This window comes from Streptomyces rhizoryzae, assembly GCF_023155275.1.
Classification (GTDB): domain Bacteria; phylum Actinomycetota; class Actinomycetes; order Streptomycetales; family Streptomycetaceae; genus Streptomyces; species Streptomyces rhizoryzae.
In genome coordinates, this window is record NZ_JALMUV010000024.1 from 1 (window position 1) to 57,450 (window position 57,450).

The 57,450-nt window shown below is 75.1% G+C and carries 42 protein-coding genes and 1 tRNA gene (1 of these 43 only partly in view); 16 read left to right on the top strand and 27 right to left on the bottom strand.

Annotated features, from left to right (window positions below):
• Positions 1-62: 62 nt before the first annotated feature.
• The 3 genes from MUU72_RS19740 to MUU72_RS19750 are packed head-to-tail and all read right to left on the bottom strand — an operon-like array spanning position 63 to position 4,188.
• The gene (locus MUU72_RS19740) at positions 63-1,412 is read right to left on the bottom strand and encodes an AAA domain-containing protein (RefSeq protein WP_248014651.1); all 1,350 of its coding nucleotides are present in this window, start codon (positions 1,410-1,412) and stop codon (positions 63-65) included.
• Positions 1,409-2,962, bottom strand: coding sequence for a hypothetical protein (locus MUU72_RS19745; RefSeq protein ID WP_248014652.1), 1,554 nt, complete (start codon positions 2,960-2,962; stop codon positions 1,409-1,411). The genes MUU72_RS19740 and MUU72_RS19745 overlap by 4 nt, the downstream gene beginning before the upstream one ends.
• Positions 2,953-4,188, bottom strand: coding sequence for a hypothetical protein (locus MUU72_RS19750; protein WP_372503220.1), 1,236 nt, complete (start codon positions 4,186-4,188; stop codon positions 2,953-2,955). The genes MUU72_RS19745 and MUU72_RS19750 overlap by 10 nt, the downstream gene beginning before the upstream one ends.
• 147 nt (positions 4,189-4,335) lie before the next feature.
• Here MUU72_RS19750 and MUU72_RS19755 point away from each other — a divergent pair, with 147 nt between their 5' ends.
• Complete coding sequence (locus tag MUU72_RS19755; protein ID WP_248014653.1) at positions 4,336-4,929, top strand: histidine phosphatase family protein; 594 nt, start codon at positions 4,336-4,338, stop codon at positions 4,927-4,929.
• Positions 4,930-4,977: 48 nt separating this feature from the next.
• Here MUU72_RS19755 and MUU72_RS19760 read toward each other — a convergent pair whose 3' ends face one another.
• Positions 4,978-6,411 (bottom strand): NsdA family TPR-like regulatory protein, encoded by a 1,434-nt coding sequence (locus tag MUU72_RS19760; protein ID WP_248014654.1) that lies wholly within the window; start codon positions 6,409-6,411, stop codon positions 4,978-4,980.
• A gap of 214 nt (positions 6,412-6,625) precedes the next feature.
• On the opposite strand from MUU72_RS19760, the gene MUU72_RS19765 reads away from it, so the two are divergent.
• Positions 6,626-7,108: a hypothetical protein gene (locus MUU72_RS19765; protein WP_248014655.1), complete on the top strand. Its 483-nt coding sequence runs from the start codon at positions 6,626-6,628 to the stop codon at positions 7,106-7,108.
• A gap of 114 nt (positions 7,109-7,222) precedes the next feature.
• Here the strand turns inward: MUU72_RS19765 and MUU72_RS19770 are convergent, their stop codons facing one another.
• From MUU72_RS19770 to MUU72_RS19785, 4 genes are all read right to left on the bottom strand, one after another.
• Complete coding sequence (locus MUU72_RS19770; protein ID WP_248014656.1) at positions 7,223-8,473, bottom strand: glycosyltransferase; 1,251 nt, start codon at positions 8,471-8,473, stop codon at positions 7,223-7,225.
• Between the two features lie 109 nt (positions 8,474-8,582).
• Positions 8,583-9,998: a sugar transferase gene (locus MUU72_RS19775; RefSeq protein ID WP_248014657.1), complete on the bottom strand. Its 1,416-nt coding sequence runs from the start codon at positions 9,996-9,998 to the stop codon at positions 8,583-8,585.
• A complete protein-coding gene (locus MUU72_RS19780; protein WP_248014658.1) occupies positions 9,995-11,170 on the bottom strand; it encodes a glycosyltransferase family 4 protein in 1,176 nt (391 codons plus the stop codon). The genes MUU72_RS19775 and MUU72_RS19780 overlap by 4 nt, the downstream gene beginning before the upstream one ends.
• A 63-nt stretch (positions 11,171-11,233) precedes the next feature.
• Positions 11,234-12,316, bottom strand: coding sequence for a DUF3344 domain-containing protein (locus tag MUU72_RS19785; RefSeq protein ID WP_248014659.1), 1,083 nt, complete (start codon positions 12,314-12,316; stop codon positions 11,234-11,236).
• Between the two features lie 225 nt (positions 12,317-12,541).
• Between MUU72_RS19785 and MUU72_RS19790 the strand changes: the two genes are divergently transcribed.
• Positions 12,542-12,892, top strand: coding sequence for a chaplin (locus MUU72_RS19790; protein WP_248014660.1), 351 nt, complete (start codon positions 12,542-12,544; stop codon positions 12,890-12,892).
• Positions 12,893-13,046: 154 nt separating this feature from the next.
• Complete coding sequence (locus tag MUU72_RS19795; protein ID WP_248014661.1) at positions 13,047-13,907, top strand: spermidine synthase; 861 nt, start codon at positions 13,047-13,049, stop codon at positions 13,905-13,907.
• 53 nt (positions 13,908-13,960) lie between these two features.
• Here MUU72_RS19795 and MUU72_RS19800 read toward each other — a convergent pair whose 3' ends face one another.
• A complete protein-coding gene (locus MUU72_RS19800; RefSeq protein ID WP_248014662.1) occupies positions 13,961-14,515 on the bottom strand; it encodes a hypothetical protein in 555 nt (184 codons plus the stop codon).
• A gap of 118 nt (positions 14,516-14,633) precedes the next feature.
• On the opposite strand from MUU72_RS19800, the gene MUU72_RS19805 reads away from it, so the two are divergent.
• The 3 genes from MUU72_RS19805 to MUU72_RS19815 all read left to right on the top strand — a co-directional run bounded on the left by MUU72_RS19805 (position 14,634) and on the right by MUU72_RS19815 (position 18,032).
• Positions 14,634-15,326 carry a response regulator transcription factor gene (locus MUU72_RS19805; RefSeq protein WP_248014663.1) on the top strand — a complete coding sequence of 231 codons (693 nt, stop codon included), beginning with the start codon at positions 14,634-14,636 and terminating at the stop codon, positions 15,324-15,326.
• 38 nt (positions 15,327-15,364) lie between these two features.
• Positions 15,365-16,813, top strand: a complete 1,449-nt coding sequence (locus MUU72_RS19810; protein WP_248014721.1) for a sensor histidine kinase — start codon at positions 15,365-15,367, stop codon at positions 16,811-16,813.
• Between the two features lie 151 nt (positions 16,814-16,964).
• Entirely contained in the window at positions 16,965-18,032 is a 1,068-nt protein-coding gene (locus MUU72_RS19815) for a chitinase (protein WP_372503222.1), read from the top strand.
• A gap of 142 nt (positions 18,033-18,174) precedes the next feature.
• On the opposite strand, the gene MUU72_RS19820 is transcribed toward MUU72_RS19815, so the two are convergent.
• Complete coding sequence (locus tag MUU72_RS19820) at positions 18,175-19,083, bottom strand: helix-turn-helix transcriptional regulator (protein ID WP_248014664.1); 909 nt, start codon at positions 19,081-19,083, stop codon at positions 18,175-18,177.
• A 159-nt stretch (positions 19,084-19,242) separates the two neighbouring features.
• Between MUU72_RS19820 and MUU72_RS19825 the strand changes: the two genes are divergently transcribed.
• Positions 19,243-19,893, top strand: a complete 651-nt coding sequence (locus MUU72_RS19825) for an NAD(P)-dependent oxidoreductase (RefSeq protein WP_248014665.1) — start codon at positions 19,243-19,245, stop codon at positions 19,891-19,893.
• Positions 19,894-19,968: 75 nt separating this feature from the next.
• Here the strand turns inward: MUU72_RS19825 and MUU72_RS19830 are convergent.
• The 3 genes from MUU72_RS19830 to MUU72_RS19840 form a co-directional block, all read right to left on the bottom strand.
• Positions 19,969-20,044: transfer RNA gene (locus MUU72_RS19830), tRNA-His, on the bottom strand.
• A gap of 106 nt (positions 20,045-20,150) precedes the next feature.
• Positions 20,151-20,771 (bottom strand): oligoribonuclease, encoded by a 621-nt coding sequence (gene orn, locus MUU72_RS19835; RefSeq protein WP_248014666.1) that lies wholly within the window; start codon positions 20,769-20,771, stop codon positions 20,151-20,153.
• Positions 20,772-20,776: 5 nt separating this feature from the next.
• On the bottom strand, positions 20,777-22,033 hold the full coding sequence (locus MUU72_RS19840; protein WP_248014667.1) for a GlxA family transcriptional regulator: 1,257 nt from the start codon (positions 22,031-22,033) through the stop codon (positions 20,777-20,779).
• Positions 22,034-23,044: 1,011 nt separating this feature from the next.
• Between MUU72_RS19840 and MUU72_RS19845 the strand changes: the two genes are divergently transcribed.
• Positions 23,045-23,566, top strand: coding sequence for a universal stress protein (locus tag MUU72_RS19845; protein ID WP_248014668.1), 522 nt, complete (start codon positions 23,045-23,047; stop codon positions 23,564-23,566).
• A gap of 325 nt (positions 23,567-23,891) precedes the next feature.
• Here the strand turns inward: MUU72_RS19845 and glmS are convergent, their stop codons facing one another.
• Together glmS and MUU72_RS19855 are read right to left on the bottom strand one after the other, a co-directional pair.
• On the bottom strand, positions 23,892-25,718 hold the full coding sequence (glmS, locus tag MUU72_RS19850; RefSeq protein ID WP_248014722.1) for a glutamine--fructose-6-phosphate transaminase (isomerizing): 1,827 nt from the start codon (positions 25,716-25,718) through the stop codon (positions 23,892-23,894).
• Positions 25,719-25,778: 60 nt separating this feature from the next.
• Complete coding sequence (locus MUU72_RS19855; RefSeq protein WP_248014669.1) at positions 25,779-26,054, bottom strand: hypothetical protein; 276 nt, start codon at positions 26,052-26,054, stop codon at positions 25,779-25,781.
• A 230-nt stretch (positions 26,055-26,284) separates the two neighbouring features.
• On the opposite strand from MUU72_RS19855, the gene MUU72_RS19860 reads away from it, so the two are divergent.
• The gene (locus MUU72_RS19860) at positions 26,285-27,886 is read left to right on the top strand and encodes a beta-N-acetylhexosaminidase (RefSeq protein WP_248014670.1); all 1,602 of its coding nucleotides are present in this window, start codon (positions 26,285-26,287) and stop codon (positions 27,884-27,886) included.
• Positions 27,887-28,138: 252 nt separating this feature from the next.
• Here the strand turns inward: MUU72_RS19860 and MUU72_RS19865 are convergent, their stop codons facing one another.
• From MUU72_RS19865 to MUU72_RS19880, 4 genes are all read right to left on the bottom strand, one after another.
• Positions 28,139-29,293 (bottom strand): acyl-CoA dehydrogenase family protein, encoded by a 1,155-nt coding sequence (locus tag MUU72_RS19865; protein ID WP_248014671.1) that lies wholly within the window; start codon positions 29,291-29,293, stop codon positions 28,139-28,141.
• Between the two features lie 2 nt (positions 29,294-29,295).
• A complete protein-coding gene (locus MUU72_RS19870; RefSeq protein WP_248014672.1) occupies positions 29,296-30,270 on the bottom strand; it encodes a hydroxymethylglutaryl-CoA lyase in 975 nt (324 codons plus the stop codon).
• A complete protein-coding gene (locus MUU72_RS19875; RefSeq protein WP_248014673.1) occupies positions 30,267-32,303 on the bottom strand; it encodes an ATP-binding protein in 2,037 nt (678 codons plus the stop codon). The genes MUU72_RS19870 and MUU72_RS19875 overlap by 4 nt, the downstream gene beginning before the upstream one ends.
• Positions 32,304-32,386: 83 nt before the next feature.
• On the bottom strand, positions 32,387-34,033 hold the full coding sequence (locus MUU72_RS19880; protein ID WP_248014674.1) for a carboxyl transferase domain-containing protein: 1,647 nt from the start codon (positions 34,031-34,033) through the stop codon (positions 32,387-32,389).
• Between the two features lie 128 nt (positions 34,034-34,161).
• On the opposite strand from MUU72_RS19880, the gene MUU72_RS19885 reads away from it, so the two are divergent.
• The 3 genes from MUU72_RS19885 (at position 34,162) to MUU72_RS19895 (ending at position 36,971) form a co-directional block, all read left to right on the top strand.
• Positions 34,162-34,800, top strand: coding sequence for an SACE_7040 family transcriptional regulator (locus MUU72_RS19885; RefSeq protein WP_248014675.1), 639 nt, complete (start codon positions 34,162-34,164; stop codon positions 34,798-34,800).
• Positions 34,801-34,903: 103 nt separating this feature from the next.
• On the top strand, positions 34,904-36,061 hold the full coding sequence (locus MUU72_RS19890; RefSeq protein ID WP_248014676.1) for an acyl-CoA dehydrogenase family protein: 1,158 nt from the start codon (positions 34,904-34,906) through the stop codon (positions 36,059-36,061).
• A gap of 19 nt (positions 36,062-36,080) precedes the next feature.
• Complete coding sequence (locus tag MUU72_RS19895; protein WP_248014677.1) at positions 36,081-36,971, top strand: acyl-CoA thioesterase; 891 nt, start codon at positions 36,081-36,083, stop codon at positions 36,969-36,971.
• A 40-nt stretch (positions 36,972-37,011) separates the two neighbouring features.
• On the opposite strand, the gene MUU72_RS19900 is transcribed toward MUU72_RS19895, so the two are convergent.
• Positions 37,012-37,803, bottom strand: a complete 792-nt coding sequence (locus tag MUU72_RS19900; protein WP_248014678.1) for a phosphatase — start codon at positions 37,801-37,803, stop codon at positions 37,012-37,014.
• Between the two features lie 170 nt (positions 37,804-37,973).
• Here MUU72_RS19900 and speB point away from each other — a divergent pair, with 170 nt between their 5' ends.
• On the top strand, positions 37,974-38,945 hold the full coding sequence (gene speB, locus MUU72_RS19905) for an agmatinase (protein WP_248014679.1): 972 nt from the start codon (positions 37,974-37,976) through the stop codon (positions 38,943-38,945).
• 87 nt (positions 38,946-39,032) lie between these two features.
• Here the strand turns inward: speB and MUU72_RS35630 are convergent, their stop codons facing one another.
• The 7 genes from MUU72_RS35630 to MUU72_RS19950 form a co-directional block, all read right to left on the bottom strand.
• A complete protein-coding gene (locus MUU72_RS35630) occupies positions 39,033-41,285 on the bottom strand; it encodes an SUKH-4 family immunity protein (protein WP_248014680.1) in 2,253 nt (750 codons plus the stop codon).
• On the bottom strand, positions 41,282-48,541 hold the full coding sequence (locus tag MUU72_RS35345) for a toxin glutamine deamidase domain-containing protein (protein WP_282504328.1): 7,260 nt from the start codon (positions 48,539-48,541) through the stop codon (positions 41,282-41,284). The genes MUU72_RS35630 and MUU72_RS35345 overlap by 4 nt, the downstream gene beginning before the upstream one ends.
• Positions 48,542-48,837: 296 nt before the next feature.
• Entirely contained in the window at positions 48,838-49,227 is a 390-nt protein-coding gene (locus MUU72_RS19930; protein ID WP_248014681.1) for a WXG100 family type VII secretion target, read from the bottom strand.
• 136 nt (positions 49,228-49,363) lie between these two features.
• Positions 49,364-49,834, bottom strand: coding sequence for an SUKH-4 family immunity protein (locus tag MUU72_RS19935; RefSeq protein WP_248014682.1), 471 nt, complete (start codon positions 49,832-49,834; stop codon positions 49,364-49,366).
• 437 nt (positions 49,835-50,271) lie between these two features.
• Entirely contained in the window at positions 50,272-50,931 is a 660-nt protein-coding gene (locus tag MUU72_RS19940) for a TetR/AcrR family transcriptional regulator (RefSeq protein WP_372503223.1), read from the bottom strand.
• The gene (locus MUU72_RS19945) at positions 50,928-53,129 is read right to left on the bottom strand and encodes a YhgE/Pip domain-containing protein (RefSeq protein ID WP_248014683.1); all 2,202 of its coding nucleotides are present in this window, start codon (positions 53,127-53,129) and stop codon (positions 50,928-50,930) included. The genes MUU72_RS19940 and MUU72_RS19945 overlap by 4 nt, the downstream gene beginning before the upstream one ends.
• The gene (locus MUU72_RS19950; protein WP_248014684.1) at positions 53,101-53,895 is read right to left on the bottom strand and encodes an ATP-binding cassette domain-containing protein; all 795 of its coding nucleotides are present in this window, start codon (positions 53,893-53,895) and stop codon (positions 53,101-53,103) included. Before MUU72_RS19950 ends, MUU72_RS19945 begins: the two co-directional genes overlap by 29 nt.
• A gap of 237 nt (positions 53,896-54,132) precedes the next feature.
• Here MUU72_RS19950 and MUU72_RS19955 point away from each other — a divergent pair, with 237 nt between their 5' ends.
• Both MUU72_RS19955 and MUU72_RS19960 read left to right on the top strand, forming a co-directional pair.
• Positions 54,133-56,982: a discoidin domain-containing protein gene (locus MUU72_RS19955; protein WP_248014685.1), complete on the top strand. Its 2,850-nt coding sequence runs from the start codon at positions 54,133-54,135 to the stop codon at positions 56,980-56,982.
• 109 nt (positions 56,983-57,091) lie between these two features.
• Positions 57,092-57,450: the beginning of an ABC transporter ATP-binding protein gene (locus MUU72_RS19960; protein ID WP_248014686.1), read on the top strand. It continues 3,634 nt past the right edge of the window; only the first 359 of its 3,993 coding nucleotides appear in the window; it begins with the start codon at positions 57,092-57,094; the stop codon falls past the right edge of the window.

Genomic DNA, 57,450 nt, shown 5'->3' on the forward strand with positions numbered 1-57,450 from the left:
CGCAACCCCAACGAGACCGGGCCCGGCGGAACACCCGCCAAGAGAAACCACCACGTGGGCCGCTAACCCACCACGCGGTGCTCGGAAAGATGAGCCATCACGGAGTGATTCGCCTCCCAGCCGTCGGGGAACTTCACCGTGACGCCGAGCTGGACCGGTTCGGTGGCGGGGTGCTCGTCCAGGAGGTCGGTGACGCCGGCGCGGCAGACGACGATGCAGGCGTGCCGGTGCCGGGAGGCCAGTACGCACAGGCGGCCGGTCTCCAGGTGGAAGGCGGTCGCGTCGGGGCGGCCGGAGAGCGGGTGCAGGACGACGGTGACGTCGAACTCGCGGCCCTGGAGGCGGTTGGCGGTGTCCACCGTGACGCCGGAGACGCCCAGCCCGGCGAGCGCGGCGCGGACCGCGGCGGCCTGGTCGCGGTGGGCGGTGCCGACCGCGATCCGGGCGGCGGTGAGCGGCTCGGGCGCGTCCGCCTGCTCGCTGGTGGCGGCGCCGCCGCGGTCCAGGAGGCGGCGGACGACCCGGGCGAGGGCGCCGACGGCCTCCGGGTCCGTGCGCGGGGTGTGGCGGGCGGGGAGCTCCAGCAGGCCCCAGCCGGACGCGGCGGCCTCGTCCAGGACGCGGTCCACGGGCGAGCCGTCGCCGCGGACGCCGAAGGCCAGCCGCCGGTCGCCGGGCCCGGTGCCGCTGCGGAACGGGGTGTACGGGTAGAACGCGCTCGACACCAGGGGCGCGGCGGAGGCCGGCAGCCGCCAGGAGACCGGGAGGCGGTGCTGGGGGAGGTCGGGGTTGTGGGCGAGGAGGGTGGCGACGGCACTGGCCGAGGGGTCGTAGGACAGGCCGGCCCACTGGTCGGCGCCGACGACGCTGAACGGGTCGAGCTGGCCGGGGTCGCCGACGAACAGGGCCCGTTCGAAGAGGCCGGCGACGCCGAGCAGGGCGTCGGAGCGCATCTGGTACGCCTCGTCGACGATGGCGTGCCGCCAGGGCTCCTCGACCTTGGTGTAGGCCCACTTGGCGGCGGTGGAGACGACGATGTCCCGGTCGGCGAGGTCGGCGATCCTGGCGGAGGTGCGGACGGCCGGGAGGGCGGCGAGGGCCGGGTCGTGGGCGGCCGGTTCGCTGCTGTGCAGGCGGCCGACGGGCAGGTCGGGGTCCTTGGCGGCGAGGCGCAGCACGAGGTCGTCGACCTGGGCGTTGGTCTGCGCGACGATCATCAGCCGGCGGCCGGCGGCGGCCAGTTCGCGGGCCGCGCGGACGACCAGGGTGGACTTCCCGGCGCCCGGCGGGGAGTCGACGACGACGCCGCGGCGGGTGCTGTGCAGGGTGTCGTGGAGGATCGCGTCGGTGGCCGCGGCGGCCGCGGCGGCGGGGTCGGCCGGCGGCGGGGCGGTGAGCGGCGGGGGCGTCACAGGTAGTCCTCGGGGGTGACCGGGTCGGGGGCGGCGGACGGCGCGTCCCCGGGGGCGGGCGGCGGGCCGCCGTGCGTCCAGGGGGTGTCCTCGGGCTCGGGGAGGGCGGGTCCGCCGCGCGGGGCGTGCTCGAAGAGCGTCCAGCACAGGGCGTCGCCGGGCTCGGGGACCGAGCCGGGCTCGGGGGTGCGGCCGCGGCCCATCCCGCCGGTGAGGCGGATCAGCAGGGTGCCGGGGTCGCCACCGGGCCCGTACGCGACGAACTCGGCGGTCTGGGTGCGGCCGCCGTCGAGCGCGCGGTGCAGTCTGCCGCCCGCGTCGAGCTGGGGACGGTCGCCGGTGCGCAGCGTCACCACCGGGCGCGGCATCGGGCGGCGGCCCTTGGAGTACGCCATCTCCACCTCGGTGACGGTGCCCCGGAAGGCTTCCCCGGCCAGCCGCCGGCCGGCCATCACCAGCGGGTCGTCCAGGGCCTCCTGGGCGTCCAGCAGGGCCTGGGCGGTCTCCCGGGAGGCCAGTTTCCGGGCGGCGGTGACCGCGTCGTCCTGCCGGGGCTGCGGCGGTTCGCCGGCCCGGATCCGGTCGCGGTGGGAGGTGTACGACCAGCGGTCGCGCTTCCAGCGGTCGGCGACCCGGGCGCCCTCGGGGAGGGCGCGGAGCAGGTCCACGCCCTGCCACACGGCGTCCCAGGTGGGCCGCAGCCGGCTCTCGACGAGGGCGGCGATCTCCTGCGCGGCGCCGGGGACGCCGGCGTCGTAGCGGGCCATGGCGGGGGCCAGCAGGCGGTTGTCGAACGCCGGGTCGGTGGCCGGGCCGGCCGGCGGGCAGTGCAGCTGCCCGTCCGCGTCGCGGGCCGCCTCGGCGAACTCGGCGGCCTGCTGGGCCGGTACGCCCGGCGGCGGGTCGATCCAGGCGAGCAGCGCGGCCAGGTGCTGGTCCTCCAGGGCGCTCTGGCCGGTGGCCCAGTGGCGGGTCAGCAGGCCGGTCATGGACAGCAGCAGGCAGGCGCCGGGCACCCGGGCCCGCTCGCCGAAATGGGTGAACCAGCGGCCTAGCAGCGGGACGTGCGGGGGCGCGGGGTGCGGCGCCTCCGGGTCCTGCTCGGCGGTCCGCCGGAACCGCATGGAGCGGCCCAGCAGCCGGACGTAGGCGACGCCGGCGGCGCTGGGGACGATCAACTGCGGGGCGTCGGTGCACAGTTCGACCTGGACGGGGACCTGCTTGCCGCTCTCCGGGTCGGTCTCCTTGCGCTCCTCGTACGCGATGTCGTCGGCGAAGCCGTCCACGTAGGGCAGCACCGCCTCGGCGAGTTCGGCGAGGAAGCCGAAGCGCAGGTCGCGGTCGCGGGGCTGGGGGACGGTCAGCAGCCGGGGCTTCTCCCGGTCGGTGCCGACCAGCGCGCCCAGCGGGGCGCCGGCCTCGCCGGAGGTGGTCAACGGGACGAGGACCAGGGGGTGTTCGGCCAGGTGGCGGTGGCGGACGGTGGTGAGCGGACGGGCGCGGCCCGCGGCCACCGCCTCCATCCGGGCGAGCGTCTCGATCAGCGGCACGGTTCCTCCCCGTCCCGGGGCGCCGGTACGGCGGCGAGCGCCTCGGCGCGCAGTGCGGCGGCGGTGCGGAGGGCCTGGACGGCCGGGTCGTCCGGGTCGGCGCCGGGGTCGCCGGCGGCGGCCGCCAGGGCCTCGCCGATGGTGCGCAGCCCGCCCAGTTCGCCCCGCGCGCCGCGGCCCAGGGTCTCCACGGCGCCCTCCTGGCGGGACCGGGTGCGGCAGTGGAAGGCCAGTTCGCAGGCGGCCAGGCACTCGGGGGCGTAGGCCGCGGGGACCGCCGCCACCGCCTCGGCCAGCTCCGCGGCCGGCCGGGTCGGGGTGGTGCCGTCGTCGCCCGGCCGGAGAGCGAAGGTGGTGCCGGCCGGGAGGGCGGCGGCGATCTCCTCGACGCGGGTGAGCCGGGCCAGCTGGCGCCGGGTGGTGGCCCGCTGCCTGCGGACGTCGACGGCCGCGGCGGCCGGGAGGTTGGAGAAGTCCTTGGGACAGATCAGCAGCGCGCGGTCGCGGACCCGGGCGGGGCGGCCGGTGTGCGCGGCGGTGTGCGCGGCGACGGCCTCCAGGGCGAGGACGTAGACCGCGGCCTGGCGGGCCGCGGCGCCCACCTTGGCCGGGTCCGCGGCGCCGTCGATCATCGGGAAGGACTTGATCTCGACGACCGTCCAGACGCCGTCGGGGTGCACCACGACGGCGTCCGGCTCCACGTAGGCGGCGGAGCCGGCGACGTCCATGGCGAGCAGCGGGTGGTCCAGCAGGGCCCAGCCGCCGGCCGCGGTGGCCTCGCGCAGCGCCAGCGCGGTGCGCGCGGCCCGGCCCGCGGGACCGGCCGCGGACAGGTCGGGCCGGGCGACCTCCCCGTCCTCCGGCGGCGGGGTGCCGGGCGCGAGCCGTTCGCGGACCAGGCGGAGCAGTTCGGCGCCGCCGTCGGCCTTCACCCGGGCCTCGAAGGAGTTGCCGCGGGCCAGGGCGAACTGGGACTGGCCGTAGGCCGCGGGCGCGCCCAGCGCGCGGGCCAGCGCGCCCTTGTCGACACCGGCGCCGTCGAGGAGGGCGCGGCGCCGGCAGCCGGGGTTGGCGGCGAGCGCGGCGAGCGCGCGGGCGTCCAGCGGCCGGGGGCGCACACCGGGCCCGCGCAGCTCCGACAGGCGCTGCCGCAGGCCGGGGGAGGGCGACGGCGGCGCGCCGGGCGGCCCGTCCGCCGCGGTTCGGCTTTCGCGGGAAACGTTCACCTGCCGAAGTCTGGCATCCGGCACCGACAGGCGGGGGCCCCGGCCGGGATACGGGCGGGTGCGGGATGATGGAGGGGCCGCGGTCAGCGCCGCCCGCGCCCAGTTGAACGACCCCGACGAGCCGGCATCCGGCGAGAGGTACGACCCATGGCACCGCGCATTTTCCTGGCCAGACACGGGCAGACGGAGTGGTCCGTCTCCGGGCGGCACACCGGACGGACCGACATCCCGCTGCTGGAGGAGGGTCGGCAGGGCGCCAAGCAGCTGGGCGAGCGCCTGCACCGCGCCCCCTGGCGCGGCCTGCCGGACGCCGAGGTCCGCACCAGCCCGCTGCGGCGCGCCCGGGAGACCTGCGACCTGGCCGGTTTCGGCGAGCGGGCCCGGGAGTGGGACGCGCTGCTGGAGGTCGACTACGGCGCGTACGAGGGGCTGACGCCGGCCCAGATCAAGGAGGGCCGCCCGGACTGGCTGATCTGGCGGGACGGCGTCCCGGACGGCGAGACGCTGGCCGAGGTCTGCGCGCGCGCGGACGAGGTGGTGGCCTGGGCCCGCTCGGCCGACCGCGATGTGCTGGTCTTCGCGCACGGCCACATCCTGCGGGTGCTGGGCGCGCGCTGGCTGGGGCTCCCGGTGGCGTTCGCGGCGCGGCTGCGGCTGGCTCCGGCGTCGCTGTCGGTCCTGGGCTGGGCCTACGGCGAACCGGCCGTGGAGAGCTGGAACGACACCGGCCACCTGGACTGACCGGGCCGGCGGGCGGGCCGTGGACGGGCGGGTGTGCGGGCCCGCGGCTCAGACCGGGCGGCGGCTCTCCGCGCCGGCCGCGGCGTGCCGCTCCAGGAAGCCGGCGACCGCGCCGCAGCTCCGGTAGGGGCGCAGGGCGCGCGCGGTGCCGTCGAGCATCGCCCGGATCCGGGCCGAGCGGACCTCGGCCAGCAGGTCGAGGACGGCGAGCCCGGCCGCGGCGGCCTCCTCCGCGTCGCCGCCGGCCGCGAGGTTGCCGGCCAGCTCCGCGGTGAACAGCGCGATGTTGCGGGTGAAGTGCGGGTCCTGGAGGTCCACCGCCCGGCGCGCCTGCTCGGCCGCGCGCCGCCGGTCGCCCAGCGCCGACCAGCACTGTGCCGTCAGGCCGGCCAGTTCGGCCGCGCCGAAGAACGTCATCCACTCCGGGTCGTGGTCGCCGGGCCCCACCGCGAAGAGCCGTTCGGCGCGGGCCAGCGCCTGCTCGCAGCCGGACCGGTCGCCGAGTCCGGCCCGGCCGCCGGCCTCGCGCAGCGCCAGCAGCGACCGCAGCCGCGGCGAGCCGAGCCGTTTGGCGGCCTGCTGGGCGGCCTGCGCGGCGCGCACCGCCTCGCGCGGCCGGCCGGCGTCGCGGGCGAGGAAGGCGGTGTTGCAGAAGGCGTGCGCCTCCAGCGCGGCGTCGCCGCTGACCCGGGCGGTGGACAGCGCCTCGGCGTAGTGCGAGCGGGCGTCGTCGAAGCGGCCGGAGTCGTGCGCCAGCCAGCCCACCGAGATGGCCAGTTCACCGGCGCCGGCGTGCAGCCGGTCGTAGACGGCGCGCTGCCGGATCCCGGCGTCCAGCAGTTCGTAGGCGGCGCGCAGCGGCTGGACGGCGCGGTGGTACAGGCCGTCCGCGCCGTGCCGGTCGTCCAGCAAGCGGATGCGGCGGACGGCTTCCTCGACGGCGGTGGCCTCGGTGGCGCCCGCCCGGGAGCCGGGGGCGGTACGGGGGCCGGGCACGGGCGCGGCGGCGCCGGCCGGTGCGGCGGGGCCGGCGGCCGGGAAGAGGGCGGCCAGGCCCAGGGCGGCCGCCGGGCCGCCGGTGATGAACGCGCGACGCAGCACGTCGCTCTCCTCGGAGTTCTGGATACGGGTATCGCGGTGGTCGGGGTCGGGTGCCAGGAGCGCGGCGCCCGCCGCGGCGCGCGCCCCCCGACCGCGCACCGTCTCCCGCGGCGCGAACCCCATGTCGGGCAGCGTCAGGCCGGGGAACATGTGCCGGAACACCCGTTCGTAGGCGTAGTTCGGGCACCGAATCTCCCCGGACTCGACGCGGCCCACATAGCGGGCGTCGCACGAGACCTGCTCGCCGATCTCACGGGCGGCCCGTCGGACCGCCGCCGCGAACTCGCCGGGTGACAGCCGCCCGCGCAGCTGGCGGAAGGCGGTGTTCGGGCGGGCGGGTACGGTGCGGGACGACGCCGAACGCTCGGCTTGCGACGCCATGGCGGACCTCTCCGTGCCCTCTCCGTGCCATCGTCTGACGTGCCGCTTCCTGGCGGTGCGGCGGGACGACCGTACCGGCTGTGACGGTCCCGACACCCTGCGTTTGGCCACAAACCGGAATATCTCACCCGCGATCCGCCATGAAGTGCCATCCTTTGCAGCGTTCCGCCGCCGTAGCTGTTGACGCGTTTCGCCGTTGGAGACGGTGTAAAGGGTGTGGCGCGTGCAGGAGGAGGGGTTCTCCGTGTGGGAGACCGGCGTCAGCAGGGGCGGCGAGGAGCGGGCGGGCCGGGCCGCCGGCCGCGAGGGGCGCACCGCCCCGCAGGACCCCGCCCGGCCCTGCGACCTGGTGACGGTGCCGGCCCGGCAGGGCCTGGAGGCGGTGGACATCCTGCGGCTGCGGGACGGTGTCGGCCCGGTCCTGCACGACGGCGCCTGCGACACCCTCGGCTTCCTGGTCCCGCCGGGCACCGCCGACGGCTGGGACGTGCCGGGCAGCGCCTGTACGCGCACGCACGGGCGGGGGATCGCGTTCGACCTGCCGGACGAGGGGGCGGTGCCGGAGCCGCCGGTGCAGGGGACCGGCTGGCTGGTGCCGCCGGAAGGCGCGTACGCGGACGCCACCGATCCGGTGGTGCTGCGGGCGGCGCTGGGCGAGGCGGCCCGCACGATCGAGGCGGTCGACCGCTGCCAGTGAGGGCCGCCCGCGGCGGCGGGCGGCGCGCAGGTCCGGTCCGCCGGTGAGGTGGCGGGGCCGGTGAGGGGCGGCCGCGGCCGCCCCTCACGCGTGTCCGGCGCGGCGGCCGGCCGGTCAGCGGGTGGAGAGGGTGTGGCTGTCGGGGTCCGGGGCGGGGGAGGGGTCCGGCAGGGAGACGCCCGGCGGCAGGCCGGGGAGCGGCGGTCCGGCGGGCTGCGGGGCGGGCGCCGCCGGACGCGCCCGGCGGGCCGCGGCGAGGGCCTCCTCGTAGACGGCGGCCAGGTCCGCGGCGCTGCGGTCGATGTCGTAGCGGCGGACGACCGGGGGCACCGGGAGCCGGGCGGCGCCGGTACGGCGCACCTCCCGCAGCGCGGTGGCGAGTTCGTGGACGCCGGGGCTGACGCGGCGGGCGCCGGGGGCCTGGTCGCCGGGGAGGTCGTCGACGGCCGGGCAGCTGCCGTAGAGGACGTGCAGGCCGGAGGCCAGGGCCTCCAGCGCCGCCAGGCCGAACGCCTCGTCGGGGGAGGGGGAGACGAAGACGTCGATGGCCGACAGCAGGCCGGGGATGTCGGGGACGTCGGCGGGCGGCGGGCCGCCGGTGCCGCCGCGGGCGCCGAGCAGGTGGATCCGGTCGCCGGAGCCGAACTGCCCGGCCATCCGCCGCAGCATCTCCCGCTCCGGGCCCTCGCCGGCCAGCAGCAGGTGCACGCCGGGCAGCTGGGTGACCGCCCGCACCAGCACGTCGAACCGCTTGGCGGGCACCAGCCGGCCGGCGCCGCCGACCACGAACGCGTCCGGCGGCAGGCCGAGCCGGGCCCGGACCGCGGCCCGGGCGGCCGGGTCGTAGGTGAAGCGGTGCGCCTCGATGCCGTTGGGCACCACGTGGAGGCGGGCCTCGGGGACGCCCCAGCGGCGCAGCCGGGCGGCGACGGTGTCGGAGACCGCGACGGTCGCCGAGCCCAGCCGCTCGGTGGCCCGGTACAGGGCGCGGACGCCGCGGGTGAGCCGCCGGCCCTCGATGACCGCGTCGCCCAGCGAGTGCTCGGTGGCGACCACCGCGCGGACGCCGGCCAGCCGGGCGGCGATCCGGCCGTAGACGCAGGCCCGGTAGAGGTGGGTGTGGACGAGGTCGGGGCCGGCGGCGCGGATCAGGCCGGCCAGCCGGGGGAGTGCGGACAGGTCGCGGGTGCCGGTCATGCCGAGGTGGGTGACGGGGGTGCCGTCCGCCTCGATGGCCTCGGCGAGCGGGCCGGGGTTGGTCAGGGTGACGACCTCGCAGCGGGCGGGCAGCCGGCGCAGCAGCAGCCGCAGCTGCTGGGCGGCACCGCCCGCTTCGAGGCCGGTGATGACGTGCAGGACTTTCACCGGATCCCTCCAGGGGTGGCGGCCGAAGGTGGCCTGGTCGGTGGCCGGGTCGGCCTCGTGGGGGCAGTGCGGGGCGGTGGGCGGCGGGGCGGCGCGGCCGGGCCGGGGGTCATCCGCCCTCCCGCCCGCGCAGCCGCCGGGCCGCGGCGCGCAGCAGGATCAGCAGGTCCTGGCCCGGCGACCAGCTGTCGATGTAGAGGTTGTCGAAGCGCGCCCGGTCCTCGGCGGGCGCGCCCTCGCGCAGCCCGTGCACCTGTGCCAGGCCGGTGATGCCGGGCGGCATCCGGTGCCGGGCCGCGTAGCCGGGGTGCCGGCGGGCGAACTCCGCGGCGCGGGCGGGCCGTTCGGGGCGCGGCCCGACCAGGCTCAGGTCGCCGCGCAGCACGTTCCACAGCTGCGGCAGGCCGTCCAGGCCGGTGCGGCGCAGCCACCGGCCGACCGGTCCCGGGCGGGCGCCGGGGCGCGCGGTGCGCAGCCGCAGCAGGGCGAAGCGGCGGCCGTCCCGGCCGGTCCGCTCGCGCCGGCTCAGCACGCCGGGGCCGTCCGCGCACCGCACCGCCAGCGCGCAGCCGAGCAGCAGCGGCGCGGTCGCCAGCAGCGCCGCCGACGCCAGCAGGACGTCCAGGGCCCGTTTGGCCGCCCCGCCGCGGCGGGGCGCGGCGGTCTCCAACGGCCGGCACGGGAACCCCCACAGGTGGCCGGTGCCCGGCGCCGGCGGCCGCCCGTCCCGCGCCGCGCCCGGCCCGGCCAGCCAGATGGCGGCGCCCTGCCCCTGGAAGCGGCGCAGCAGCGCGGCGGCGTACGGGTCGCTCTCCGGCAGCAGCAGGAACACCGCGTCGCGGACGGTGTGCCGGATGACGGCGCGGGTGAGGGCCTCGGCGGAGCGGAGCCGCGGCGGGACCGCGCCGGCCGGGGCGCCGTCGGGCGCGGCCGGGCCGGCCGGTACGACGCCCACCGGGCGCAGCCCGTACTCCGGGTGCGCCAGCAGCGCGGCGGCCAGCTGCCGGGCGGCCGGTTCCGGGCCGACGAGCAGCGCCGAGCGGGGGCGGCGGCGGGCGGCGGCGCGCCGCGCCCGGTGCACCGCGGCCCGGCCGGCGGCGGCCAGCACCACCTGCCCGGCGATCGCGGACGCCAGCGCGGCCGGGCCCAGGTGCTGGCCGGGGCGCAGCGCGGCGAGCCCGGCGGCGACCGCGCACCAGCCGGTGGCGGCCCGGCCCAGCAGCGGCGCCAGCTCGTCCAGCGCGGTGGCGGCCGGGCCCGGACGGTACAGCCCGGCCCGGGAGGTGAGCAGCAGCAGGAGCGGGACGAGGGGGGCGAGCAGCGCCGGGTCGCGGACGCCGGCGAGGGCGGCGGCGCCGGCCGCGGCCAGGGCGTCGGCGGCGGCCAGCAGGGCGGGCACGGCCCACCGGGGCACGGTCCGCGCGGGCCGGGCCGGCGCCGCGGGGCCGGTGGACGGGCGGCGGGTCGGCCGGGTGTCGGGGGCCGGGCGGGGCAGCGGCGGCGCGTCGGCGCGGTCGGTGGTCATCGGCCGGCCCGTTCCGCGGCGAGGACGGGCGGGACGGCCAGCAGCTCGCGGTAGACGTTCAGCACGGCGCCGGCGGTGCGCTGCACGTCGTGGGCCACCGCGACGTGCTCGCGCAGCCGCCGGCCCAGCGCGGTCCGCCGTTCGGCGTCGGCGAGCAGCGCGGTGACGGCGCGGGCCAGGGCGGCCGGGTCGCCGGGCGGTACCAGGCAGTCGTCGGCGGCGTCGGCCGGCAGGGACTCCCGGGCGCCGCCGACGTCGCCGAGCACCACCGGCCGGCCGCAGGCCATCGCCTCCAGCGGGACCAGCGCCATGCCCTCCCGCAGGGACGGCAGGACGACCAGGTCGGCGGCCCGGTACCAGGGGACGGCGCTGTCGGCGGCGCCCGCGAAGAGCACCCCCTGCGGCGCGGCCCGGTGCAGCGCCGCCCGGTCCGGCCCGTCGCCGACCAGGACCAGACGGGCGCCGGGGACCGCCGCGGCCACCTCCGGCCAGGCCCGCAGCAGCACCGGCTGGCCCTTGCGCGGGCACAGCCGCGCCACGCACACCACCAGCGGCGCGCCGGACGGGACGGCGTTGTCGCGCAGCGCCGGCAGGGATTCCCGCAGCGCGTCGCGGACGGTGTCGTCGGCGGGTGAGCAGCGGCGCAGGTCGACGCCGTGGGGGACGACCACCCAGCGGGTGCGGACGCCCGCGGCGGTGCCGCGGGCCCGCTGCTCCTCGCCGGCGCACAGCAGCCGGTCGGTCCAGCGCGCCGCGTAGCGCTCCCAGATGCGGGCCGCCGTCCCGCCGGGCGCGTCGAACCGCCAGCGGTGCACCTGGTGGACGGTCGGGATGCGCCCGCGGACCGCCAGCCGGGCGGCGAACCCGGCGCGGCTGCCGTGGCTGTGGACCAGGTGCGGGCCGGTGCGGCGGATCAGCCGGGCCAGCCGCCGGGTGTCGGTGAGCGCCGTCTCGGCCGTCCAGTGGGCGGGCCAGAGCGCGACTTCGGCGCCCGCCACGGCGGCTTCGACGTGCAGGGTGCCGCCGGGCGGGGCGGCGACCACCACCCGCAGTCCGGCCGCCGTCTGGGACCGCACCAGGTCGGCGACGACCCGGGCGGTCCCGCCGTCGACCGGTTGGGACACGTGGAGGACCGTGAGCCGCTCCTGCGGCGGCTGGTCGTGTGGCAGCACGGGCACTGCTCCCCTGGGGACCGAGGTGTCGGAACAACTCCGCGGGAATTACCGGCGCCGCGCTCAGTGCCCTGAATCGGCCTGGACGAAGAGCGCGCCGAGCAGATATCCCGCCTTTCGGGTGGTGAAGCGGAATGTCAGCCGGTCGCCGCCGTACCGGAGCGCCGGACGCAGATCGAAGACGTCGGAATCAAAGCCGTAAGTGGTGCGGTAAGCGGGGGTGCGAGGCGCCTGGCGGCCGAAATCGGTGATGGTCGAGTTCATCGCGCCATTCGCCGGATTGGCGGAATCGTGGAGCGCGACCGGAGTAATCCGGCCGGCCCCGGCGGAGATTCCGCTCTCGCTGCGGGGCATTCCGTGGTAGGCCACCGTTCCGGCCGCTCCGCGGGCCCCGGCCGGAATGCGCAGCCCGGTCAGGGCCACGGTCAGCGCCCGGCGGTGCGGGCCGAGCGCCTCGAAGCCGTCCCACAGGGCGAGGCGGCGCAGCGGTGCGTGCGGGTGGGCGTAGACGGCGACCAGCGCCCAGCCGCCCCAGGTCCCGGCCCGCGAACGGCCCTCGGCGGCGGCCACCTGGGCCACCGTGTACGCGCCCGGGCCGCCCCGCCGCACCAGCGCGGTGACGTCCGCGGACGCCTGGTAGGCGTCGGTGCGGTAGGTGGTGCGGCGGCCGATCACCCCGTCCGCGCGGACCGTGCGGTAGCGGCCGCCGGGCCCGGCGAGCAGCACCCGGGCGGGGTCCAGGCCGGTCCGGTGGCCGCCGGCGAGCAGGTTGCCGCCCCAGTACAGGCGGGCGTAGCGCACCCGGGCGCCGGCCGGCAGGCGCAGCCGGGCGCGGCTGGAGGCCACCGTGTGCGGGTCGTCGTCGACGTCGAGGTAGCGCATCGGGCGGCCGCCGGGCCGGTCCGCGGCGCAGGACGGAGCCCGGCGGGCGGCGGCCCGGTGGCCGGCGGGCCGGCAGGTCAGCGTGGAATTGGCGGCCCGGGCGATACCGCCGTGACCGGTCTCGTGGAAGCGCTCGGCGAAAGGAATTCGGGTGGATTCGGCGGGGCCCGGGGCGGCCGCGGCCGAAGTCAGCGCGGCCGACAAAGCCAGGGCCGCGAGCGCGCATACGGTGCCGCGCCCGGTGCGGTCCATCGACTTCCGCATGGCTTCCTCTCCGGCTTCAACCGTCAATCAGTCAAACAGGAGAGCACTCTGACAGAAATCATGTTGGAAATCGTGGCAGGCACGCCGCAGACCCGTCCGGGTTTCCGATCAGCCGAATACCAGCCAGACAGCCTAATGGAGCTGCATAAATGGTAACGGCCGCATCCATGGCCCATATTGTTCGTTGTGTCCGATGCCCCATTCGCGAACTGAAAGGAGAATGGGATGAAGCGGTTCGTCAAGACCGCCGCGACGGCCGCGGCCACCTCGGCCCTGGTGCTGAGTGGCGCGGGCGTCGCCGCCGCCGACGGCGGCGGGCATCACGGCCGTGAGGGCCGTCATCACCACCGCCACCACGGCCACCACGGCCGTGACTTCGGCCGTTACGAGGAAGGCAACCGTCACCACGGCCGGGGCGGCGCGTTCGCGGCGGGCTTCGCCGCGCACTCGCCGGGTGTCCTCAGCGGCAACGTCATCCAGGTGCCGGTCAACATCCCGATCAACCTGTGCGGGAACAGCATCGACGTGATCGGGCTGCTGAACCCGGCCTTCGGAAACCGCTGCCTCAACAAGTGACGCGGCGCCGGTCCGGAGGGACATCGGACCGGCCCCGGTCACGGCACACCGGGGCGGGGTGCCCACGGCTTCGGCCGCGGGCACCCCGCCACCCGGCCTCCCACCCCTTCTGACCTGCGCGGACCGCTTCGCACCGGCGCGCCATACTGGGGGCATGGCGAGAAGCAGACGCGGGCGCGGCGGACCGGAACCCGTCATCGGGGCGATCGGCGGCGGCACCGCGGAACTGCGGCCGGACCGGGACCGCCCGGGCGGCTGGACGCTGCTGATCGACGGCGCCCCGCAGTCCCACGTGGACCTCGGCGACCCGGCGCACCTGGAGTTCTCCTACCAGCGGCGGCTCGGCCACATCGCCGACCTGGCCGCCCCGCCCGGCGCCCCGCTGCGCGCCGTCCACCTGGGCGGCGGCGCCCTGACGCTGGCCCGCTACATCGCCGCGACCCGGCCGCGCTCCACCCAGCAGGCCGTGGAGATCGACACCCCGCTGGTGGAGCTCGTCCGCAGGCACCTGCCGCTGCCGGGCACCTGGCGGATACGGGTGCGCGGTGCGGACGCCCGCGCCGGGCTGGCGAAGATCCCGGACGGCTGGGCGGACCTGGTCATCGCCGATGTCTTCGCCGGGGCCCGGACGCCCGCGCACCTGACCAGCGCCGAGTTCGCGGCGGAGGTGCGGCGGGCGCTGCGGCCCGGCGGCTGGTACGCGGCCAACCTCGCCGACGGGCCGCCGCTCGCGTTCCTGCGCGGCCAGATCGCCACCGTCCACACCGTCTTCCCCGAACTGGCGTTGACCGCCGACCCGGCGGTGCTGCGCGGCCGGCGGTTCGGCAACGCGGTGCTGCTCGCCGCGGCGGGGCCGCTGCCGGTCGCGGAGCTGACCCGGCGGGCGGCCGGCGATCCGCACGCCGGCCGGGTCGAACACGGCCGGGCGCTGCTGGACTTCACCGGCGGCGCGGTCCCGGTCACCGACGCCACCGCGGTCGCCTCACCGGCCCCGCCGGCCGGTGCCTTCACCTGACGCCCGGCCGCCCGCGGGCCCGTCCCGTTCCGTCGCGCGCGTCAACTCCGCGGCTACGTCGCGTGGTTGAGGGTCTCCACGAACGGCGGGTGGCCGTTCCAGGTGCAGATCACCGAGGTGTGCGCCCCGCCGCCGGTGAAGTCCACCCGCAGCCACTGGTCCTGCTTCCACACCTGCATCTCCCAGCCCGCGTTGGGCGTCGCCGAGACCAGTTCCGCGGCGCCGGGACCCAGCGAGAGCACCACCCGGCCCCCGGCCGTGACGTAGCTGCGGACCCGGCCGGTGGCGGACGGGCCGCCGCCGTCGTCGGGGCCGGCGGACGGGGTGGGCGGGGCGGTGCGCGGGGCGCGGGACGGGGGCGTGGTCCGGGGCGGGTCGGAGGGGGCGGCGAAGGAGGGGGCCGCACCGGCCGGGGCGGTGGGCCGGGGCCGGTGGGTGGAGGAGACCTGCGGCAGGGCGGAGGCGGCCACCTGGTCGGACAGGGGCAGCGCGCGGGGCGCGTCGTACGCCGTGCCGGAGAGCACGGTGTGCACGCCGAACCACGACAGGGCGACGGCGGCGCCGGTCGCCAGCGTCCAGGCCGCCGCATGAACCAGACCTCGTTGCATCTGCGTCATCTTGCCGCACCCGCCGGGCCGGTGGCAGACCGTCCGGTGCCGGCACCGGGCCCGCCGGGACGTCAACCGTGCGCCGGGGGACTCGCCCGGATGGCGTACGGTGCCGCCCATGGCACGTGTGCTCGTCGTCGAGGACGACCAGTTCGTACGCTCCGCGCTCATCCGGCACCTGACCGAGGCCGGCCACGCGGTGCGCAGCGTCGGGACCGCCCTGGCGGCGCTGCGCGAGGTGGCGCAGGTCGGCTTCGACGTGGTGGTGCTGGACCTGGGGCTGCCCGATCTGGACGGCGGGGAGGCGCTGAAGATGCTGCGCGGCGTCACCGACGTCCCGGTGATCATCGCCACCGCGCGGGACGACGAGGCGGAGATCGTCCGGCTGCTGAACGACGGCGCCGACGACTACCTCACCAAGCCGTTCTCCGTCGAGCACCTGTCGGCCCGGATGGCGGCCGTGCTGCGCCGGGCCCGGGGCGCGGCCCCCGGCGCAGAACCGCCCTCACGAGTGATCCGGGTCGGCGGGCTCGCCATCGATCCGCTGCGCCGCCGGGCCGAACTCGACGGCGCCGCGCTGGACCTGACCCGCCGCGAGTTCGACCTGCTGGCCTTCCTCGCCCAGCGCCCCGGCGTGGTCGTGGCCCGCCGCGAGCTCCTCGCCGAGGTCTGGCAGCAGTCCTACGGCGACGACCAGACCATCGACGTCCACCTGTCCTGGCTGCGCCGCAAACTGGGCGAGACCGCCGCCCGCCCCCGCTACCTGCACACCCTGCGCGGCGTGGGCGTGAAGCTGGAGCCGCCGCGGTGATCCGGCCGCGGCGGGCGGCCGCCGCGCCGGCGGAGACGCTGCGCTGGGCGCTGGTCAAGGTGGCCCTGGCGGTCACCACGATGGTTGCCGTGGCGTTCGCGGTCCCGCTGGGCCTGGTCGTCAAGGAGCTGGCGTCCGACCGCGCCTACGGAGGCGCCGAACGGCAGGCCGCCGCGCTCGGCCCGGTGCTCGCCATCACCACCGACCGCACCCAGCTGGAACGGGCCCTGGCCAGCGCCGAGACCGGCCCCGGCGGCCGGATCGGGATCCACGTCCCGGCGGGCGGGCCCGGCGGCGGGCCGGCCGGGGTCGGCGCCCGCCGGGCCGCACCGGCCGATGTCGCCGCCGCCGCCCGGCTCGGCCGCGCCGCCATCGCCCAGGTCCCCGGCGGCACGGCGCTGCTCCAGCCCACCGCGGTCGCCTCCGGTATCGCGGTGGTCGAGGTCTACGTGCCCGACGACGCGCTCACCGCCGGCGTCGCCGCCTCCTGGGCGGTGCTGGCCGGCGTCGGCCTGGCGCTGGTCATCGGGTCGGTCGCGGTCGCCGACCGGCTCGGCACCAGGCTGGTGCGCCCGGCCCAGCACCTGGCCGCCGCCGCCCACGACCTGGGCCGCGGCGACCTCGGCGTCCGGGTCCGGGAGGACGGTCCGGCCGAACTGCGCTCGGCGGCCTCCGCGTTCAACTCCATGGCCGACCGGGTCGTCCAGCTGCTGGCCAACGAGCGGGAGCTGGCCGCCGACCTCTCGCACCGGCTGCGCACCCCGCTGACGGTGCTGCGGCTCAACGCCGCCTCGCTCGGCGACGGCCCGGCCGCCGAGCAGACCCGCACCGCCGTCGAACAGCTGGAAGGGGAGGTCGACCAGATCATCCGCACCGCCCGCGCCCAGCGCGCGCACACCGCGCAGACCGCACCGGCCGCCGCCGCGGCCGGCTGCGACGCGGCCGAAGTGATCCGCGAGCGGATGGCGTTCTGGTCCGCGCTCGCCGAGGACGAGGGCCGGGCCGCCCGGGTCGCCGGCGCGGACCGCCCGGCCCGGGTGCCGGTCGCCCGCCCCGACCTCGCCGCGGCCCTGGACGCGCTGCTCGGCAACGTCTTCCGGCACACCCCCGAGGGCACCGCGTTCGCCGTGGACGTCCACCACGCCGACGACGCGGTGATCGTGCTGGTCTCGGACGCCGGGCCGGGCATCGCCGACCCGGTCGCCGCCCTGCGCCGCGGCTGGTCCGGCGGCCGGGGGCAGCGCCCGGCGGACCGGGGCGGCTCCACCGGCCTGGGGCTGGACATCGTCCGGCGGCTGGCCGAGTCCACCGGCGGCGACGTCCGCATCGGCCGGTCCGTGCTGGGCGGCACCGAGGTCCGGGTGTGGCTGGCGCTCGGCGGGCGGCGGGCCGCCCGGGGGGCGCGGCGCGGCCACCGGCTGCGGCGCCGGCTGCGCGGCCGCATCCGGGCCGCCCGGGGCCGGCGGCGGCCGGCCGGCGGCTCTTAACCGCTCCCTTCCGCTTCCTTAAGGCGGCCATAATTCCGCCAACCCCCGTACCGTAAACGCCGTTTGTCCGTTTCGCTGCCGCTAGCGTGCGGGACGCGCCACCACCCCCCACGGTGCGCCCCACCCCCATGCGACGAACAGGCAGGCAGAGATGAGCAACGCCGCACACCGGCGCCGGCCGGGCCGCACCGCCAAGCTGACCGCGGCCGCGCTGGCCGGCGCGCTGGCGGCCGCCGGGGCGGTCGCCGCCGCCGGCTCCGCGCACGCCACCAGGGCCCCGCACGCCACCAGGGCCCCGCACACCGCCCCCGCCCCCCGCGCCGCCCACCCCCGCTTCGCCCCGTACGTCGACACCTCCCTCACCCCCGCCTACGACCTGGCCGGCACCGCGCGCGCCACCGGGGTCAAGCACGTCACCCTCGCCTTCGTCACCTCGGGCGGCGGCTGCGTGCCCCGGTGGGGCGGCACCGGCGACCTCGGCGGCGATGCGGTGGCCCGGCAGATACCGGCGCTGCGCAAGGCCGGCGGCGACGTCCGGGTCTCCTTCGGCGGCGCGAACGGCACCGAACTGGCCGCCGCCTGCTCCTCCGCCGCCGAACTGGCCGCCGCCTACGGCACGGTGGTCGACCGCTTCGCGCTCACCGCGGTGGACTTCGACATCGAGGGCGGCGCGCTGCCCGACGCCGCCACCACCACCCGCTGCGCCCAGGCCGTCGCCCGGCTCCAGAAGCAGCACCCGGGCCTGGACGTCTCCTTCACCCTGCCGGTGATGCCCGAGGGCCTCACCCCGGACGGCGTGCGCCTCCTCGCCGACGCCCGGCGGCACGGCGTCCGGATCTCCACCGTCAACATCATGGCGATGGACTACGGCTCCTCCTACCGCGGCGCCATGGGCACCTACGCCGTCCGGGCCGCCACCGCCACCCAGGCCCAGCTCAGGAAGACCCTCGGCCTCGGCGACGCGGACGCCTGGCGGACCGTCTCGGTCACCCCGATGATCGGCGTCAACGACGTGGCCGGCGAGGTCTTCCGGCCCGCCGACGCCACCGCCCTGGTGCACTTCGCCCGCACCAAGCACCTGGCCGGGCTGTCGATGTGGTCCGCCACCCGCGACCGGCCCTGCCCGGGCGGGCCGGCCCCCACCGCCCGGCCGACGTGCAGCTCCGTCGACCAGGCCCCGCTGGCCTTCACCACGGCGCTCGGCGCCTATACCGGCTGACCACCCCCCACCGGTCCGGGTCCCCGTCCCGGACCGCTCCGCAGGCGGGGCGCGGCGACCCCCACCCCCACACGCCGCGCCCCGCCAACTCCCTCACCCGCCAACCCCCTTGTGCGGCAACGCCGTTGGCGGACGGTGCCGGTCAGGACCCGCCGCGGACCGCGGCCCGGAACGCGATCGGCGTGAGGCCGGCCTGCCGCTGGAAGAACTTGGTGAAGTTGGTGGCGTCCGCGAACCCCAGCCGGTCCGCGATCCGCGCCGCCGGCTGGTCGCCGTGCGCCAGCAGCCGCTTGGCCTCCAGCACCACCCGCCGGTCGATGAACTCCTTCGCGCCGACCCCGGCCGCCGCCTCGGTGGCCCGCGAGAGGGTCCGCGGCGCGTACCCCAGCGCCCGGGCGTAGTCGGCGACCCGCCGGCTGCGGGTGAACCCCCGCTCCACCGCGTCCCGGAACCGCAGGTACGTCTCGCCCGCCTCGCACGCCGCCGCCCCCGGCCCGTCCGCCACCCCGTCCGGATGCGCCGCCCGCAGCACCAGGACCGCCAGCAGGTGGCGCAGCACCTCCAGATGGACCTCCAGCGGCAGCCCGCCCAGCGCCGAGAACTCCCGGTGCAGCTGCCCCAGCGCCTCGTCCAGCGCCCGGGCCGCCGCGCCCCGCGGACGCCGGACGGCCGGCCCGTACCAGTCCTCGATCCGGGCCGCGGCCGCGGTCGCCGGATCCAGGAACCCGGACTCGAAGAGCACCAGCCGCCCCTCCGCCTCCGCCAGGTCCCCGAAGTGCTGGACCTGCCCCGGCCGCGACCACAGCAGATCGCCCGGCGCCAGTGGGTGCTCCCGGAAGTCGACGCAGTGCACCAGGCGCCCCCGGTCCAGCAGCAGCAGGTGGTGGAAGTCGGGCCGGTGCGGCGCCGCCAGCCGGCAGGCTTCCGCGCGCTCCCGCAGCTCGGCGAGGGTCAGCACCTCCACCCCGGCGGGCCGCCCGGCCGGCGCGGCGAACGGCACTGCCCGGATCACCCCTGCGTCCTCTCGGGGGTCCTGTCGCTTTTTCACCATGACCCGTCGCCTCGCTACCCCGGAATGTGCCGCTGATACCCCTAGCGTAGGAGACATCAGCACGGCTGATGGCGGAAAACGGCAGCCGGACCCGGCGACCGCAAGTACGCGCTCCGCACGGGTGCACCTCGCCCCACCAACCACCGGGAGAAACCCACCATGTCCAAGATCGCGCTCTTCGGGGCCACCGGCACCATCGGCAGCCGCATCCTCGGTGAGGCGCTGCGCCGCGGCCACCAGGTCACCGCGGTCGTCCGCGACCCCGCCAAGCTCACCGCGAGCGATCCGAACCTCACCGTGGTCACCGGTGACGTCCTCGACCCGGAGTCCGTCGCCGAGGTCGCCAAGGGCCAGGACGTGGTGGTCAGCGCGGTCGGCGGCGGTGACGGCCCGGGCCACATCGCCACCATCCGCCCGGCCGCCGACGCGCTGGTCGCCGGTCTGCGGCTGCTCGGCGCGGGCGCGCCCCGCCTGATCGCGGTCGGCGGCGCCGGCTCGCTCCGCAAGCCCGACGGCACCCAGGTCTGGGACGCCGAGGGCCTGCCCGTCCCGCTGCTCCAGATCATGCACGCGCACGGCGACGCGCTGGACTTCTACCGCACCGTCTCCGACATCCGCTGGACCAACCTCAGCCCGGCCGCCTCCATCGCCCCCGGCGAGCGCACCGGCACCTACCGCACCGCCCTGGAGGACCTGGTCGTCGCCGACGACGGCAGCAGCCGGATCTCCGCCGAGGACTACGCGGTCGCGGTCCTCGACGAGATCGAGCAGCCCCGGCACATCGGCGAACGCTTCACCGTCGGCTACTGATCCCGGGCGCCGCCCCCGCGGCCGTCCCCGGAAAACACCCGAGGCCCCCGATCCGAAGATCGGGGGCCTCGTCAGTGGGGTGAGTAACGGGACTCGAACCCGCGACATCCTGGACCACAACCAGGTGCTCTACCAGCTGAGCTATACCCACCAAGACCGGTGCTGTGTGGTTCTTTTTCCCCACCGGCTGAGAAAAAGTGTACAGGTTCCCGAGGGGTGCTCGCTCCCAGGTTTCGTGTCCCCGGGAGCGAGCTGCGTCACTGCGCCGCCGCCTCCGGCTCGGCGGGCAGCTGGTGCTTGGCCGCGATGGCCTTCGCGGTGTCCGAGTCCGGCCCCGGCTGGGGCACGAACACGGCCTCCCGGTAGTAGCGCAACTCCGCGATGGATTCCCGGATATCGGCCAGCGCCCGGTGGTTGCCGTTCTTGTCCGGGCTGTTGAAGTACGCCCGCGGGAACCAGCGCCGGGCGAGCTCCTTCACGGACGACACGTCGACGATCCGGTAGTGCAGATAGCTCTCCAGCGTCGGCATGTCGCGCAGCAGGAAGCCGCGGTCGGTCCCGACGGAGTTTCCGCACAGCGGCGCCTTCCCCGGCTCCGGCACGTGCTGCCGGATGTACTCCAGCACCTGTGCCTCGGCCGCCTCCAGCGTCGTCCCGGTGTCCAGCTCGGCCAGCAGCCCGGAGGCGGTGTGCATCTGCCGCACCACCTCCGGCATGGTGGTCAGCGCCTCGGCCGGGGGACGGATCACCACATCCACCCCGTCACCCAGCACGTTCAGCTCCGAGTCGGTGACCAGGGCGGCCACCTCGATAAGCGCGTCACTCGCCAGCGAGAGTCCGGTCATCTCGCAGTCGATCCACACCATGCGATCGTTCATACGTCTCACCCTACGGGGCGCTCCCGCTGGCCGGGCAGCACGGGGCGGCCGGCCCCTCGGCCGACCGGCGTCTCCGCCAGCCGCGCGGCGTACCCCTCCGGCTGCGGCTTGCCCGCATCGGACGGGTCGGCCAGCCCGTGGCCGCCCAGCGCGGCCGCCGAGAAGCGGTCGCCGACCGGCGCCGCCCGCTCGCGCTCGGGACGCTCGGGCCGCAGCGCGGGCTCGGGGGCGCCGCCCTGGGGCCGGCGGGCGCGGTAGGCCGCCCGGTAGGCCGCGGGCGAGGCGCCCAGCTGCCGCCGGAAGTGCCCGCGCAGCGCGACCGGCGAGCGGAACCCGCAGCGCCCGGCGACCTCGTCCACCGAGTAGTCCGAGGTCTCCAGCAGCCGCTGGGCCTGGAGGACCCGCTGGGTGATCAGCCACTGGAGCGGAGCGCTGCCCGTCAGGGAGCGGAACCGCCGGTCGAAGGTGCGCCGGCTCATGTACGCGCGGGCGGCGAGCGTCTCCACGTCGAACTGCTCGTGGAGGTGCTCCAGCGCCCAGGCGACGACCTCGGCCAGCGGGTCGGCGCCGATCTCCTCCGGTAATGACCTGTCCAGGTAGCGCTGGTGCCCGAGGTCGGACGCGGTCCGCCGGGGCGGGACGACCAGCCGGCGGGCGAGCGCGTTGGCCGCGTCGGCGCCGTGGTCGGTGCGCACGATGTGCAGGCACAGGTCGATCCCGGCGGCGGTGCCGGCGGAGGTGAGCACGTCGCCGTCGTCGACGAAGAGCTCGCGCGGGTCCACGTGGACGGACGGGTAGCGCTTGGCGAGCGTCGGCGCGTACATCCAGTGGGTGGTGGCCGGGCGGCCGTCGAGCAGTCCGGCCGCGGCGAGGACGAACGCCCCCGTGCACAGCCCGACGATCCTGGCCCCTTCCTCGTGCGCGCGGCGCAGCGCGTCGAGCGCCGCGGGCGGCGGGGCCTGGGTGATGGAGCGCCAGGCCGGTACGACGACCGTCCCGGCGCGGGAGATCGCCTCCAGCCCGTAGGGGGCCGACAGTTCGAGCCCCCCGGTCGTGCGCAAAGGCGCATCTTCGCCCGCGCACACAAGAAGCCGGTACCGCGGAACGCCGGCGTCCTGTCGGTCGATGCCGAAGACCGAGAGCGGAATGGAGCTCTCGAAAATGGGGCCGCCGCTGAAGAGGAGCACCGCGACTATTTCGCGGCGCCGTCGGGCGGCGAGCTTGCGTGCGGCATCTGGTACGGCAGCGGAGTCCTGGCTCATGGCACTTAAGCCCCCCTCGGTCGTCTCGCCCTCTCGGTCCTGCACAGTTCCCCCGCCGTAGCTACCAAGATCGAATCTACTGTGTCCCGTGAGGATGGAGTGCCAAGTTCACCACCCGCTGGTATGTCGATATGGCAACTTGGCGCGAAGCATTCGATCACGAAGCGTTCCACTCGTCGGGCCTGCATGGGAAGTACGCGTCTCGGCTCTGCCCGTTCGCAGTAGGACACAACCATGCCGAGCGGTCCTTTCCTCCCAGCTCACGCCGGGGTTGTGGGGGGTCGGGGGCAAGGATCGGGACACCGCCGGAAGTTGGCCGAAAACGGTCGTGCGCAGACTTGCGAGCGCCTCCATCGACCGGCGTACGCCTTTCGTCGTGCCGTCCGCCCCCTTGCGCTCCCGTCCCTGTACGTCCGCTTTTGTTCCGGCCGGGAACGGTGCCTGCGGCAACCGTCCGCGGCGCCCCTCGGTGCGCTCCCGCCGCCCTGGTGCGCGGGGGGCCCGGCGGGCGGTGGCGGCGGGGCCGGCCGCCGGGGGCCGGAGCGCCCCGCCGGTGATCGGTGCCGCGGGCGCCGGGGTGCCGGGCGGGGGTCGCGGCCCGCGGTGGCGAGCACCGGGTCGGGTGATCCGCGGGGCGGTGCCGGGGCCCCGCCGGCCCCCGCGGACGGGCGGGTGCGGCATGCCGGGGGCGGCTCCCGCGCGCCGATGGGGTACGTACAGGGGCATGACGGGGCATTGCCATCCGCGCCACGCTCCGGCATGCTCCGGGGAACGCTTGCGGCCCCGGACCGCCCCGTGCGGGGCGCCCGGTGGCCGTTGCGTGCCCTGGGCCGTGGAGGAGTAGCGCCGTACTCTTGGGGTATCGACTTGGGAAGATGATTCCCAGACGTATCGTTCCCCTTTGAACTATGGCTGCCGCTCCTTGATCGAGCCCCCAGTCAACTGCCGGATCAAGTCAATCGCCGTTCCCCGTTCGCCCCTCCGCAAGAGGACGTTCTCGCCGAGACACCCATGGCCGGTCACGAAATCCCCGAACCCGCGGACCGCAAGCAGGTCGCCGATCCGATGGCGGACCTCCAGGCGGCGGAACAGAAGCGCCACTCCTGCGATCCCGCCTTCCGGCACGGCGTCGTGGTCGGCTTCGACGGCTCCCTGTCGAGCGAACGCGCGTTGGCGTATGCAATCGGTATGGCGCGGCGCCACGGCACCGGCCTGATCATCGTCCACGTGGCCAACCGGCTGCCCACCACGGTCTGGGCGGGCTGCGAGCCCCCCGTCTTCGTGGACGTCCCCGATCACCGCACCGAGGTCCTCGGCCTGGAGCTGGCCTGCGCCGACCACCTCGCGGAGGTGCCCTGGATCCTCGTCGAGCGCGGCGGCGACATCTGCCACGAACTCGAAGAGGTCGGCCGGGAGTACGAGGCCGACGCCATCGTCGTCGGCTCCACCCACGGCATCGTCGGCCGGATCTTCGGCTCGGTGGCCGGCCGGCTCGCCCGGCGGGCGCAGCGGCCCGTCATGGTCATTCCCTGACCGGCCCGCCGCCCGGCCCGCTCGCTCAAGTACCCGCCGCCCGCGCCGCGTTGATCGGCTCTCCGCGCCGTCTCCACAGTTGAGGGGGCGTCATGGGGATTGTGGGCAGTGGGCCGTCCGGTTGCTCCCCGGAGGTTGGTTGTGTGCGTGTGACGGGTAGAAAACGGTCACCACGGCGTGCTGCCGGCCGGGAAGTGACGGGTCCCGCGACGGTGGCATTCCGCCGGCGTGATGGGCGACGCCGGCAAAGGGGAGGCGCCGGCTCCGCGCGCGTACGGTGGCACGCACGCGGAGCCGGCGCCCTTTCGCGCCCGGGGCGGTGCGCCTACTCCACCGTCACCGACTTGGCGAGGTTGCGGGGCTTGTCGATGTCCCGGCCCAGGGCCAGCGCGGTGTGGTACGCCAGCAGCTGGAGCGGGATGCCCATCAGGATCGGGTCCAGCTCGGGCTCGTTCTTCGGCACCACGATGGTGTGGTCGGCCTTCTCCTGCTCCTGGTGCGCGACGGCGAGGATCCGGCCGCTGCGGGCCTTGATCTCCTCCAGCGCGGCGCGGTTCTTCTCCAGCAGGTCGTCGTCGGGCACGATCGCGACCGTCGGCATCGCGGGCTCGATGAGCGCCAGCGGGCCGTGCTTGAGCTCCGAGGCCGGGTACGCCTCGGCGTGGATGTAGGAGACCTCCTTGAGCTTCAGGGACGCCTCGCGGGCCACCGGGTAGCCCCGGACCCGGCCGATGAACATCATCGACCGCGCGTCGGCGTACTGCGCCGACAGCTCCTTGATCTGCTCCTCGCCCTTGAGGATCTCGTCGATCTGGCCGGGCAGCTTCCGCAGGCCCTCGATGATCCGCTTGCCGTCCGCCACGGACAGGTCGCGGATCCGGCCCAGGTGCAGGGCCAGCAGCGCGAAGGAGACCACCATGTTGGTGAAGCACTTGGTGGAGACCACGCAGACCTCCGGGCCGGCGTGCACGTAGATGCCGCCGTCGGTCTCCCGGGCGATCGCCGAGCCGACCACGTTGACCAGGCCCAGCACCCGGGCGCCCTTGCGCTTGAGCTCCTGGACGGCGGCCAGCACGTCGTAGGTCTCACCGGACTGGGAGACCGCGACGTAGAGGGTGTCGGGGTCCACGACCGGGTTGCGGTAGCGGAACTCGGAGGCCGGCTCGGCGTCCGAGGGGATGCGCGCCAGCTCCTCGATCATCTGGGCGCCGATCTGGCCGGCGTGGTACGAGGTGCCGCAGCCCAGGATCTTCACCCGGCGCACCGCGCGCGCCTCGCGGGCGTCGAGGTTGAGGCCGCCGAGGTGCACGGTGGAGAAGCGGTCGTCGATCCGGCCGCGCAGCGCCCGGTCCACCGCCTCCGCCTGCTCGGAGATCTCCTTGTGCATGTAGGTGTCGTGGCCGCCCAGGTCGTAGGACTCGGCCGCGTACTCGACGGTCTCCGGCGTCGCCGTCGTGCGGGAGCCCTCGGTGGTGTACGTGCGGTAGTCGTCGGCCTTGAGGGTGGCCATCTCGCCGTCGTCGAGGGTGACGACCTGGCGGGTGTGCGAGACCAGCGCGGCGACGTCGGAGGAGACGAACATCTCGTGCTCGCCGATGCCCAGCACGACCGGGGAGCCGTTGCGGGCCACCACGATGCGGTCGGCGAAGTCGGCGTGCAGCACCGCGATGCCGTAGGTGCCCTCGATGTGGCGGAGCGCCTCGCGGACCTTCTCCTCCAGCGTCGGGGCGGTGGAGCGGCCGACAAGGTGGGCGAGGACCTCGGTGTCGGTCTCGGAGGCGAACTCCACCCCGTCCGCGGTCAGCCGGGCGCGCAGTTCGGCGGCGTTGTCGATGATGCCGTTGTGGACGACGGCGACCTTGCCCGAGGCGTCCAGGTGCGGGTGGGCGTTCTCGTCGGTGGGCGCGCCGTGGGTGGCCCAGCGGGTGTGCGCGATACCGGTGGTGCCCGCGAACTTCTTCGGCAGCCGGGACTCCAGCTCCCGCACCCGGCCCTTGGCCTTGGCGGTCTTCAGGCCCGCGGCCTTGCCGGTGCCGCTCGCGTGGATGGCGATACCGGCCGAGTCGTAGCCGCGGTACTCCAGGCGCTGGAGGCCCTCCAGGAGCAGCGGCGCGACATCGCGTTTACCGATATATCCGACGATCCCGCACATATAGTGACCCTTCTCGTTGGTGTTCACGGGTGCCCGGCCGTCCCGGCCGGTCCGCGCCGGTCAGCCGTAGACCAGCCGGCGCAGCTGGCGCAGTGAGAGCGACGGAGGGGACACGGCGCGGTGCGGCAGCTCGTGGGAGATCCGCTCGAAGATCACCTCGTTCCGCAGCCCCTGGGACTGTAGTTCGCGGTGGCGGCGGCGGACGAAACCCTCCGTGGTCTCGTCGAAGTACGCGAGCACGTCCAGTACCACCCGGGCCGCCTCGCCGCGCTGGAGCGGCGTGCTGCGGACCAGGTGGTCGATGAGGTCCTCGTGGGACGGACGGCGTTCGAGCACCCGTCGATATTGGAGGGCCGCGCGGAGAAGTGCAAGAAATCTGCCCGATATCGGGCAGGACGCGCCGAACGTGCCCGGAAAACCGGTCCGCACCTTGACCGGCCCCCGGCCGCGCGGTACGCATGGTCACCGTCCGGTCGCTCCACGCCATACCGCACGCGTCCCGCCGCACGCCCCGCGGACCGCGCCGCCGCACGTGCCGCTCCCGAAGCCCGCCGAAGGGACCGCCCATGAGACGAAGCCGACTCCTGTTCTCGCTGCTGCTGGTCGCCGCCGCCGGGACGGTGACCACCGCCGCCGTACCGCAGCAGCGCCCCGCGGCCACCGCCCCCGTCCCGCTGGACCGGGTGATCCCGGCGCCCGCCTCGGTCCGCCCGGCCGGCGCCGCCTACACGATCGGCGCCGGCACCCGGATCCGGGTGCCGGCCAACTCCGCCGAGGCCCGCCGCATCGCCGGCTACCTCGCCGGACTGCTCCGGCCCGCCACCGGCTACCCGCTGCCGGTCACCACCCGGGGCGGCGCGGACGGCATCGTCTTCCGGCTCGGCGGCCGCGACACCCGCGGGCTCGGCCCGGAGGGCTACCGGCTGACCTCCGGCGGCCGCGCGGTGACCATCAGCGCCGCCCGCCCGGCCGGCCTCTTCCACGGCGTCCAGACCCTGCGCCAGCTGCTGCCGGCCGCGGTCGAGAAGGACAGCCGGCAGCCCGGCCCCTGGCGGGTCGCCGGCGGCACGATCGCGGACACCCCGCGCTACGCCTACCGCGGCGCGATGCTCGACGTCTCCCGGCACTTCTTCACCGTCGGCCAGGTCAAGCGGTACATCGACCAGCTCGCCCAGTACAAGATCAACACCCTGCACCTGCACCTGTCCGACGACCAGGGCTGGCGGATCGCCATCGACTCCTGGCCGCGGCTGGCCGCCCACGGCGGCTCCACCCAGGTCGGCGGCGGCCCCGGCGGCCACTACACCAAGGCCGACTACCGCGAGATCGTCCGCTACGCCGCGAGCCGCTACCTCACCGTCGTCCCCGAGATCGACATGCCCGGCCACACCAACGCCGCGCTCGCCTCGTACGCCGACCTCAACTGCGACGGGCAGGCCCCGCCGCTCTACACCGGCACCAAGGTCGGCTTCAGCTCGCTGTGCGTCCCCAAGAAGATCACCTACGACTTCGCCGCGGACGTCATCCGGGAGATCGCGGCGCTCACCCCCGGGCGCTACCTCCACATCGGCGGCGACGAGGCGCACTCCACCAGCCACGAGGACTACGTCGCCTTCATGGACAAGGTGCAGCCGCTGGTGGCCGAGCACGGCAAGACCGTCATCGGCTGGCACCAGCTGACCGGCGCACGCCCCGCCAAGGGGGCGCTCGCCCAGTACTGGGGCTACGACCGGACGGGCGCGCAGGAGCGGCAGCAGGTCGCCGACGCCGCGAGGAACGGCACCCGGCTGATCCTCTCGCCCGCCGACCGCGCCTACCTCGACATGAAGTACGACAAGGACACCCCGCTCGGCCTGAGCTGGGCGGGCTACGTCGACGTCCGGCGCGCCTACGACTGGGACCCGGGCGGCTACCTGGCGGGCGTGCCGGCCGGCGCGGTGCTCGGCGTCGAGGCACCGCTGTGGACGGAGACCCTGGCGACCTCGGCGGACCTGGAGTACATGGCGTTCCCCCGGCTCCCCGGCATCGCCGAACTGGGCTGGTCCCCGGCCCGTACCCACGACTGGGACAGTTACCGCACCCGCCTCGCCGCCCAGGCCCCCCGCTGGGACGCCCAGGGCATCCACTACTACCGGGCGCCGGGGGTGGGGTGGCCGGACGGGGGGTGAGCGGGGCGGGGTGAGCCGGGCGGGGGTGCGGCTGCCGGACCGGTGGGGCCCGGTCGCCCGGTGCGGCCGCCGTCCCGTGGTGGGGCCGCGGGCCTTCGGTGGGGCCGCGGCCCCGGGGAATTCCGGCTGTCCGCGCCGCGTTGCGGCCCCGCAGGGGGCGTTGCGGCCCCCTACGGGATCCGTTCGGGTCCCCCCGAGGGGTGCCGCCCCCCGGAGGGCGCACCCTGGCCGTGCGCTCTCCCCGGCAGCGGGTCAGAACCCCAGTTCGCGGGCGATCAGCATGCGTTGGACCTCGCTGGTGCCCTCGCCGATTTCGAGGATCTTGGCGTCGCGCCACATGCGGGCGACCGGGTATTCGTTCATGAAGCCGTAGCCGCCGTGGATCTGGGTGGCCTCGCGGGCGTTGTCGACCGCGACGGTGGAGGAGTACAGCTTGGCGAGCGCGGCCTCCTTCTTGAACGGTTCGCCGTGGACGAGCCGGGAGGCGGCGTCGCGCCAGGCCAGGCGGGAGGTGTGGGCGCGCAGCTCCATGTCGGCGAGCTTGAACTGGATGGCCTGGTTGGCGCCGATGGGGCGGCCGAAGGCGTGCCGCTCCTTGGCGTACTTCACCGATTCGTCCACACAGCCCTGGGCCAGGCCGGTGGCCAGCGCGGCGATGGCGATCCGGCCCTCGTCCAGGGTGCGGAGGAACTGCGCGTAGCCGCGGCCCTCCGCGCCGAGGAGGTTGCCGGCCGGGACGCGGACGTCGGCGAAGGACAGCTCGCGGGTGTCCGAGGCGTTCCAGCCGACCTTGGAGTACGGGGCGGCGACCGTGAAGCCGGGGGTGCCGGACGGCACGATGATCGCGGAGATCTCCGGGGAGCCGTCGGCCTTGCGGCCGGTGACCGCGGTGACCGTCACCAGGCCGGTGATGTCCGTACCGGAGTTGGTGATGAAGCACTTGCTGCCGTTGATCACCCAGTCGTCGCCGTCCCGCACCGCCGTGGTGCGGGTGGCGCCGGCGTCCGAGCCGCCGTCCGGCTCGGTCAGGCCGAAGGCGCCGAGCAGCTCGCCGCTGCACAGCTTCGGCAGCCACTCCCGCTTCTGCTCCTCGGTGCCGAAGCGGTAGACCGGCATGGCGCCCAGCGAGACCCCGGCCTCCAGGGTGATGGCCACCGAGGAGTCGACCCGGGCCAGCTCCTCCAGGGCGATGCCGAGCGCCAGGTAGTCGCCGCCCATCCCGCCGTACTCCTCGGGGAACGGCAGGCCGAACAGGCCCATCTGGCCCATCTGGCGGACGATGTCGTAGGGGAAGGCGTGCTGCTCGTAGTACGCGCCGATCTCCGGGGCGACGACGTCGTGCGCGAACGCCTCGACCGTGCGCCGGAGTTCTTCCAGCTCGTCGGGCAGGCGGTGGTCCAGGGACATGGTCACTCCTTGTGGGGCCGTGCCTGATTCATCTGCGCAAGGACGGTGCGCGAGGGACTGGGGCGGCCCAGGACCCCGGCCAGCCAGACGCTGGCCGCGGTCAGCCGCGCCAGATCGACGCCGGTCTCGATGCCGAGGCCGTGCAGCATCCACACGAGGTCTTCGGTGGCGAGGTTGCCGGTGGCGCTCTTGGCGTACGGGCAGCCGCCCAGGCCGCCCGCCGAGGCGTCGACGGTGGTGACGCCGTGCTGGAGCGCGGCGAGGGTGTTGGCGAGGGCCTGCCCGTAGGTGTCGTGGAAGTGGACGCCCAGGTGCGAGGTGGGCACGCCCGCGTCGTTGAGCGCGGTGAGCAGGCCGCGGACGTGGCCGGGGGTGGCCACGCCGATGGTGTCGCCCAGGCTCAGCTCGTCGCAGCCGAGGTCGAGCAGGGCCCGGCAGACCCGGACGACCTGCGCGAGGGGCACCGGGCCCTCCCACGGGTCGCCGAAGCACATGGAGAGGTAGCCGCGGACGTGGAGGCCCTCGTCGCGGGCGCGGCGGACGACCGGTTCGAACATGGCCAGGGCCTCGTCGACGGTGCGGTTGAGGTTGGCCCGGGCGAACGACTCGGTGGCGCTGCCGAAGACCGCGATCCGGCGGGCGCCCAGGGCCAGCGCGCGCGCCAGGCCCTTCTCGTTGGGCACCAGCACCGGCAGCCGTTCGGCGTCCAGGCCGTCCAGCATGGGGAACAGCTGCTCGGCGTCGGCGAGTTGGGGGACCCACTTGGGGTGGACGAAGCTGGTGGCCTCGATCACCGGGAGGCCGGCGGCGGCCAGTTTGCGGATGAACTCCGCCTTGACCTCGGTGGGGACCGTCCGCGCTTCGTTCTGGAGGCCGTCGCGCGGGCCGACCTCGTGGATCCGTACGCGGGCGGGCAGGCCCGGTGCGGGGACCGTCATGGGGAGCCCGGTGGCCGGGGCGTCGTCGGTGGGGGTCATGCCGTCTCCTCCGCTTGCGTGCCGGGGGCCGCCGCGGGCTCCTCGTGGGGCGCGACGACGGCCAGGACCTGGTCCATGGCGACCGTGCTGCCGGGGGTGACGTCGAGTTCGGTGACCGTCCCGGCGTGCGGCGCGGAGATCACGTGCTCCATCTTCATCGCCTCCACCACCAGCAGGCCCTGCCCGGCGGCGACCTCGTCGCCGACGGCGACCTTGACGACGGTGACGGTGCCGGGCATCGGGGCGGCGAGAGTGTCCACGCCGTGCCCCCGGGCCGCCGCGCGCAGCGCCTCGGCGACCGGGTCGTGGTCGGTGACGTGCCAGGCGTCGCCGTCCCGGCCCAGCCAGTCGCCGCCGCGGTGGAAGGTGTGCCGGACGCCGCCGACGGTGACCCGGACCGTGTCGGCGGTGACCTCGAAGTCCTCCGGGGCGGTACCGGGCCGGGCGTCGTACGCCACCGGGTCCTGGCCGGGGACGCGCAGCCAGTGGCGGACCGGGGCGGGCTCGCCGCCGAGCCGGAAGCCGGTGGGGGCGGCGAACGGGTCGCGCCAGCCGGCCGCGTCCGGCGCGGGCTCCAGGGCCGCCTGGCGGACCGCGGCGGCCGCGGCGTACACCTCCTCGGGGACGGTGCCGTCCACCAGGTCGGCCGCGACCCGCTCGACGAGCCCGGTGTCCAGGTCGCCGGAGACCACGTCGGGGTGGGCCAGCAGGCGGCGCAGGAAGCCGGCGTTGGTGGGCACGCCGAGGGTGACCGTGGCGGCCAGCGCGGCCCGCAGCTTCCGCAGGGCGCCGGCGCGGTCCGGGCCGTGCGCGATGACCTTGGCGAGCATCGGGTCGTAGCGGCTGCCGACCTCGGCGCCCTCGGACAGGCCGGAGTCGGTGCGCACCCCGTGCCCGGACGGCTCGCGCAGCAGGCGGACGGTGCCGCCGGTCGGCAGGAAGTCGCGGGCGGGGTCCTCGGCGCAGATCCGGGCCTCGATGGCGTGGCCGGTGAAGGAGACGTCCTCCTGGGCGAACGGCAGGCGCTCGCCGGCGGCGATCCGCACCTGCCACTCGACGAGGTCCAGGCCGCCGGCGCCGGCCGGACCGAGGGAGACCGCCAGCTCGGTGACCGGGTGCTCGACCTGGAGGCGGGTGTTCATCTCCATGAAGCAGTAGCCGGCCGGGTCCTTGCCGGGGACGATGAACTCCACGGTGCCGGCGCCGCGGTAGCCGCAGGAGCGGGCCGCCTGGACGGCCGCGGCGCCCATCGCGGCGCGGGTCGCCTCGTCCAGCAGCACCGAGGGGGCCTCCTCGATGATCTTCTGGTGGCGGCGCTGGAGGGAGCACTCGCGCTCGCCGAGGTGGAGGACGGTGCCGTGGCCGTCGGCCAGGATCTGGATCTCGATGTGCCGGGGCCGGTCGATCCACCGCTCCACCAGCAGGGTGTCGTCCCCGAAGGACGCGCGGGCCTCGCGGCGGGCGGCGGCGATCTCGTCGGCCAGGCGGGCGGCGTCCCGGACCAGGCGCATGCCCTTGCCGCCGCCGCCGGCCGACGGCTTGAGCAGGACCGGCATGCCGATCTCCCGGGCCGCGGCGGCCAGTTCGGCGTCGGTCAGGCCGCTGCCGGAGGAGCCGGGGACGACCGGGACGCCGGCCGCGCGGACCGTCTCCTTGGCCCGGATCTTGTCGCCCATCAGGTCGATGGCGTCCGCGGGCGGGCCGATGAAGACCAGCCCGGCGGCGGCGCAGGCGCGGGCGAAGGCGGCGTTCTCGGCGAGGAAGCCGTAGCCGGGGTGGACGGCCCGGGCGCCGGTGCGGGCGGCGGCGTCCAGCAGGCGCTCGATCGACAGGTAGCTCTCGGCGGCCGCCGCCGGGCCGATCCGGACCGCGGTGTCGGCCTCCCGCACGTGCCGGGCGCCGGCGTCCGCGTCGCTGTACACCGCGACCGAGCGGATGCCGAGGGCGCGCAGCGTCCGGATGACGCGGACCGCGATCTCGCCGCGGTTGGCGACCAGGACGGTGTCGAACAGGCCGGGGTCGAAGCTGGTCATGGGTCCTCTCAGGTCCGTCACGTCCGTCGCATCCGTCGCGACCGCCGCTTGCGTCGCGTCCGTCACATCGGTCATGTCCGCCCTCACATCCGGAAGACGCCGAAGCGCGGCGCGTCGCTGTCCCGTCCGGGCAGCGGGGCGTTGGCGCAGGCGGTCAGGGCCAGGCCGAGGACCTCGCGGGTCTCCAGCGGGTCGATGACGCCGTCGTCCCACAGCCGGGCGGTGGCGTAGTAGGCGTTGCCCTGGGTCTCGTACTGGGCGCGGATCGGCTCCTTGAAGGCGGCCTCGTCCGCCGTGCTCCACTCCTCGCCGCGCGCCTCCAGCTGGTCGCGCTTGACGGTGGCCAGGACCGACGCGGCCTGTTCGCCGCCCATCACCGAGATCTTGGCGTTGGGCCACATCCACAGGAAGCGGGGGGAGTAGGCCCGGCCGCACATGGAGTAGTTGCCCGCCCCGTAGGAGCCGCCGATGACGACGGTCAGCTTGGGGACGCGGGTGCAGGCGACCGCGGTGACCATCTTGGCGCCGTGCTTGGCGATGCCGCCGGCCTCGTAGTCGCGGCCGACCATGAAGCCGGAGATGTTCTGGAGGAACAGCAGCGGGATGCCGCGCTGGTCGCACAGCTCGATGAAGTGGGCGCCCTTCTGGGCGGATTCGGAGAACAGGATGCCGTTGTTGGCGACGATGCCGACCGGGTGGCCGTGGAGGTGGGCGAAGCCGGTAACCAGGGTGGTGCCGTACTCGGCCTTGAACTCCGCGAAGCGGGAGCCGTCGGTGATCCGGGCGATCACCTCGCGGACGTCGTAGGGCGTGCGGGAGTCCACCGGGACCGCGCCGTAGAGCCCGGCGGGGTCGGCCTTGGGCTCCTCGACGGGCCGGACGGGCCAGGGCAGCGGCGGGCGGTCGCCGAGCGTGGAGACCAGGGTGCGGACGATCCGCAGCGCGTGCGCGTCGTCCTCGGCGAGGTGGTCGGTGACGCCGGAGACCCGGGAGTGCACCTCGCCGCCGCCCAGCTCCTCGGCGGTGACCACCTCGCCGGTGGCCGCCTTCACCAGCGGCGGACCGCCGAGGAAGATCGTGCCCTGCTCCCGGACGATCACCGCCTCGTCGCTCATCGCCGGGACGTACGCGCCGCCGGCCGTGCAGGAGCCCAGCACCGCGGCGATCTGCGGGATGCCGGCGGCGGACATCCGGGCCTGGTTGTAGAAGATCCGCCCGAAGTGCTCGCGGTCGGGGAAGACCTCGTCCTGCATCGGCAGGAACGCGCCGCCGGAGTCGACCAGGTACAGGCACGGGAGGCGGTTCTCCAGCGCGACCTCCTGGGCGCGCAGGTGCTTCTTGACCGTCATCGGGTAGTACGTGCCGCCCTTGACGGTGGCGTCGTTGGCGACGATCACGGTCTCCCGGCCGCTGACCCGGCCGATGCCGGCGATCACCCCGGCGGCCGGTGCGGCCCCGCCGTACATCCCGTCCGCCGCCAGCGGCGCCAGCTCCAGGAACGGCGAGCCGGGGTCCAGCAGCGCGTCGACGCGGTCCCGGGGCAGCAGTTTGCCGCGGGCGGTGTGCCGGGCCCGGGCCTTCTCACCGCCGCCCAGCCGGGCCGCGGCCAGCTTCCCGCGGAGCCGCTCGGCCAGCTCGCGGTGCGCGGCCTCGTTGGCCCGCCAGGCGTCGGACGCCGGGTCTGCGGTGCTCGCCAGCACCGGTGCCTGCTCGATGGCCTCCATCGCCATGGGCCCCCTCGCTCGGTCGCTGCCGCCGGGCGGGGCGGGGTGTGCTCCGTGCCCAAGCGGGTTAATAGGCGTTAACCTCTTCCCCTTCAGGTTAACGACCACTAACCGCCCTGTCTACAATCGACGGCATGAGCAATGCGCACGCCCCCGCCCCGACCAGCCGCCGCGAGCAGATCCTCAAGGAGGCCGCCCGGCTCTTCGCGGAGCGCGGCTTCCACGGCGTCGGCGTGGACGAGATAGGGGCGGCCGTGGGCATCTCGGGGCCCGGCCTCTACCGGCACTTCGCCGGCAAGGACGCGATGCTCGCCGAACTCCTCGTCGGCATCAGCGAGCGGCTGCTGGCCGGCGGCCGGATGCGGGTCGCGGAGGGCGGCGAGACCCCCGCCGCGGTGCTCGACGCGCTGATCGGCGGGCACATCGACTTCGCGCTCGACGACCGCCCGCTGATCACCCTGCACGACCGCGAGCTGGACCGCCTCCGGGAGGCCGACCGCAAGCGGGTCCGCCAGCTCCAGCGGCAGTACGTGGAGCTGTGGGTGGAGGTGGTCCGGCAGGTCCACCCCGGGTCGCCGGAGTCCGAGGTGCGGGCCGCGGTGCACGCCGTCTTCGGGCTGCTGAACTCCACCCCGCACCTGGGCCGCCCCGGCTCCCTGCCGGGCCGTACCGAGATGGCCCGGCTGCTGCACCGGCTCGCGCTGGGGGCGTTCGGCGCGGTGGACGGTGCGGCGGCGGACGCCCCGGCGGGCGCCGCGCGGGCCGCGGGCTGACCGGTCCGGCGGGGTGCCCCGACCCCTGGACAGCCCTGGTGACCGGCCGGTAGCTTGCGCTGAGCAAACGCTTAGCCAGGTGTGGCGGTGAGGGAGGCCAGGCATGCGCCGGACGGTGTTCAACGAGGATCACGAGGCGTTCCGCGAGACCATACGCGCCTTCATCGAGGCCGAGGTGGTGCCGGTGCACGACGACTGGTACGCCGCCGGCCAGGTGCCCCGCGACTTCTACTACAAGCTCGGCGAGCTGGGGGTCTTCGGCATCCGCGTCCCCGAGGAGTACGGCGGGGCCGGCGTCGACTCGCACAAGTTCGAGGCCGTGATGTACGAGGAGACCGCCCGTGCCGGCGTCACCTTCGGCGGCTCCGGCGTCCACGTGCTGCTGGGCCTGCCGTATATCCGGATGCTCGCCACCGAGGCGCAGAAGCAGCGCTACCTGCCGAAGTTCGTCACCGGCGAGGAGATGTGGGCGCTGGCGATGACCGAGCCGGGCACCGGCTCCGACCTCGCCGGGATGAAGACCACCGCCAAGCGCTCCGCGGACGGCTCGCACTACGTCCTCAACGGCGCCAAGACCTTCATCACCGGCGGGGTGCACGCCGACCGCGTCATCGTCTGCGCCCGCACCTCCCCGCCCCGCGAGGACGACCGCCGCTTCGGCATCTCGCTCTTCGCGGTGGACACCACGTCCGAGGGCTACTCCGTCGGCCGCAAGCTCGACAAGCTCGGCCTGAAGATCTCCGACACCGCCGAACTCGCCTTCACCGACGTCAAGGTGCCCGCCGAGGACCTGCTCGGCGAGGAGAACGCCGGCTTCTCCTACCTCGGCCGCAACCTCCCCTCCGAGCGCTGGGGCATCGCCTTCGGCGCCTACGCGCAGGCCAAGGCCGCCGTCCGGTTCGCTCAGAATTACGTCCAGGAGCGCACCGTCTTCGGCAAGACCGTCGCCTCGTTCCAGAACACCAAGTTCGAACTGGCCGCCTGCCAGGCCGAGGTGGACGCCGCCGAGGCCGTCGCCGACCGCGCCCTGGAGGCCCTGGACGCCGGCGAGCTCACCGCGGCCGAGGCCGCCTCCGCGAAGCTCTTCTGCACCGAGGTCGCGCACCGCGTCATCGACCGCTGCCTCCAGCTGCACGGCGGCTACGGCTTCATGAACGAGTACCCCATCGCCCGCCTCTACGCCGACAACCGCGTCAACCGCATCTACGGCGGCACCAGCGAGGTCATGAAGTCGATCATCGCCAAGTCCATGGGCCTGTGACGCTGCGGAGACCTGGTACGTGAACGACGCACTGCGGTCGCTGCTCGATCTGCTCGACCTGGAGCGGATCGAGCACGACATCTTCCGGGGGCGCAGCCGCGCCTCGATCGTGCCCCGGGTCTTCGGCGGCCAGGTCGCCGCCCAGGCACTGGTCGCCGCCGGCCGCACGGTCCCGGCCGACCGCCCCGCGCACTCCCTGCACGCCTACTTCCTGCGGCCCGGTGACCCCGGCGCACCGCTGGTCTACACCGTCGACCGGGTCCGCGACGGGCGGTCGTTCACCACCCGCCGGGTGGTCGCCGTCCAGCACGGCCGGCCGGTCTTCCACCTCACCGCCTCCTTCCACGCACCCGAGGAGCCGGCGCCGCGGCACCAGGAGCCGATGCCGGCGGTACCCGATCCGCTGACCCTGCCCACCCAGGCCGAACTCCTGCCCCGGTACGCCGACCGGTTCCGCACCCCGGACATGGTGCGGCGGCTCCTTGGGGCACGGGCCGCGGTCGACCTGCGCCACGTCCAGCCCCCGCCGTTCGCCGCCCCCGGCACCGCCCGGGAGCCGCGCTCGCAGGTGTGGTTCCGCACCGACGGCAAGCTGGACGGCCCCGAGGACCTGCCGCTGCTCCACCTCTGCCTGGTCACCTACGTCTCCGACATGACCCTGCTGGACTCGGTGCTGCTGGCGCACGGGCGCGGCGGCTGGGCGGTGGGCGACGTGGTCGGCGCCAGCCTCGACCACGCCATGTGGTTCCACCACCCGCTGCGCGCCGACGAGTGGCTGCTCTACGACCAGGAGTCCCCGACCGCACAGGGCGGGCGGGGACTGGGGCAGGGCCGCATCTTCACCGCCGACGGCCGGCTGGCGGTGACGGTGGTCCAGGAGGGCGTCATCCGGGCGCCGCGGACCGGCTGAGCCCCGCCCGCCCGGTGCGGCCGGGGCGCGCCCCGCGGACTCAGCGGAGGTCGGCCGCCGCCAGCAGGTAGCTGGTCAGGGGGTCGTAGTGGCGGGGGCTGAGGACGTGGTCGTCCAACGGCACGGTGACCTGGACGGTGCCCTCGGACTCGGCGAGGAAGAGGGCCGGGTCGTTGCAGTCGGCGAAGCCGATCGTGGCGAGGCCGCGCTGGCCCGCGCAGCCCGCCCAGCCGTGGTCGGCCATGACCAGGTCCGGCAGCGGGCGGCCGGCGCGCTCCAGGCCGTCGAGGATGGCGGCCATCGGCTCGGGGGAGTGGGTGTGCCACAGGGTGGCGCCGCGCTCCAGCATCGCCACGTCACCGAACTGGAAGACCATCCCGTCGTCCGCCTGGAGGCCGTCGGGGATCACGACGATCTCGCAGTCCCGGTCGCGCAGGGCCTGGGCGGTGGCCCGGTGGACGTCCAGCAGGCCGCCCGGGTGGCCGGTGGCGAACAGGACGCGCTGGCGGTCGGCGGCGGCCTTGCGCAGCACCGCGGCGGCGCGGTCCAGGGCGTCCACGGTCAGCTCGGGGTCGATGGTGTCCTGGCCCTGCCGGTGGTGCGGGTCGTCGCTGACCCCGCAGCGCTCCGCCATCACCGCCAGCACGTCCTGCTCGTCCGTCCAGCGGTCGCCCAGCTCCAGGCCGAACCAGTAGTGGCGGTCGCCGTTCGCGAGCCGGCGGTAGTGGAGGAGGTTGTTCTCGCGGGGCGTGGCCACCTCCCCCGCGATCCGGGTCCGTACGAGATGGTCGATGAGTTCGGCACGCGAGGGGGCCGCAGCGGCTATCGGCATAGCGCCATTGTGCCCGGGCCGGTCAGCCGGGGCGGGGCGTTCCACAGCGCGGACACCGCGGCACGGCGCGGCGGGACGGCCGCGGCACTGGACGAAACGTCGAACGCACGCGGCGCGGAGTCCGCAAATGTCCATGGGACGCCCGGTGGCCCGGTCCTACCCTCAGGCGCATGACCACCGCATCGAACGAGCCCGTGGGCCCCGTCGACTCCTCCCGTGTCCCGCGCTACGCCGGGCCCGCGACCTTCGCGCGGCTGCCCCGCCTCGACGAGGTCGGCGGCCGGGCCGAGGTCGCCGTCGTCGGTGTCCCCTTCGACACCGGCGTCTCCTACCGGCCGGGCGCCCGCTTCGGCGGCAACGCGATCCGCGAGGCGTCCCGGCTGCTGCGGCCGTACAACCCGGCGCAGGACGCCTCCCCGTTCGCCCTCGCCCAGGTCGCGGACGCCGGGGACATCGCGGCCAACCCGTTCAACATCAACGAGGCCGTGGAGACCATCGAGGCCGCCGCGGACGACCTGCTGGCCTCCGGCGCGCGGATGATGACGCTCGGCGGCGACCACACCATCGCGCTGCCGCTGCTGCGCTCGGTCGCCAAGAAGCACGGCCCGGTCGCGCTGCTCCACTTCGACGCGCACCTGGACACCTGGGACACCTACTTCGGCGCCGAGTACACCCACGGCACCCCGTTCCGCCGCGCGGTGGAGGAGGGCATCCTCGACACCTCCGCGCTCTCCCACGTCGGCACCCGCGGCCCGCTCTACGGCAAGCAGGACCTCACCGACGACGAGAAGATGGGCTTCGGCATCGTCACCTCGGCGGACGTCTACCGCCGCGGCGCCGACGAGGTCGCCGACCAGCTCCGCCAGCGCATCGGCGACCGCCCGCTCTACATCTCCATCGACATCGACTGCCTCGACCCGGCCCACGCCCCGGGCACCGGCACGCCGGAGGCGGGCGGCATGACCTCCCGCGAGCTGCTGGAGATCCTGCGCGGCCTGGCCTCCTGCAACCTGGTCTCCGCCGACGTGGTCGAGGTCGCCCCCGCCTACGACCACGCCGAGATCACCGCGGTCGCCGCCTCGCACACCGCCTACGAGCTGACCACGATCATGTCCCGCCAGATCGCGGCCGCCCGCGCCTGACCGCACACCGCGAACCGAACCGCCGGCCGGCCCTGGGAGGGCCGGCCGGCGGTTTTTGCCGGGGCTTTCCGGGGCCGGGCCCCGTCCTCACTCGTTGTGGAGGGCGTACTGCCAGGCGCCGGCGCCCGAGCCCTTCCAGTCGATGCTCCAGAGGGTGTCTTCGATGTGCTGGCGCAGGACGTCGGCCTCGTCGCGGTTGTCGAGGTCGGCCAGGAGGCGGCGGCCGGTGACGAAGGCGGCGGCCATGGTGAGGAAGTTCTCCAGACCGGTGGCGACCAGGACGCCGTCCTCGGCGGTGGGGTCGTCGTCCTCGACGGGGCAGCGCAGGACGTGGCCGGTGGGGCCGTCGAGGACGACGTAGCCGCCCATCCACTGACCGAGGCGGTGGAACGGGCCGTCGTCGCCGGGCTGTTCGGGGTGGTCCTCCGGCCACTCGATTTCCTGGAGGAAGTCCGGGTGGGACGGCTGGAGGGCGAGCCCTTGGTCGTCGAACTCGGGGAGGCCGTCCTCGGTGAGGATCCGGCGGGCCGTGGGGTCGGTGAGGTCCTCGGGGAGGTCCTCGGAGGGCATGGTGACGTACGCGTCGGTGCCGTAGAGGTCCGCCAGGTCCCGGGGGGAGGGGGCGGGGGCGCCGGCGGGCGTGGTTGCCACGGTGGCGGTGAGGGTGCCCAGGAGGGGTTCCCTGCTGTCCGGGTCGCTGAAGGCGGTGACGGGTGCGTCCGGGTGGGGCTGGAGGGCGAGGATGCCGCCGGGTCCGGACAGGACGAGGGGCGCGGGGCGGCCGGGGGAGAGGGGGGTCCCGGTGTCCAGGCGGACGTTCAGGAGGGATTCCAGGACGCCGTCGACGGTTTCGGCGGTGTCGGCCGCGTGGTGGAGTTCGCGGAGCGAGGCCGGGCCCGGTGTGGGGTGCTCGCCGGTGGCCCAGGCCAGGTCGGCGCGGGCGTCGGCGGGGAAGTCGTCGTCCGCGGGCCAGGGGCCGGCGAGGAGGGTGCCGGAGGCCAGGTCCCAGCCGTGCAGGTGGTCGCCGGAGGACAGGACGGCGGGGCGCCCCTGCCAGCGGACGGGGTACGGGGTGTCGACCGGGCCGGGGTGCAGATAGGCGGGGTGGCAGCCGCCCGGGGGACGCCAGTGGGTCCAGAGGGTGGTCCACGCGAGGCGGATGCCCGAGCGCTCGATGCCCTCGGCCAGTGCGGTGTCCGCGCGGGCCGTGGCCATGAGGTGGAGCCAGGCGGCCCAGGTGGGCTGATCGGGTCGGTGGACGCCGTACATCCCCAGGTGTACGGCGTCCGCGGCCGGATTGTTGCCGGGCAGGGAGCCGTCGTGGGCGCAGTGGGCGGCGTCCACGAGGGCGTCCGGGGGGAGCTGTGCGACGACCGTGCCGTCGGTGAGCAGTGCGTCGAGGACGTCCGTGCCCGCTTGGGCGGCGTGCATGGCGATGCCGTCGGCGGCGTAGCGCCCGACGGGGCCGGACGCGGCCCAGCCGTCGGGGTGGCGGAGAGCGGGGGCCTGCTCGCGGAGCCAGGTGACCAGGTGGCGGCCGACGGCGGCGGGCAGCTCGGGGCCGTACGCCCGGCGGATCGCGTCGGCGGTGCCCTCGTCGCGGAAGGCGACGTGGCCGTCGGCGCAGTGGAGGTGGTCGGGGAACCGACGGGCCAGGGCGGCCAGTTCGTCGTCGGTGGTGCCGTCGGTGGGCTCGCCGGTGGCGGTATCCGGGGCGGTGAGGCCGGCGGCGCGGGCCGCGGTGATCAGCTCGCGCCAGACGGCCAGGGGGACCCGGCGGGGCTCGGAGAAGGCGAGGGCCCGGACGGGGGCGGGGAGGGCGGCGGGGTCCGGCGGAGCCGCCCCGCCGGCCGGGTCGGCGAGGCGCAGGGTGATGCTCCCCCTGCGCTGCTTGTGGTCCCCGGGCACGGCCAGGACCGTGCCGAGGCCGCTGATGAGCCGGAGCCTGTCGGCCAGATGCCGCACCACCAGCTCGGGCTGCGCGGAACGGCGGGTGGGGCCGGCGGAGCGGGCGTGGTCGATCAGCACCAGGTGGTCCCGGCCGAGCTTCCGTACCCGGCCACCCCACTCGAAGGCGTAGTGGCACCCCGCCAGCACGCCCAGTTCGTCCAGAAGTTCGCGGAGCAGGCCCTCCGCCGACTTCCCGGCCGCGTCGAGCAGGACGCTGCCGGGCACCCGCCGGTGCACCTCCCGGACCACCGCCTCGGCGGCGCCGTGGTCCCCGTCCACCGCGAGGTGCACCAGGCTCGCGTCGTCGCGGTGGTTCTCCCACCAGTCGACGACGCGGTCGGCAGCCTGATCGGGGGGCAGGAGGGGCTGGTCGGCGGTCGGTTCTGTCACTGGGAACTCGCTTGCGGAGAAACGATGTGCGTCATGGACTTCGCCCAGAGCTGGCCCACGACGGCGAGATGCCGGTCCATTTCGGCCGTCATCTCCTTTTCGGCTGGCGACTCTACCTTCTTCACGGCGTTGTTGATTTTCTTGCTGATGTCCTTCAGTGCCTCGCGGCGCTGGGTCTCGTCCTGGATCTGGTTCGCCTTGTCGATCTGGGACGCGTACTTCTTGCGCTGCTTCTCCCGCTCGTCTGCGCGCGCCTCCAGGCCCTCAGGATCGGTGCGGTACGTCGTGCTGTAGTACACCGGCTTTCCGTGCATGGACGCGTGCGAATCGAGCAGTCGGGAGCAGTGTGCGTGCCCCTGGCCGCTGCCACAGGGCTCCCGTTCCGTGTAGAGGCTGGCGACGGTGTACTTCTGGCCGTCGGGCTTCAGTGAATTCTGCCGTTCCACCCAGTCCAGCAGGTGCCGTTCCGAGTGCCGCGGGGTCACGCCGCTGCGGTCGGCGGGGACGGAGGAATCGACGATATAGGTGGTGTTCCCCTTGTGGTCGGTGACTTCGACCACCGCGTAGTTCTTGCCGGAGAAATCAGGCTTGTGCCGGCCGATGGCATCGACGATGTTGTGGACTTCCGCGGCGTTCGGTTTGGCCTTGCTCTTGCCGGTGAGCTGCTCGTGGAGGGACGAGATGTCGCTCGGTGCGTCGCCCTCCTTACGGTACTTCGGCGGGAAATTGGGCTTCGCGTCCTCGCGTGATTGCGCGCTCACCGGCCGGTCCGAGGACTTGGCCGGGTCCGGGGTGCCGTCCGCGCGGTTGCCGGCGTTGGCGTACGGCTGGGAGTCGTGGTTCGGGTTGTGGCCGACGCCCTGGCTCTCGTGGTAGTCGCTGCTCACGCGGGCGAGCGTGGCGACCACCGCCATGCGCTCACCGTCGTTCATCCGCCGGAATTCGTCACCGAGGTGGTGCTCCAGCTGCTGGTGGGTGAACGCGGTGGGCGGGGGGTGCTCGCCGTCCTTGAGCGCGGCGCGCTCCGCCTGGAGGCGCTGGTGCGACTCCTCCAGGAGGTTGGACAGCCGTCCGTCCTCCGCCCAGTGGAGCATCTGGTCGTGGACGTGGTCCAGCTCGATGCGGTGGACGGGCGAGTGGTCGCGCAGTGACTGCTGCTCGGCGTCCGGTTCGAGGCCCAGCTGCTGCTGGTGCGGGTCCTCGCGGTCCGGGAGCGGGCGGCGGTCGTGGTCGGTGTCGTGGTCGGCGTCCGTCATGTGGACGTCGTGATCGGCGTCGTGGTGGCCCGGGGAGTGGGACGGCTCGTCCACGTCCATGGGTTCCGGCGAGTGGTGCTGGCCGGGCGTCGGGTGCGCCCCCGGGTCCGGCGGCGGGAGCATGCCGGGGTTGCGCGGCGGGGCCGCGGCGTGCGGCTGCTCGGAGCCGGTGTGCGGCGGCTGGTGCGCGGGGCCGTGCTCCGGCGTGTGGTCGGCGGAGTGCTCGGGCTTGGTGTGGTCCGGGGTGTGCTCGGGCTTGGTGTGGTCCGGCGCGGCGGGGTCCTGGTGGTGCGGGGTGTTCCCGTCGGCGGTGTCGTGGTGGGTCTCCGGCGCGCCCCCGGGGTGCTGGTTGGGAGCGTGCTGCGGGTAGGGCGGGTGCTGCTGGTACGGGTGTTGCGGCTGGTGCTGCTGGTACGGGTGCTGGGGCTGGCCCTGGTAGGGCTGCTGCGGGTGCTGGACGTGCGGCTGCTGCGGGTGTTGTTGCTGCGGCACGTGCGGCTGCTGCGGCACGTGGGGCTGCTGGTGCGGTGCCGGGGCGTGCTGCTGCTGGGGGTGCGGCTGCTGGTAGGGGTTCTGCGGGTGCTGCTGCTGCGGGTGCTGCTGCTGCGGGTGCTGGTACTGGGGGTGCTGTGGCTGCTGCTGGTAGGGGTGCTGAGGCTGCTGGCCCTGGTGCGGCTGCTGCTGGTACGGGTGTTGGGGCTGCTGGCCCTGGTGCGGCTGCTGGTACGGGTTGTGCTGCTGGTACGGCTGCTGGTGCTGGGGCTGGCCCTGGTGCTGCTGGTACGGGTTGGGCTGCTGGTGCGGCTGCTGCTGGGGGTGCGGCTGCTGGTAGGGGTTCTGCGGGTGCTGCTGCTGCGGGTGCTGCTGCTGCGGGTGCTGGGCGTACGGGTTGTGCTGCTGCGGTTGCGGCTGGGCGTACGGGTTGTGCTGCTGCGGTTGGGGCTGGTGCTGGCCGTACTGGGGCTGGCCGTAGTGCGGCTGCTGATGCTGCTGCGGCTGGCCGTATTGGGGCTGCGGGTGCTGCTGCTGCGGGTGCTGTTGCGGATACGGCTGCTGGTGCTGCGGCTGCTGCTGTACCTGCGGGTAGTGCGGTTGCTGCTGTACCTGCGGGTGCTGGGGCTGCTGCTGGTAGGGGTGCTGGGGCTGCTGGCCCTGGTGCGGCTGCTGTTGCGGGTACGGCTGCTGGTGTTGGGGCTGCTGCTGTACCTGGGGCTGCTGCTGTACCTGGGGGTGCTGCTGCACCTGAGGTTGCGGCTGCACCTGGGGGTGCTGGGGCTGGTTGTGCTGGGGGTACTGCGGGTTCTGGTGCTGCGGTTGGGGCTGCTGGTGCGGCTGCTGCTGCGGCTGCGGCTGGTGCTGGTTTTGCTGCGGCTGCTGCTGGTTCTGCGGCTGGTGCTGGTTTTGCTGGGGGTGCTGGGACTGCTGCTGGTTCGGGTTCTGGTGCTGGGTGGCGGTGGGGTCGAAGGGCTTGCGGTTGCCGTCGAGGGTGAGGTGCCAGACGCCGTCCGCCTGGGTGTTGATGGGCTGGTGGCTGACCTTGCCGGTCTGGCTGTCGACCCAGACGACCTTGCCGTTGTGGTTGACCGCGTTGAAGACGTGGGCGCCGCCGCCCGAACCGTCCGCCTTCTTCGGCCACGTCACCAGGACGGCCGCGGCCGAGCCGTGGCCCGCCTGCTGGAGTTCGTGGGCGATGTTGTTGTAGCCGTCGTGGGCGTTCTGGCCGGAGTTGCGGAAGCTGGTGCCGGCCCACTGCTCGATGTTGTGCGTGCCGTTCCGTTCGCCGGAGCGGGTGTCGAGGTTGCCGTGCGCGTCCTTGTCGTACGTACGGGGCGCGGAGACCTGCGGGTTGCCGTACCAGGACTCCATGAACGAACGAGTGCAGTCGGCACAGTTGTTGGAGCGGCCGGGAACGCCGATGCCGCCGTCGTTCTGGTACTGGGACCAGGGCTGGAACGGGTCAGGGTGGACCTGCGGGGTGCCGTCCGGGTTGCGCGGGAAGTGGTGCTCCAGCGCCTGCTGGTCGTGCGGGAACGGCGAGTAGAGGCCGCCCGGGTGGTGGTTGAGGCCGGCCCGGATGTCGTTCAGGCTCGGCTGGTGGTGTGGCTGCTGCGGCTGATGCTGCTGCTGCGGGTGCTGGGCCTGCTGCTGGTGGTCCTGCGGCTGGTTCTGGTTGTGCGGCTGGTTCTGGTTGTGCTGCGGGGCGTGCTGGGGCGGCACCTGCTGCTGGGGCTGGTGCTGCTGCGGGTGGGGCTGGTTGGGGTGCTGCTGCTGTTGCGGGTGGTGGGGCTGCGGGTGGGGTTGGTTCGTGGGCTGCGGGTGGTGGCTCTGGAGCGTGGGCTGCTGGGGGTGGTGCTGCTGCGGCCCCGGCTGGTGCTGCTGCTGCGGGTGGTGCTGCGGCTGCGGCTGCTGGTGCGGTTGCTGGTGAGGCTGCTGCGGGTGGTGCGGCGTCGGCGTGCTGCCGGGGTGCTCGTTGCCCGGACGGTCGGAGTCGGGGCGGTTCGGCTCGGGGCGGCGCGGCTCCGGGCGGTTGGTGTCCGGGCGCGGCGACGGGCGGTTGTCGTCCGGACGCGGGGAGTTGGCCGTGGCCGGATGCGGCTGGTCGGCGTCCGGGCGGTGGGGCGCGTCGGGGCGCGGCGACTCCGGGCGCTTGCCGTCGGGGTGCGGCTCGGCGCCGTCGGGGCGGTGCTGCTCCTGGGGGCGGGAGTCGTGGTCCTGGGGACGGTCGTTCCCGGGCCGCTCGTCCTTGGGGTGGTCGTCCTTGGGCCGCTCGTCCTTGGGGTGACTGTCCTGGGGACGGTCGTCCTTCGGGTGGTCGTCCTTGGGGTGGTCGTCCTTGGGGTGGTCGGCCTGGGGACGGTTGTCCTTGGGGTGGTCGGTGGCGTCCGGGTGGTCGGCGTGCGGCTGCTGCGGGGAGTGCTGGGACTGCGGGTGCTGCTGGTCCGGGTGGGGCTGCTGGGCCTGCTGCGGGCGGTCCTGGTGCTGGGTCTCCGGGTGCGGCTGCGTGGTGTCCGGGCGCGGGGTCCGGTCCTGGTGGGGGGCGTCCGGGCCGGACGGGTGGGACTGCTCCGGGCGCGGGGTCTCGGGGCGCGGCTGGGCGCCTTCCGGACGCGGGGTGTTGTCCGGGTGGGTGGTGTCCGGGTGCGGCTGCTGGGAGCCGTTCCCCGTGTGAGTGCCGGTGCCGGTGCCGGTGTGGGAGTCGGTGGGGTGCTGGGTGCCCGGGTGAGGGGTGGCCGAGCCGGACGGGGGCTGCTGGGCGGGGCGGTTCTGGGACGGGACGGCGGGCTCGGGACGGCGGCGATCGGTGACGTCGTGGACGGCCTGGGTGCCGTCCGGGCGGCGGTTGGGGCCCGGGGCCGCCGCGTTGGGGCGCGGGCCGTCCAGCCGCGGGTTGTACGCCGGGCGGTCCGGCGTCCGCTGCTGGGTGACGTCGCGGACCACCTGCGACCCGTCCGGGCGGCGGTTGGAGCCCGCGCCGGAGCCGTCGGCCGTCGGACGGGCGGACGGGCCGCCGGGGGCGCCACCGGTCGCCGCGCCGCCGCCGTGGGAGGTGGGCGCGGCGGAGGGCATGCCCATCATCGGGCCGCCGGCCGACGGCGAGCCCTGCGACGTACCCGACCCGGTGGGCGCGTTGCCGCCGCCACCGGCGGAGTCGGTGGCGCTGCGCTGGGTGGGCGGGGGCGCCGTCAGGGTGTCGGCGGACTGGGTGCGGACGGTCGTGTCGTGGTCGTCGGCGGCGTGCGGCATGGGGTCGCCCGCCGCGGGGTCGCGGTGCTGGGCGGACGGCTGGCCGGCGGAGTGCTGGACGGGCGCGCCCTGCGAGGGGATGCCCACGTGCGGCATGGAGGGGCGGGCGCCCGTACCGGAGGAGCCGGACGAGTCGCCGTTGCCGGTGCCGTTCCCGCTGCCGGAGCCCGCGTCGTGGGACGGGGCCTGGTACGGAGTCGGGCGGTCGGACGCACCCTGGTCACCGTGGGAAGGCGCCTCGGGACCGGGGGAGTTGTGCGGGGAGGGGGCCGTGTGCTCCGGGGCCGGCTGGGTGCCGACCTGGTCCGGGTGGCTCTGGCTGGGGGTGTGCTGAGGGGTGCTCTCCGGGCCGTTGTGGGGGGCGGAGCCCTCCGGGGCGTTGTGGGGAGCGTTGTGGGGCGTGCTGTCCGCGGTGGGCCGGGGGGAGCCCTCCGGGCCGTTGTGGGGCGTGCTGTCCGGGGTGTGCTGGGGGGTGCTCTCCGGGGCGTTGTGGGGGGTGCTGTCCGGGGTGTGCTGGGGCGTGCTGTCCGGGCCGTTGTGGGGGGTGCTGTCCGGGGTGTGCTGGGGCGTGCTGTCCGGGGCGTTGTGCGGGGTGCTGTCCGGGGTGTGCTGCGGGGTGCTCTCCGGGCCGTTGTGCGGGGCGTTGTGGGGCGTGCCGTCCGCGGTGGGCTGGGGGGCGCCTTCCGGGGCGTTGTGGGGGGTCGGGCGTGCCGCGTCCGGGGTGTGGTCGGGGGCGGGCTGGGTGCTCACGCCGTCCGGACGGCCGGAGTTGGGGGTGTTGTCGGCCGTGGGGTGGGTGCTCACCCCGTCGGGGTGCCCGGAGTTCGGCGTGTGGCCGGAGTCGGAGCCGTTGGGGCCGCCGTCGGGGGTGGTGTGGCCCGCGTCGGGGGTGTGGCCCGACCCGTTCGCGCCGTCGTGACCGCCCGCCTGGTAGCCCTCGTCGAAGGGGGTGCGGTGCGACGGGTCCGGCAGCGGCTGCGGGGCGGGGCGGGGGTGGTCGGCGCCGCCGGTGGAGCTGTGGTCGGAGCCCGAACCGCCGCCGGAATTCGCCGTGTTGGAGCCGGAGTTGGCACCGGCACCGGAACCGGAACCGGAGTCGGTGTTGGCGTGGTCGGGGGTGGTGGTGGGGTTCTCGCCCGGGCGGGGGGCGTGCGACGACCCACCCGAACCGGAACCGGAGCCCGCACCGGACCCCGAGCCCGAGCCAGAGCCCGAACCCGAGTGATCGCCGGAGCCGGAGCCGGAGCCGGTGCCGGTGCCGGAGCCCGACCCGGCCCCCGACCCGGAGTGCTCCCCCGAGCCCGACCCGGAGCCGGACCCGGATCCCGACCCGGATCCACCGTGCTCCCCGGACCCCGAGCCGGACCCCGAACCCGATCCGGACCCGCCGTGCTCCCCCGACCCGGAGCCTGATCCGGAGCCGGAGCCCGACCCGGATCCGCTCTCCCCGCTCCCGTGTTCGCTGCCGCTTCCGCTGCCGTGTTCGCCGCCGCCGTGCTCACCGCCCCGGCCGGCCGCGTGGTCCAGGCCGGTGCGGGCGTGGTGGCCCGCCTTGCCGCCCAGGGCGTCGCGGAAGTTCGTACCGAAGTTCTCGCCGGTGTTCTTGAGGGAGTCCGTGGCCGCGTCGGTGCCGCTCTTCAGGCTGCGGTTGACGTCGAAGCCGCTCTGCGCGCCGAACGACATGTTGACGCCCTGCGCGATGGCGTCCGAGATCATCGCCTGCAACGCGTCCATGGCCGGCTGCTTGACGGTGTTCATGATCGCCTCGATCAGGGCGTCCCGCGCTTCCTTGAGGATGCGGCGGACGATGAGGCGGGTGGCTTGTGTCGCACCCGCCGCCCCGATTTCCGAGAGGCCGAAGGTGAAGGGCGCGGCCGCCTGGGCCGCGATGATCTCTGCCGCGAGGATCACCAACTGGGCGATCACCGCGACTTTCATCCCGACGATCACCACCGATCCGGCGTCCATGGCGAAGGCGATCAGCTCGGCGGCCTCGCGGGCGTCGTTGAGGTAGCCGTTGCCGCCGTCGGAGAACTTGTCCCAGGTCTTGCTGAAGCCGTCGATGCTGTCGCCGGTGTTGGCCGACAGGACGTTGCCCGCCGCCGTCACGCCCTCCGACTGGAGCTGCTCGACCATGTTCGCGAACTCCCGCCACTGGCTGGCGGATTCGTTCATCTTGTCCTCGTCGCCCGTCGGCCAGTCGAAGCCGAGCATCTGAAGGACCCACTCGAGCGCATCCGGCAGCATGAGTGACATTGGGAATCCCCCGTAGAACAGATGAAGCGATGGGTCGTGATGCGGGCGGCGTGGTGGAGCGCCGGGTGGCGGACCGCGGGTGCGGGCGCGCCGGGTGCGGAGCGGACGGGCGGGTGCCGGACGGGCCGGGGCCGGACCGGGCCGCCGGTGGCGCGCCGGCGGCGGTTGCCACCGGGCGGGCCTCCGAGCGGCCCCGTACGGCTCCGAGCGGTCCCGTACGGCCCCCTTGAACACGGAGTGCCGTGAACGGGTCCTGGGTGGGGCGTCGGGGCGTCAGGCCGGCCGTGGGGCCGGCCTCAGGCCGAGAGGTTGGGTGCCTTCATGTTGGTGACCAACTGGGTCTCGGCCTCGGCGTTGGCCACGTGCTGCTCCATCAAGGAGTGGGTGAAGTCCTCGTTGCTCGCGTGGTTGTCGGCCATGGTGTTCAGCGCGCCGCCGATCTCCTGGAGCTTGGCGGCGAGGTGACCCATCGACTCGTACATACCGTCGCGCAGGCCCTCGTAGACGACGCCGAACTTCGAGCCGATGTCGTCGTCCCCCCACGGAGGCGTGTCGGTGCCCTCCAGGTCGGTCAGCCCGTTCTTCAACTTCTCGACGGCGGACTGGTAGCGCTCGCCGATATTGGTGAAGGCGCTGCCGCCCGATTTCAGTGACGGTACGTCTGCTTGCAGACCGTCGCCGGCCATGGCCTCTCCCCCGTTCAAAGCTCGTCACATGTTGCCCGGCCTCAGGCAAAGTCTAGTCGCGGGCACCGACATCCCATCAAGACGCCTGTTGTCACAGGCCGGTCACCGATGCCCGCCGTGCGGACGTTGGGGAACTTCAGGGAGTTCCCGGGCGGTACCACTGCCGGTAGACCTCAATGGCCGATTCCGGCGGGAAGTTGGGCACACTGGTCACATCGCCGTTGGCCTTGTTGATGACGATGTTGCTGCCGCCCGGGGTGGCCGGCGGGGCGGTGGGGTCCTCGGGCGCGGGCCAGCCGGCGTGGATGAGGTAGCCCTCGTCGAATTCGTGGACGAAGAGCGAGACCGGGCCGTCCGGGGAGCCGACCGGCGGGAAGTGGGTGCGGCCGATCTCCAGGGCGTGGTCGGCGTCGGCCGGGACCACGGCGGGCCGGTCTCCGGGCTGCTGTCCGGGGACGGTGCTCGGCGGGTACGGCGGCGGCACGGGCGGCTGCGGAGGCTGGTTGCCGGCGGCTCCCTCGGGGGCGCCCGCCGGGCCGCCGGGCGCGTTGCCGCCGGGGCCGGCGCCGGCGTTCCCGGCCGGGTTGCCGGCTGCGGAGTCCGTCATGGAGGTCCCTCCTGTGTCGCGTCGCTCGGTCATGTCGGCTGTCATGACGGCTGGTCAGGCCGGAGTCACGCGCACGTCAAGGGGGCATCGGGGCGGCCCGGGGACCCCATGCGGGGCGACCCGGATACGGCCCGGAGGCGACCCGTGCACCTTGTGCGTGACCCGGCCCGGCCGACGGATCGGCCGATGACCAGCCCGGTCAACCTAACCGACGCCGGACGGGCGCGTTTGGTTCGCCCGCGCGCGGGACGCAACGGGAGGGGAGGGGGCGGGTGGTGTGTCCGGAGTGGCCCCGTTCGTCCGGTGGGCGGGAGGGCGGCGGTACGGACGGGCGCCGGTGGGTGGGGCGGGAGAGGAGGGAGCCGGGCGGGCGCCCTCGGCCCGTGCCGCGGCCGTCGGCCCCCGGCCCGGGTCCGCCCCCGGCTCACGCCCCCGGCTCACGCCCCCACGCGCCCCTGGACGAGCTGGGACAGGGCCGCGTGGACCTCCTCCACCGAGCGTTCCGGCTGGAAGGACTGCCAGTCCAGGGCGGCGACCAGCACCATGCCCAGCAGGGCGGAGGCGGTGAGCGGGACGTCCAGTTCGCCGCTCAGCTCCCCGGCGCGCACGGCGTCCCGCAGCACCGACTCGACGACCGCCAGGGCGCGGCCCCGTACGGAGGTGAGGGTGGCCCGCCAGGTGCGGTTGGTGCGCCAGAGTTCGGCGACGTAGAGCTGGGTGAGCGCGGGGGAGCCGGCGATGAAGTCCAGGCCGGCGCGGATCATCGCGTCGAGGGCGTCGACCCGGGTGCCGCCGCGGGCCACGGTGCGGTCGGCGGCGGTGCGCAGGGAGGCGGCGAGCAGGTCGATGCCGTCCCGCAGGAGCTCCTCGTAGAGGACGTTCTTGCTGCTGAAGTTGTAGTAGACGGTGCCCTTGGCGACGCCGGCCCGTTCGGCGATCTCGTCCACCGTGGTGGCGGAGAAGCCCTGTTCGGCGATGAGGGTGACGGCGGCGTCGAAGAGCCGGCGGCGGGTGGTGGCGCGCCGCGGCGGGGCGGATACGGGGGCGGGGGCGGCGCCGGGGATGGCGCCGCCCCCGTTTCCGGAGCGGATGCTCACAGGCTGAGCTCCGGGTGCAGGTCCTTCATCCGGACCACCTGGCGGCCGCGGGCCGCGAGGGCGGTCAGGGCCAGCGCGCCGAGCGTGAACGCGGCGAGCACGATGCTGCCCTGCCGGACGATGTCCAGGTCGCCGCCGGTGATCAGCCGGCGCAGCCCGTCCACCACGTAGCTCATCGGCAGGAACGGGTGGACCGCCGAGAAGAACGACGGGCTGGTCTGCACCGGGTAGGTGCCGCCCGCGGAGGTCAGCTGGAGCATCAGGATGACCAGGGTCAGCACCCGGCCGGCCGGGCCGAAGACGGCGCTCAGCAGCTGGATGACGGCGGTGAAGCAGGCCGTGGCCAGCACCAGGAAGCCGATGGTGGCGCCCGCGCGGGCCATCTCCAGGCCGAGGGCCCAGTGCAGCACGGCCATCAGGGCCAGCACCTGGATGACGCCGATGGCGAAGGCCGGCAGCCAGGAGCCGAGGGCGATCCGCCAGCCGGGCGCGCCCGCGGCCAGCGCCCGCTTGCCGAGCGGCTGGAGCAGCATGTACGCGACCATCGCGCCGACCCAGAGGGAGAGCGGGATGAAGTACGGGGCGAGGCCGGTGCCGTAGTTGGGCGCCTTGTGCATCGACTTGGCGGCCAGCTGGACGGGGTCGGACATCACGCCGGTGCGGTCGTCGCGGTCCTTCTTGTCGTAGTCGGGGATCTTGGCGACGCCGTCGTGCAGGCCGGTGGCCAGCTGGTTGGCGCCGTCCTTGAGCTTGTACAGGCCGCCGCTGAGCTTCTCGGCGCCGTCGTGGGCGGTACCGAGGCCGCTGTGCAGCTGGCCGGCGCCGTCGGCGAGGTCGCCGGCGCCCTGGTGGAGCTTGCCGGCGCCGTCGGCGAGGTCGCCCGCGCCGTTGGCGAGGGTGCCCAGACCGGTGGCGAACTGGCCGGCGCCGTCGGCGACCTTGTGGGCACCGGCGTTGAGCGCGTTGAGCTGGGCGAGCTGGCCGTCGGCGTTCTTGACGACGTCCGGCACCTGGTCGGCGACCATCTGGGCGCCCTGGTGCACCTCGCGGAGCTTGGCCCGCATCCGGCCGAAGTCCGCGCGGGCGATGTCGTTGTTGACCTTCTCCGCCAGGTCCGCCCCGGCGGCGGCGCCGACCGCGGTGCCCTTCATCTGCGCGCAGTCGGCGTCGGTGTTCCCGCCGGTGCACCGCTTCTCGTACAGCTCCTCGGCCTCCTGGGCGCTCTTGCGCGTCTGGGTGGCGGCCTTGGCGGAGTTGGCCGGCAGCTTGGCGAGGAAGTCGTCCAGGTCCGCGGTGAGGTTGGCGACGAACCGCGCGCCGTCCGCGATCTCCTTGCCGTGCTTCTTGAGGTACGGCAGGTCCTTCTTGGCCAGCCCGTCGACCTTGTCGACGAGCTGCTGGGTGCCGTCGGCGACCTGGCTCGCGCCCTGGCTGAGCTGCTTGGCCTTGGAGGCCGCCTGCGCCGCGCCGTTGCTGAGGTCCCCGGCGCCCTTGTCGAGCTTGCCGGCGCCGTTGCTGAGGTCGCCCGCGCCCTTGTCGAGCTTGCCGGCGCCGTCGTTCAACTTGCCCAGGCCGTCGGCCAGTTCGCCGGTCTTCTCGCGGGCGGTGCCCAGGCCGTCGTCGACCTTGCCGGCGCCGTCGGCGGCCTTGGCGGTCTGGTCGTGCAGGTCGGAGAAGGAGACGAAGATCTTGTCGAGGAAGGCCCGGGTGGACTTCGACGAGGTCTTGGCGCGGATCTCCGAGAAGACCGTCTTGGAGATCGAGCCGACGATGTAGTTGTTGGCGTCGTTGGTGCGGACCTGGAGCGCGCCGGTCTGCGGGTCGGCACCGCCGCTGGAGGCGATCTTCCGGCTGAAGTCCTTGGGGACGGTCAGCGAGAGGTAGTAGTCGCCCTTCTCCAGCCCCTTGGCGGCGTCGGCGGCGCTGACCTCCTCCCAGTCGAAGGTCTTGCTGTCCTTGACGTTCTTGGCCAGGTCGGCGCCGGCGGTCAGCTTCTTGCCGTCGGCGGTGGCGCCCTGGTCCTCGTTGACCAGGGCGACCGGGATCTTGTCCAGCCGGCTGTAGGGGTCCCAGAAGGAGCAGAGGTAGAGCGCTCCGTACAGCAGCGGGATCAGCATCAGGGCGACCAGGCCCAGCCGGGGCAGCTTGCCCCGGCCGAAGCGCCGGAGCTCAAGCGCGGCCAGTCTCGGCGAACGCATGGGCCGCATCCTCCTCGTGGGTGTCGGGCTCGGGGGTGTCGGTGGGGGCGGGTGCCGCGGCCGCGGCGGCCGGGGCGGTGGAGACGACCAGGGCGTCCGCCGGGGCGTCGGAGGCGACGGCGAGGACGGTGGTGCCGGCCAGCGCCAGATCGCGCAGCAGCTGCCAGGCGGCGGCACGTTCGTCCGCCGAGAGCTTGAGGTCGAGGTCGTCGACGGCCAGCAGGCGCGGCTGGTGCATCACCCCGAGGGCCACCGACAGCCGCAGCGCCTCCAGCCGCTCCAGGTCGCGGACGCAGGTCCGCAGCCCCTTGGGGAGGGTGTCCGGGTCGAGTCCGGCGGCCGCCAGCGCGCTGTCGATCCGGGCCCGGACGGCCTCCTTGTGGCGCCGCCCCCAGGGGAGCGCGCCGAGCGGGGAGCCTTCCAGGCGGGGCGCCAGGAGGGCCTGCTCCCGCAGGTGTTCGGCGACGGTGAGGGCCGGTTCGAGGTCGGTGACGCCGGGGACGTGGGCGAGGGCGGTCCGGCCGCGGACCGTGCCCATCCGCTTGGGCAGCGGGAAGCCGGCGACCGTGGCGTGGCCCTCGGTCAGCCGCATCCGTCCGGTGAGCGCGAGCAGCAGGCAGGTGCGTCCGGAACCGGACGGGCCCTGCACCGCGATCAGCGACCCCGGGTCCGCGGTGATGTCGACGCCTCTGAAGGCCCAGCCGCGCGGGCCCTTCACTCCGATTCCCCGGGCGTTGACGGCCGCCCCCTGGCGGGTGGTCTCCACAGCCCCTCCTTTTGTTCTGACTGGTCAGTCTAAAAGTGTGCCGTACGGGGCCCGTCTTGACCAATCGAGGCCGTGGGTGGGGCCGGAAACCGACGGCGGTGGCCGGAAATTGATGTGTCGGCGGCAAACGGGTGACCGCAGCGGCTCCGGCCCCCTAGGGTGCGCAGACGTCAGGCAGAGCCGAGGCTGGGTCCGTGCCGTGAGCGCGCGGCACCGGCCGCACGCGGACGGAGAGCCATGCACCACACGGAGCGGACACCCCAGCCACCGGGACGGCGGGACGCGGCGGAGCGCAGATCCGCCACCCGGTCCCCGCAGGAGGCCGCGCCGCCGCCGCGACGGCCGCGCCGGACCCGCGGCCCGCTGGCCGCCCTGGTCGCCGCCGCCCTCCTGGGCGCCCTGGCCCCCGCCGTCCCGGCCGCCGCGGCCGGCCCCGCGGCCCCCGCCCCGGAGGACGACCGGACCTCGTGCACGGCCGGCGGCTGGGCGGCCACCGCCACCGCCCCCGACCCCGCGGACGGCTACCACGCCTACGTCGGCAACGGCTACCTCGGCCAGCGGGTCCCGCCCAACGGGATGGGCTACGCCGCGCCCGGCGGCACCACCGGCTGGCCGCTGAAGACCCCGGAGTACGACGGCTCCTTCGTCTCCGGCCTCTACGCCAAGGGCCCGGCGAACCTCCAGGGCCGCCAGGCCATCGCCGCGCTCCCCACCTGGACCACCCTCGACGTCACCGCGGGCGGCCCGCACGCCGAAACGTTCACCTCGGCCACCGCGCCGGTCCGCATCAGCCACTACCGCCAGACCCTCTCCTGGCGCTGCGGCTTCGTCCGCACCTCGCTGACCTGGACCGCCGCCGACGGCCGGGCCACCGACCTGGTCTACGACGTGCTCGCCGACCGGGCCGACGCGCACACCGCCGCGGTCCGCCTGCGGATGACGCCGCACTGGAGCGGCGAGGCGGCCGTCACCGACACCCTCGACGGCCGCGGTGCCCGCCGGCTGCGGCCCGCCGGACCGGCCCCGGGCGGCGGGCGGCCCGGCACGGTCCTGGTCGGCTTCCGTACCGACGGCACCGGGACCGCGGGCGCGGTCGCCTCCACGCTGCGCGCCGGCCCCGGCGTCCCGGCCGCCCGGCCCCGCCCCGTACCCCCGGCGGGCGGCACCGGCACCACCGCCGGGCAGCTGACCGCCGGCCAGCGGCTGGCCTTCCCGGTCCGCCGCGGCCACACCTACGAGCTGGCCAAGTACGTCGGCGTGGACACCGCGCTCACCTCGCGCAGCCCCCGCACCGCCGCCGAGGACGCCTCCCGCCGGGCCGCCGGCCGCGGCTGGGCGGCCCTGGCGGCCCGGCACCGCGCCGCCTGGCGGGAGCTGTGGCGCAGCGACATCGAGGTGGCCGGGGCGCCCGCGCTGGAGACCTGGGTCCGCTCGGCGGAGTACGGACTGCTCGCCGCGACCCGCCGGGGCAGCGCCAACAGCATCGCGCCCACCGGCCTGACCAGCGACAACTACGCCGGCGAGATCTTCTGGGACGCCGAGACCTGGATGTATCCCGGTCTGCTGGCCACCCATCCCGACCTCGCCAAGTCCGTCGTCGACTACCGCTACCGCACCCGCGACGCCGCCCGCGCGAACGCCCGCCGCCTCGGCTACCGCGGACTCTTCTACCCCTGGACCAGCGGGGGCACCGGCGATCTGCGGACCGAATGCCACAGCTGGGACCCGCCGCACTGCCGGACCCAGAACCACCTGATGGGCGACATCTCGCTGGCCGCCTGGCAGTACTACCTCGCCACCAAGGACACCGCCTGGCTGCGCTCCCGGGGCTGGCCGGTCCTGGCGGGCATCGCCGACTTCTGGGCCTCCCGCGCCACCCGCAACGCCGACGGCAGCTACTCCGTCAAGGACGTGGCCGGCCCCGACGAGTACAGCAACGGCGTCGACGACGCGGTCTTCACCAACGCCGGCGCCGCCACCGCCCTGCGCCACGCCGTCCGCGCCGCCACCCTCCTGGGGGAACGCGCCCCGGCCTCCTGGACGGCGGTCGCCGACAAGCTGCGGATCCCCTACGACGGCCGCCGCCACGTCTTCGAGCAGTACGCCGGGTACCGGGGGACGACCATCAAGCAGGCCGACACGGTCCTGCTGATGTACCCGCTTCAGTGGCCGATGACCCGGCAGCGGGCCGCCGCCACCCTGGACTACTACGCGGCCCGCACCGACCCCGACGGCCCGGCCATGACCGACTCGGTGCACGCCATCGACGCCGCCGCCCTCGGGGAGCCGGGCTGCGCCACGTACACCTACCTCCAGCGCGCGATCCGGCCGTTCGTCCGGGGGCCGTTCGCGCTGTTCTCCGAGGCGCGCGGGGCGAAGGCCGGTGCCGACGACCCGCACGCCGGCCGGCCCGCGCAGGACTTCCTCACCGGCAAGGGCGGCTTCCTCCAGGTCTTCACCAACGGCCTGACCGGGCTGCGGATGACCGAGGACCGGGTCCGCCTGGACCCGCTGCTGCCGCCGCAGCTGGCCGCCGGCGTCACCCTGCGCGGCCTGCACTGGCAGGGCCGCACCTTCGACGTCGCGCTGCGCGCGCACCAGACCACCGTGCGGCTGACCTCCGGCCCGGCCCTGCCGCTGGCCACCCCCGAGGGCGACAAGCTGGTCAGCCGCGGCGTCCCCGCCGTCCTCAAGACCCGCCGCCCCGACCTCGCCGCCACCGGTGACGCCGCCCGCTGCGCCGCCGCCACCGCGACCTCCGAGGAGCCGGGGATGTACGCCGGCGCCGCGGTGGACGGCAACGCCACCACCGCCTGGGTCCCGGCCGCCGCCGACGGCACCCTCACCGTCGACCTCGGCCGCGAGCTGGCCGTCGGGCAGATCACCCCGCACTGGACCGCCACCCGCCCCGCGTCGTACACCGTGCAGGTCTCGCGCGATGGCCGGCACTGGACCGGTACCGGCTACGCGGGCCGCAGCCCCGCCCGCTACGTCCGCGTCACCGTGCACGGCGGCCCGCCCGCCGCCGGCGGCAAGCCCGCCCCGCGGCCCGGCCTGGCCGAGCTGGAGGTGGACCGGGCGCGCTGACCCGCCACCGGGGCGGCGGCCGGGAGGTGTTGCCGCGGTGTGACAGCGGGATGAAATCCGCCGCCCCCGGTGTTGGCCCGTGCGGCAGACGACGCAAGGGAGGCACCGGGTGGCGGGGACGGATACCGCGGCGGACACCGCGCACGAGAGCTGGGCGAGGCGGCTGACCCGCGACTGCGGGCGGTACCGCAAGGACGTGGCGCTGGCGCTCGGCGCCTCGCTCGCCGGGATGGCGGTCACCGCCCTCGTCCCGCTCATCCCCAAGCTGATCATCGACGAGGTGATCGTCCGGCACGCGCGTCCGCTCGCCCCCTGGGCCACCCTGCTGGTCGCCGCCGCGGTGGTGGTCTACGTCCTGACCTACCTCCGCCGCTACTACGGCGGCCGGCTCGCCCTGGACGTCCAGCACGACCTGCGCACCCGGATGTTCGACGCGATCGCCAGGCTCGACGGGCGGCGGCAGGACGA

What these genes read in the sequence shown, in the direction of transcription:
- MUU72_RS19755 (WP_248014653.1), top strand. Translation starts at nt 4,336, where the DNA reads ATGGCACCGCGCATTTTCCTGGCCAGACACGGGCAGACGGAGTGGTCC.
- MUU72_RS19760 (WP_248014654.1), bottom strand. Translation starts at nt 6,411, where the DNA reads ATGGCGTCGCAAGCCGAGCGTTCGGCGTCGTCCCGCACCGTACCCGCC.
- MUU72_RS19775 (WP_248014657.1), bottom strand. Translation starts at nt 9,998, where the DNA reads ATGACCACCGACCGCGCCGACGCGCCGCCGCTGCCCCGCCCGGCCCCC.
- MUU72_RS19785 (WP_248014659.1), bottom strand. Translation starts at nt 12,316, where the DNA reads ATGCGGAAGTCGATGGACCGCACCGGGCGCGGCACCGTATGCGCGCTC.
- MUU72_RS19790 (WP_248014660.1), top strand. Translation starts at nt 12,542, where the DNA reads ATGAAGCGGTTCGTCAAGACCGCCGCGACGGCCGCGGCCACCTCGGCC.
- MUU72_RS19795 (WP_248014661.1), top strand. Translation starts at nt 13,047, where the DNA reads ATGGCGAGAAGCAGACGCGGGCGCGGCGGACCGGAACCCGTCATCGGG.
- MUU72_RS19800 (WP_248014662.1), bottom strand. Translation starts at nt 14,515, where the DNA reads ATGCAACGAGGTCTGGTTCATGCGGCGGCCTGGACGCTGGCGACCGGC.
- MUU72_RS19805 (WP_248014663.1), top strand. Translation starts at nt 14,634, where the DNA reads ATGGCACGTGTGCTCGTCGTCGAGGACGACCAGTTCGTACGCTCCGCG.
- MUU72_RS19815 (WP_372503222.1), top strand. Translation starts at nt 16,965, where the DNA reads ATGAGCAACGCCGCACACCGGCGCCGGCCGGGCCGCACCGCCAAGCTG.
- MUU72_RS19820 (WP_248014664.1), bottom strand. Translation starts at nt 19,083, where the DNA reads ATGGTGAAAAAGCGACAGGACCCCCGAGAGGACGCAGGGGTGATCCGG.
- MUU72_RS19825 (WP_248014665.1), top strand. Translation starts at nt 19,243, where the DNA reads ATGTCCAAGATCGCGCTCTTCGGGGCCACCGGCACCATCGGCAGCCGC.
- orn (WP_248014666.1), bottom strand. Translation starts at nt 20,771, where the DNA reads ATGAACGATCGCATGGTGTGGATCGACTGCGAGATGACCGGACTCTCG.
- MUU72_RS19840 (WP_248014667.1), bottom strand. Translation starts at nt 22,033, where the DNA reads ATGAGCCAGGACTCCGCTGCCGTACCAGATGCCGCACGCAAGCTCGCC.
- MUU72_RS19845 (WP_248014668.1), top strand. Translation starts at nt 23,045, where the DNA reads ATGGCCGGTCACGAAATCCCCGAACCCGCGGACCGCAAGCAGGTCGCC.
- glmS (WP_248014722.1), bottom strand. Translation starts at nt 25,718, where the DNA reads ATGTGCGGGATCGTCGGATATATCGGTAAACGCGATGTCGCGCCGCTG.
- MUU72_RS19860 (WP_248014670.1), top strand. Translation starts at nt 26,285, where the DNA reads ATGAGACGAAGCCGACTCCTGTTCTCGCTGCTGCTGGTCGCCGCCGCC.
- MUU72_RS19865 (WP_248014671.1), bottom strand. Translation starts at nt 29,293, where the DNA reads ATGTCCCTGGACCACCGCCTGCCCGACGAGCTGGAAGAACTCCGGCGC.
- MUU72_RS19870 (WP_248014672.1), bottom strand. Translation starts at nt 30,270, where the DNA reads ATGACCCCCACCGACGACGCCCCGGCCACCGGGCTCCCCATGACGGTC.
- MUU72_RS19875 (WP_248014673.1), bottom strand. Translation starts at nt 32,303, where the DNA reads ATGACCAGCTTCGACCCCGGCCTGTTCGACACCGTCCTGGTCGCCAAC.
- MUU72_RS19880 (WP_248014674.1), bottom strand. Translation starts at nt 34,033, where the DNA reads ATGGCGATGGAGGCCATCGAGCAGGCACCGGTGCTGGCGAGCACCGCA.
- MUU72_RS19885 (WP_248014675.1), top strand. Translation starts at nt 34,162, where the DNA reads ATGAGCAATGCGCACGCCCCCGCCCCGACCAGCCGCCGCGAGCAGATC.
- MUU72_RS19890 (WP_248014676.1), top strand. Translation starts at nt 34,904, where the DNA reads ATGCGCCGGACGGTGTTCAACGAGGATCACGAGGCGTTCCGCGAGACC.
- MUU72_RS19900 (WP_248014678.1), bottom strand. Translation starts at nt 37,803, where the DNA reads ATGCCGATAGCCGCTGCGGCCCCCTCGCGTGCCGAACTCATCGACCAT.
- speB (WP_248014679.1), top strand. Translation starts at nt 37,974, where the DNA reads ATGACCACCGCATCGAACGAGCCCGTGGGCCCCGTCGACTCCTCCCGT.
- MUU72_RS35345 (WP_282504328.1), bottom strand. Translation starts at nt 48,541, where the DNA reads ATGTCACTCATGCTGCCGGATGCGCTCGAGTGGGTCCTTCAGATGCTC.
- MUU72_RS19930 (WP_248014681.1), bottom strand. Translation starts at nt 49,227, where the DNA reads ATGGCCGGCGACGGTCTGCAAGCAGACGTACCGTCACTGAAATCGGGC.
- MUU72_RS19935 (WP_248014682.1), bottom strand. Translation starts at nt 49,834, where the DNA reads ATGACGGACTCCGCAGCCGGCAACCCGGCCGGGAACGCCGGCGCCGGC.
- MUU72_RS19945 (WP_248014683.1), bottom strand. Translation starts at nt 53,129, where the DNA reads ATGCGTTCGCCGAGACTGGCCGCGCTTGAGCTCCGGCGCTTCGGCCGG.
- MUU72_RS19955 (WP_248014685.1), top strand. Translation starts at nt 54,133, where the DNA reads ATGCACCACACGGAGCGGACACCCCAGCCACCGGGACGGCGGGACGCG.